This is a genomic window from Flavobacterium sp. TMP13, from assembly GCF_050847115.1.
GTDB lineage: Bacteria > Bacteroidota > Bacteroidia > Flavobacteriales > Flavobacteriaceae > Flavobacterium.
Window position 1 is genome coordinate 57,672 of record NZ_CP193656.1, and the last position, 57,671, is coordinate 115,342.

49 protein-coding genes and 1 pseudogene (2 of these 50 cut by a window edge) are annotated in these 57,671 nt (G+C 34.4%); 25 read left to right on the forward strand and 25 right to left on the reverse strand.

Annotation, left to right across the window (positions count from 1 at the left end; genetic code table 11):
* The 4 genes in view from nagB to ACRASX_RS00280 are tightly spaced (at most 30 nt apart) and all read right to left on the reverse strand, a layout consistent with a single transcriptional unit that may run on beyond the window.
* Window positions 1–1,474, reverse strand: partial view of a glucosamine-6-phosphate deaminase gene (gene nagB, locus ACRASX_RS00265; RefSeq protein ID WP_066307311.1) — the 5' portion only. 455 nt of this gene lie to the left of the window's left edge; 1,474 of the gene's 1,929 nt are visible here — the first part of the coding sequence; the start codon lies at window positions 1,472–1,474; its stop codon lies off the left edge, out of view.
* A 30-nt stretch (window positions 1,475–1,504) separates the two neighbouring features.
* Window positions 1,505–2,887, reverse strand: coding sequence for a glucose/galactose MFS transporter (gluP, locus tag ACRASX_RS00270; RefSeq protein WP_066307312.1), 1,383 nt, complete (start codon window positions 2,885–2,887; stop codon window positions 1,505–1,507).
* A 21-nt stretch (window positions 2,888–2,908) separates the two neighbouring features.
* Entirely contained in the window at window positions 2,909–3,784 is an 876-nt protein-coding gene (locus tag ACRASX_RS00275; RefSeq protein ID WP_432222024.1) for a sugar phosphate nucleotidyltransferase, read from the reverse strand.
* An 18-nt stretch (window positions 3,785–3,802) separates the two neighbouring features.
* The gene (locus ACRASX_RS00280; RefSeq protein WP_066307316.1) at window positions 3,803–4,888 is read right to left on the reverse strand and encodes a galactokinase family protein; all 1,086 of its coding nucleotides are present in this window, start codon (window positions 4,886–4,888) and stop codon (window positions 3,803–3,805) included.
* Window positions 4,889–5,162: 274 nt separating this feature from the next.
* Between ACRASX_RS00280 and ACRASX_RS00285 the strand changes: the two genes are divergently transcribed.
* On the forward strand, window positions 5,163–6,203 hold the full coding sequence (locus ACRASX_RS00285; RefSeq protein ID WP_432222025.1) for a LacI family DNA-binding transcriptional regulator: 1,041 nt from the start codon (window positions 5,163–5,165) through the stop codon (window positions 6,201–6,203).
* A gap of 103 nt (window positions 6,204–6,306) precedes the next feature.
* Here the strand turns inward: ACRASX_RS00285 and ACRASX_RS00290 are convergent, their stop codons facing one another.
* On the reverse strand, window positions 6,307–6,957 hold the full coding sequence (locus ACRASX_RS00290; RefSeq protein WP_432222026.1) for a sugar-binding protein: 651 nt from the start codon (window positions 6,955–6,957) through the stop codon (window positions 6,307–6,309).
* 665 nt (window positions 6,958–7,622) lie between these two features.
* Here ACRASX_RS00290 and ACRASX_RS00295 point away from each other — a divergent pair.
* The 3 genes from ACRASX_RS00295 to ACRASX_RS00305 all read left to right on the forward strand — a co-directional run bounded on the left by ACRASX_RS00295 (window position 7,623) and on the right by ACRASX_RS00305 (window position 10,688).
* Window positions 7,623–7,781 carry a hypothetical protein gene (locus tag ACRASX_RS00295; protein ID WP_432222027.1) on the forward strand — a complete coding sequence of 53 codons (159 nt, stop codon included), beginning with the start codon at window positions 7,623–7,625 and terminating at the stop codon, window positions 7,779–7,781.
* A 106-nt stretch (window positions 7,782–7,887) separates the two neighbouring features.
* A complete protein-coding gene (locus ACRASX_RS00300) occupies window positions 7,888–9,228 on the forward strand; it encodes a DUF3472 domain-containing protein (RefSeq protein ID WP_432222028.1) in 1,341 nt (446 codons plus the stop codon).
* Between the two features lie 83 nt (window positions 9,229–9,311).
* Window positions 9,312–10,688: a Gfo/Idh/MocA family protein gene (locus ACRASX_RS00305; protein ID WP_432222029.1), complete on the forward strand. Its 1,377-nt coding sequence runs from the start codon at window positions 9,312–9,314 to the stop codon at window positions 10,686–10,688.
* A 92-nt stretch (window positions 10,689–10,780) separates the two neighbouring features.
* On the opposite strand, the gene ACRASX_RS00310 is transcribed toward ACRASX_RS00305, so the two are convergent.
* The 5 genes from ACRASX_RS00310 to ACRASX_RS00330 form a co-directional block, all read right to left on the reverse strand.
* Window positions 10,781–11,182, reverse strand: coding sequence for an OsmC family protein (locus tag ACRASX_RS00310; protein WP_432222030.1), 402 nt, complete (start codon window positions 11,180–11,182; stop codon window positions 10,781–10,783).
* The gene (locus tag ACRASX_RS00315; protein WP_432222031.1) at window positions 11,182–13,137 is read right to left on the reverse strand and encodes a LysM peptidoglycan-binding domain-containing protein; all 1,956 of its coding nucleotides are present in this window, start codon (window positions 13,135–13,137) and stop codon (window positions 11,182–11,184) included. Before ACRASX_RS00315 ends, ACRASX_RS00310 begins: the two co-directional genes overlap by 1 nt.
* A 91-nt stretch (window positions 13,138–13,228) precedes the next feature.
* Window positions 13,229–15,139 (reverse strand): LysM peptidoglycan-binding domain-containing protein, encoded by a 1,911-nt coding sequence (locus ACRASX_RS00320; RefSeq protein WP_432222032.1) that lies wholly within the window; start codon window positions 15,137–15,139, stop codon window positions 13,229–13,231.
* Between the two features lie 61 nt (window positions 15,140–15,200).
* A complete protein-coding gene (gene guaA, locus ACRASX_RS00325; RefSeq protein WP_432222033.1) occupies window positions 15,201–16,730 on the reverse strand; it encodes a glutamine-hydrolyzing GMP synthase in 1,530 nt (509 codons plus the stop codon).
* 493 nt (window positions 16,731–17,223) lie between these two features.
* Complete coding sequence (locus ACRASX_RS00330) at window positions 17,224–17,955, reverse strand: hypothetical protein (protein WP_432222034.1); 732 nt, start codon at window positions 17,953–17,955, stop codon at window positions 17,224–17,226.
* Window positions 17,956–18,427: 472 nt separating this feature from the next.
* Between ACRASX_RS00330 and dnaX the strand changes: the two genes are divergently transcribed.
* A complete protein-coding gene (gene dnaX / locus ACRASX_RS00335) occupies window positions 18,428–19,513 on the forward strand; it encodes a DNA polymerase III subunit gamma/tau (protein ID WP_066305495.1) in 1,086 nt (361 codons plus the stop codon).
* A gap of 28 nt (window positions 19,514–19,541) precedes the next feature.
* Here dnaX and ACRASX_RS00340 read toward each other — a convergent pair whose 3' ends face one another.
* A complete protein-coding gene (locus tag ACRASX_RS00340; RefSeq protein ID WP_432222035.1) occupies window positions 19,542–19,763 on the reverse strand; it encodes a hypothetical protein in 222 nt (73 codons plus the stop codon).
* 79 nt (window positions 19,764–19,842) lie between these two features.
* Here ACRASX_RS00340 and ACRASX_RS00345 point away from each other — a divergent pair, with 79 nt between their 5' ends.
* Entirely contained in the window at window positions 19,843–20,190 is a 348-nt protein-coding gene (locus ACRASX_RS00345) for a DNA polymerase III (protein ID WP_082706519.1), read from the forward strand.
* A gap of 93 nt (window positions 20,191–20,283) precedes the next feature.
* Here ACRASX_RS00345 and ACRASX_RS00350 read toward each other — a convergent pair whose 3' ends face one another.
* Genes ACRASX_RS00350 through ACRASX_RS00360 form a run of 3 tightly spaced genes read right to left on the reverse strand, consistent with a single transcriptional unit; the run spans window position 20,284 to window position 23,770 of the window.
* Window positions 20,284–21,174 carry a Ppx/GppA phosphatase family protein gene (locus tag ACRASX_RS00350; protein ID WP_432222036.1) on the reverse strand — a complete coding sequence of 297 codons (891 nt, stop codon included), beginning with the start codon at window positions 21,172–21,174 and terminating at the stop codon, window positions 20,284–20,286.
* 35 nt (window positions 21,175–21,209) lie between these two features.
* A complete protein-coding gene (gene ppk1 / locus ACRASX_RS00355; RefSeq protein WP_066305507.1) occupies window positions 21,210–23,279 on the reverse strand; it encodes a polyphosphate kinase 1 in 2,070 nt (689 codons plus the stop codon).
* On the reverse strand, window positions 23,279–23,770 hold the full coding sequence (locus tag ACRASX_RS00360; protein ID WP_066305508.1) for a SixA phosphatase family protein: 492 nt from the start codon (window positions 23,768–23,770) through the stop codon (window positions 23,279–23,281). The genes ppk1 and ACRASX_RS00360 overlap by 1 nt, the downstream gene beginning before the upstream one ends.
* 690 nt (window positions 23,771–24,460) lie before the next feature.
* Here ACRASX_RS00360 and ACRASX_RS00365 point away from each other — a divergent pair.
* The 3 genes from ACRASX_RS00365 (at window position 24,461) to ACRASX_RS00375 (ending at window position 33,735) form a co-directional block, all read left to right on the forward strand.
* Window positions 24,461–30,730 (forward strand): DUF7507 domain-containing protein, encoded by a 6,270-nt coding sequence (locus ACRASX_RS00365; RefSeq protein ID WP_432222037.1) that lies wholly within the window; start codon window positions 24,461–24,463, stop codon window positions 30,728–30,730.
* Window positions 30,731–30,875: 145 nt separating this feature from the next.
* Complete coding sequence (locus ACRASX_RS00370; RefSeq protein WP_432222038.1) at window positions 30,876–31,787, forward strand: PorP/SprF family type IX secretion system membrane protein; 912 nt, start codon at window positions 30,876–30,878, stop codon at window positions 31,785–31,787.
* A gap of 10 nt (window positions 31,788–31,797) precedes the next feature.
* A complete protein-coding gene (locus tag ACRASX_RS00375; protein WP_432222039.1) occupies window positions 31,798–33,735 on the forward strand; it encodes an OmpA family protein in 1,938 nt (645 codons plus the stop codon).
* A 165-nt stretch (window positions 33,736–33,900) separates the two neighbouring features.
* Here the strand turns inward: ACRASX_RS00375 and ACRASX_RS00380 are convergent, their stop codons facing one another.
* The 6 genes from ACRASX_RS00380 to pyrR all read right to left on the reverse strand — a co-directional run bounded on the left by ACRASX_RS00380 (window position 33,901) and on the right by pyrR (window position 38,176).
* Window positions 33,901–34,422, reverse strand: a complete 522-nt coding sequence (locus tag ACRASX_RS00380) for a CAP domain-containing protein (RefSeq protein ID WP_066309640.1) — start codon at window positions 34,420–34,422, stop codon at window positions 33,901–33,903.
* A gap of 174 nt (window positions 34,423–34,596) precedes the next feature.
* Window positions 34,597–35,244: a pyridoxamine 5'-phosphate oxidase gene (gene pdxH / locus ACRASX_RS00385; RefSeq protein WP_432222040.1), complete on the reverse strand. Its 648-nt coding sequence runs from the start codon at window positions 35,242–35,244 to the stop codon at window positions 34,597–34,599.
* The gene (locus tag ACRASX_RS00390; RefSeq protein WP_432222041.1) at window positions 35,241–36,173 is read right to left on the reverse strand and encodes a ribonuclease Z; all 933 of its coding nucleotides are present in this window, start codon (window positions 36,171–36,173) and stop codon (window positions 35,241–35,243) included. The genes pdxH and ACRASX_RS00390 overlap by 4 nt, the downstream gene beginning before the upstream one ends.
* 82 nt (window positions 36,174–36,255) lie before the next feature.
* Complete coding sequence (locus ACRASX_RS00395) at window positions 36,256–36,588, reverse strand: ribonuclease Z (RefSeq protein WP_432222042.1); 333 nt, start codon at window positions 36,586–36,588, stop codon at window positions 36,256–36,258.
* Window positions 36,589–36,659: 71 nt separating this feature from the next.
* The gene (locus tag ACRASX_RS00400; RefSeq protein ID WP_066309652.1) at window positions 36,660–37,586 is read right to left on the reverse strand and encodes an aspartate carbamoyltransferase catalytic subunit; all 927 of its coding nucleotides are present in this window, start codon (window positions 37,584–37,586) and stop codon (window positions 36,660–36,662) included.
* Window positions 37,587–37,636: 50 nt separating this feature from the next.
* Window positions 37,637–38,176 (reverse strand): bifunctional pyr operon transcriptional regulator/uracil phosphoribosyltransferase PyrR, encoded by a 540-nt coding sequence (pyrR, locus tag ACRASX_RS00405; RefSeq protein WP_432222043.1) that lies wholly within the window; start codon window positions 38,174–38,176, stop codon window positions 37,637–37,639.
* Window positions 38,177–38,500: 324 nt separating this feature from the next.
* Here pyrR and ACRASX_RS00410 point away from each other — a divergent pair, with 324 nt between their 5' ends.
* The 8 genes from ACRASX_RS00410 (at window position 38,501) to ACRASX_RS00445 (ending at window position 45,994) form a co-directional block, all read left to right on the forward strand.
* Window positions 38,501–39,403, forward strand: coding sequence for a DnaJ C-terminal domain-containing protein (locus tag ACRASX_RS00410; protein WP_432222044.1), 903 nt, complete (start codon window positions 38,501–38,503; stop codon window positions 39,401–39,403).
* Window positions 39,396–39,698 (forward strand): chaperone modulator CbpM, encoded by a 303-nt coding sequence (locus tag ACRASX_RS00415; protein WP_066309658.1) that lies wholly within the window; start codon window positions 39,396–39,398, stop codon window positions 39,696–39,698. The genes ACRASX_RS00410 and ACRASX_RS00415 overlap by 8 nt, the downstream gene beginning before the upstream one ends.
* Before the next feature lie 393 nt (window positions 39,699–40,091).
* On the forward strand, window positions 40,092–40,475 hold the full coding sequence (locus tag ACRASX_RS00420; RefSeq protein WP_432222045.1) for a RidA family protein: 384 nt from the start codon (window positions 40,092–40,094) through the stop codon (window positions 40,473–40,475).
* A 198-nt stretch (window positions 40,476–40,673) separates the two neighbouring features.
* Complete coding sequence (locus ACRASX_RS00425) at window positions 40,674–41,930, forward strand: voltage-gated chloride channel family protein (RefSeq protein WP_432223102.1); 1,257 nt, start codon at window positions 40,674–40,676, stop codon at window positions 41,928–41,930.
* A gap of 67 nt (window positions 41,931–41,997) precedes the next feature.
* Window positions 41,998–43,005, forward strand: a complete 1,008-nt coding sequence (locus ACRASX_RS00430) for a DHH family phosphoesterase (protein WP_066309663.1) — start codon at window positions 41,998–42,000, stop codon at window positions 43,003–43,005.
* 3 nt (window positions 43,006–43,008) lie between these two features.
* Window positions 43,009–43,650 (forward strand): gliding motility-associated peptidyl-prolyl isomerase GldI, encoded by a 642-nt coding sequence (gldI, locus tag ACRASX_RS00435; protein WP_066309665.1) that lies wholly within the window; start codon window positions 43,009–43,011, stop codon window positions 43,648–43,650.
* A 17-nt stretch (window positions 43,651–43,667) separates the two neighbouring features.
* Window positions 43,668–44,798, forward strand: a complete 1,131-nt coding sequence (locus ACRASX_RS00440; protein ID WP_432222046.1) for a peptidylprolyl isomerase — start codon at window positions 43,668–43,670, stop codon at window positions 44,796–44,798.
* A gap of 26 nt (window positions 44,799–44,824) precedes the next feature.
* Complete coding sequence (locus ACRASX_RS00445; RefSeq protein WP_432222047.1) at window positions 44,825–45,994, forward strand: peptidylprolyl isomerase; 1,170 nt, start codon at window positions 44,825–44,827, stop codon at window positions 45,992–45,994.
* A 63-nt stretch (window positions 45,995–46,057) separates the two neighbouring features.
* On the opposite strand, the gene ACRASX_RS00450 is transcribed toward ACRASX_RS00445, so the two are convergent.
* Window positions 46,058–46,501, reverse strand: a complete 444-nt coding sequence (locus tag ACRASX_RS00450) for a hypothetical protein (protein ID WP_066309670.1) — start codon at window positions 46,499–46,501, stop codon at window positions 46,058–46,060.
* 306 nt (window positions 46,502–46,807) lie between these two features.
* On the opposite strand from ACRASX_RS00450, the gene ACRASX_RS00455 reads away from it, so the two are divergent.
* The 8 genes from ACRASX_RS00455 to ACRASX_RS00490 all read left to right on the forward strand — a co-directional run bounded on the left by ACRASX_RS00455 (window position 46,808) and on the right by ACRASX_RS00490 (window position 53,989).
* Window positions 46,808–47,362 (forward strand): hypothetical protein, encoded by a 555-nt coding sequence (locus tag ACRASX_RS00455; protein WP_432222048.1) that lies wholly within the window; start codon window positions 46,808–46,810, stop codon window positions 47,360–47,362.
* Window positions 47,363–47,531: 169 nt separating this feature from the next.
* Window positions 47,532–48,611: a YbjQ family protein gene (locus ACRASX_RS00460; RefSeq protein WP_432222049.1), complete on the forward strand. Its 1,080-nt coding sequence runs from the start codon at window positions 47,532–47,534 to the stop codon at window positions 48,609–48,611.
* Between the two features lie 162 nt (window positions 48,612–48,773).
* Entirely contained in the window at window positions 48,774–49,163 is a 390-nt protein-coding gene (locus tag ACRASX_RS00465) for a hypothetical protein (protein ID WP_432222050.1), read from the forward strand.
* A 151-nt stretch (window positions 49,164–49,314) separates the two neighbouring features.
* On the forward strand, window positions 49,315–50,280 hold the full coding sequence (locus ACRASX_RS00470) for a nitrilase family protein (protein ID WP_432222051.1): 966 nt from the start codon (window positions 49,315–49,317) through the stop codon (window positions 50,278–50,280).
* Window positions 50,281–50,558: 278 nt separating this feature from the next.
* Window positions 50,559–51,134 carry a Crp/Fnr family transcriptional regulator gene (locus tag ACRASX_RS00475; protein WP_432222052.1) on the forward strand — a complete coding sequence of 192 codons (576 nt, stop codon included), beginning with the start codon at window positions 50,559–50,561 and terminating at the stop codon, window positions 51,132–51,134.
* 89 nt (window positions 51,135–51,223) lie between these two features.
* Window positions 51,224–52,030: an SDR family oxidoreductase gene (locus ACRASX_RS00480; protein WP_432222053.1), complete on the forward strand. Its 807-nt coding sequence runs from the start codon at window positions 51,224–51,226 to the stop codon at window positions 52,028–52,030.
* 22 nt (window positions 52,031–52,052) lie between these two features.
* Entirely contained in the window at window positions 52,053–53,429 is a 1,377-nt protein-coding gene (locus ACRASX_RS00485; protein ID WP_432222054.1) for an aldehyde dehydrogenase, read from the forward strand.
* Between the two features lie 122 nt (window positions 53,430–53,551).
* The gene (locus ACRASX_RS00490; protein WP_432222055.1) at window positions 53,552–53,989 is read left to right on the forward strand and encodes a PH domain-containing protein; all 438 of its coding nucleotides are present in this window, start codon (window positions 53,552–53,554) and stop codon (window positions 53,987–53,989) included.
* A 59-nt stretch (window positions 53,990–54,048) separates the two neighbouring features.
* On the opposite strand, the pseudogene ACRASX_RS00495 reads toward ACRASX_RS00490, so the two are convergent.
* The 4 genes and pseudogenes from ACRASX_RS00495 to ACRASX_RS00510 all read right to left on the reverse strand — a co-directional run.
* A pseudogene (locus tag ACRASX_RS00495) lies at window positions 54,049–54,645 on the reverse strand (GNAT family N-acetyltransferase).
* 8 nt (window positions 54,646–54,653) lie between these two features.
* Entirely contained in the window at window positions 54,654–55,016 is a 363-nt protein-coding gene (locus ACRASX_RS00500) for a hypothetical protein (RefSeq protein WP_432222056.1), read from the reverse strand.
* A gap of 173 nt (window positions 55,017–55,189) precedes the next feature.
* On the reverse strand, window positions 55,190–56,368 hold the full coding sequence (locus ACRASX_RS00505) for an AIR synthase related protein (RefSeq protein WP_432222057.1): 1,179 nt from the start codon (window positions 56,366–56,368) through the stop codon (window positions 55,190–55,192).
* Window positions 56,369–56,591: 223 nt separating this feature from the next.
* A protein-coding gene (locus ACRASX_RS00510) for a glutamine synthetase III (RefSeq protein WP_066309698.1) crosses the window boundary here: on the reverse strand, window positions 56,592–57,671 show its final stretch. 1,110 nt of this gene lie beyond the right edge of the window; the window shows 1,080 of its 2,190 coding nt (coding positions 1,111–2,190); the start codon falls outside the window, past its right edge; it ends in the stop codon at window positions 56,592–56,594.

Genomic DNA, 57,671 nt, shown 5'->3' on the forward strand with positions numbered 1-57,671 from the left:
TCGTTCCTGTTTCATAAAAAGGCAATTCCATAAAGTGAATTTGATCGTCTGTTAATCCAACAAAATGGCTGGTAGAACGCGCTTCTCCTTTACGAATTAATCCTTTTAAATAACGAACTTCTGGAATGTCAATTTCTGAAGTCTTTTTGTTTTTAAGGAACTCAACAGATTTTTTGAATATATTTTCTGCTTCTTCACTTTTAATTCCAAATTTACTGTTGTAATCAATTACAAAACGTGCAAAACGCAACGCTTCATCATCTGCCACAGCAATATTTCCTGAAGTTTGATACGCTACGTGAACTTCATGACCTTGTTCTTGCAAACGCATAAAAGTTCCTCCCATACTAATGATATCATCATCTGGATGCGGACTAAAAATAAGTACTCTTTTACGAGCTGGCTCTGCTCTTTCAGGACGATGGGTATCGTCTGCGTTTGGTTTTCCACCTGGCCAACCTGTAATTGTATTTTGTAATTTATTGAAAATTTTAATGTTGATGTCGTATGCTGGACCAGAATCTGCCAACAAATCACTCATACCGTTTTCAATATAATCGGCATCAGTTAACATTAAAATTGGTTTGTTAAGATGTAATGCTAAACCTAAAACCGCTTTTCTAATTAAATTGTCAGTCCAAGATACTTGCTCTACTAACCAAGGCGTATTGATACGCGTTAATTTTGAAGAAGCTTCTTTGTCTAAAACAAAAAGAACATTAGCGTGCTCCTGTAAAAATGATGCTGGCAGTTGGTTGGTAACTGGTCCTTCAACTGCAGCTTTTACTACATTTGCTTTTCCTTCTCCCCAAGCCAACAATACCACTTGTTTGGCTTCAATAATTTTTTTAACTCCAATAGTAATCGCAGTACGCGGTGTATTATTTAAACCAGAGAAATCTTTACTAGCTGCCAATCTCGTGATGTGATCTAAAGCTACTAAACGTGTTCTAGAATTTTGAAGAGAACCAGATTCGTTAAAACCAATGTGTCCGTTAGCACCAATTCCTAATACTTGCAAGTCAATTCCGCCTAAAGCGTCAATTTTTGCTTCGTAGTCGTTACAGTAAGCTGCAATTTCTTCTTTGGTTAAAAGTCCATTAGGAACGTGAACGTTTTCTTTTAAAATATCGACATGACCAAACAATTGTTCGTTCATGAAACGCACATAACTGTGAATAGAATCTGGTTCCATCGGGTAATATTCATCTAAATTGAATGATATTACGTTTTTGAAACTCAATCCATCTTCCTTATGCAAGCGTACTAATTCAGCATACAATCCTTTTGGTGAAGAACCCGTTGCTAAACCCAATACACACATTTCATTTTTTTCTTGTTTTGCCTTGATAACATTGGCAATTTCTCGTGCAACTTCTTTTGAAGCCGATGTAGAATTTTCGAAAACTATTGTATCAATATTTTCGAATCTTTTTTCAAAGCCAGTTGCTTTGTCGATACCACTTTTTAACATTTCGCTATTTTTGTTTAGTTTTTAGAGAACTTATTTATTCGTAGACCAACTTCTATACTTGTGGCCTTTGAATGCGAAAAACAATAACATTAAATAGGCTGGAAACAATATTGCGTAGGCAACTTGGTTTCCGCTTTTCGCCGTATCTGCAATGCCTTCTGCGACATTTGCATTGTTAATATTTTCGACTAAAGCACCATATAATAACGGAAAAATGGCTCCTCCAATAATCCCCATAATCAAAATAGCACTTCCTATTTTAGTGTATCCACCTAAATCTTGCAAGGCCAATGGCCAAATTGCAGGCCAACATAATGCGTTTGCTAATCCTAATAAAGCTACTAAAAGCAATACAATTGGCAACTCTGGAATGCCCGGCAATTGAATTTGCAATTCTGGTGAAAGTGAAACAATTAAGGCCACTAAAATTAATCCTAAAATTGCTGAAGCTTTTAACGCGGTAACTTGAGATACGTATTTCGGAATTAAAATTATTCCTATTATATATCCGATAACCATGGCTGTCATCGTAAACGAAGTTAGTTTAAGATAAAAATCTCCGTTCGCTCCATAAACGCCTAATTGTTTGCCGAATCCACCAATGGAATCACCTGCCAAAACTTCGGCTGCAAGATACAACATTAATGTAATAACGCCCAAAACCAACTGTGGATATTTAAAGGCATTTTTAAGCTGTTGTAACATGCTGACATTCATAATTTCATCATCTCCTAAATCGATTTCGGGTAATGGTGCGAGTTTAACTAAAAATGCAAGAAATACTATTATCACTCCCATTAAAAGGTACGGATGTTGCAACTGAAGTGCTAAATCATCTAAAACTTTTGATTTTTGTACACTGTCTAGCAGTGCAATTTTATCGGCAGTGTATTCCTTCATATTCGACAATACTAAAGCAGTCAAAACTAAGGGCGCCAAAAATCCGGCTAACTTATTTGCAATTCCAAGCACACTAATTCGTGCTGCCGCACTTTCTCTAGGTCCGATTACCACAACATACGGATTTGCAGCAGTTTGCAAAATAGCCAAACCAGTTCCCATTACAAATAACGCAAGCAAGAAAAACACAAAAGTTCTGGTAGCTGCTGCAGGATAAAACATAAATGCCCCACAAGCAATAATTAAAAGACCTAACGATATTCCGTTTTTATAGCCTACCTTCTCAATGACCCACGAAGAAGGAATTGCCATTACAAAATACGCGATATAAAATGCAAAAGTTACAAAGTACGCTTGCGATTCGGTTAGTTCACACGCTAGTTCAAAAAACGGAATTAGTGGTCCATTTAGCCAAGTAACAAAACCTAGAATAAAAAATAAAGAAGTTAAAATTAACATCGGAATTAATACTCCGCCTTGGTAAATAGGTGTAGCTGTTTTGGTAGTATTCATTTTATTTATAATTGTGGTTAATTATGAATTCCAATCTAGAACTGGATAGTGTTTTTTAAGATACGCTTTGACATCTGCAATATCTTCTTTGGCAGTTAAGTCTGGTACATGTTCTGAAAACGGAATTCCGAGTGCTGTTTTAGGATGGTCTTTTATTGCATTTAACAAAACGGTTGGCAACTCTTTTTCATCTCGTTCGGGGTGAACTGGACAGTTTTTTAAGTACGGATACAAAACTGGACCGTCAAATTTAAATGCGTTCATGCTTACACGAAGTTTTCCTTGCGCGTCTTTGTACGAATCTAAAATGTCCGCTGTTGGTTTTTCTAAAATGTCTACTAAAAAATTATCATCTGTCAATTTAGCAATAGCAAAACGAGAAATTCTTTCTAAAGAAAAATCCATTGCATCTCTATCATAGCTTATGAAGGCATGCGGATTTTCGTTTTTTCGCAAAGCCAATAACGCGGCTACAGAATATAAATTATCACTGTTACAAACTGTGTATGTTTTATTTTGTAATTCTGGAAATTGCTCTACTGCTTGAAACAGAGCATCGGCAGTTCCAAAAGGTTTTACTCTATTTTCAGGAATGTATTGCGTGGCAAAAGAAATATTTAAGCCGTGAAAATCATTATTGCTATTATGATTGCCATAAAATTCTTTAAACAATCCGCCTTGTTCTCCTATAATTACATAAATAGCATGGTATCCTGCTTTTTTTGCATTTAAAAGGAGGTAATCTAATAAAGGGCGACCATTCGGACCAACACCTATTAATCCTTTGCTGCGTTCGTTTGCTTGTGCAATTTCTTCTGCTGTTAAATTATCTGAAACGGATTCTTTCTTCATTCTAGAAGAAGCACCGCCTGCTAAAATCACTAAACTGTCATGCATAACTTTATTTTTTAATTATTATAATTTCTGAACTATTTGGGCACCAGGATTAACTTTTACAGCGTAAGCATCAACGGCTCCAGCATTTAAAATAGCCTGAACAATTGGCGCTTCTTTTCCGGGTTCTGCCATTACAACTATACTACCACCACCACCAGAGCCAACAATTTTTGCTCCGTATGCTCCCGCATTTAGCGCAGCATTAATCATAGCATCAATTCTAGGTACAGTAATTTTTAATAAATCACGTAAAACGGCATGATGCTCGTTCATCAATTGTCCAATTTTTTTAAGATCTAATACTTCTTTTTGAAACTCAACAATCGCTCTTTGTGTACAATGGTGATTGATAATTGCTGCCTCGAAAAAAGGGATTAAACGATCGGGTAAATAATTGCGGTATTTATCTAAGTCGCTTACCGAAGTTTCGTTTAAATTAAAGTAAGGAAAATGTTCCATTATGGCGCTAATGGCTAATAATGCGTTGGTCTTCAATTCACCAATCAGTCCAATAGTTTGCTTAGGAACGCCCGAAACACCACTAATTAAACCATTCACTTCAGAACCAATTACTTCATAAGAAAACGGGCTACGAGTATCAATTTGAATGACATTACCAATACCAATACTATAATGATCCATCATTCCGCCTGGCTCTCCGTGTTCTACAACTTCAGACAAATAACCAATTCGTGCTATAAACTCGGGTGTAATTTCTTCGTTTACTCCAAAAGCTGTTGCTAAAAAATTAATCCAAGCCAATAACAATGCAGACGAACTAGAAGTTCCTGAATTGATCGGAATGTTTCCCGTAACTGTAATATCATATCCTTTATTGGGCTCGCATCCGTGACGTCTTAACACACGCAACGCCGAAGCAAAATAATCGCGTTGTTCCAAATCTTCAAAGGTGGCACGAATATTTATAGTTCTGCTTTCGTTGATGTCTATCATATGAATGCGAAACTCATCCGAATCGTTTTCAATGGCTTCCAATTGTATTTTTCTGTCAATTGCACAAGCAATAACGGGCAGTCCTAAGTAATCTTGATGGTCTCCAAAAAGACAAATTCTGCCAGGAGCTACTGATATAATTTTCTTCATTTATATCTTATATAAGTTTAATAAAAAGTTTGCCTTATTCTATTATTTTAGCATAAAAAATTACTGATTGTGGCAATAATGAGACGAAACTATATAATTAAAATATATAAACCAAGTAAAATACGATAAAATGTGCTCGAACACATGATATTTGCGTCTTTGTGTTTTTAAATGCTACTAACTGGTATTACAAGTTATCAAATCTTTACAAATAAGCATGCGACAACCATTGGTGTGTATAGTACATTTAATAAATTTTATATATTTGCCTGCTATGGACAAAAAGTACACGATAAAAGATATTGCACTAATGGCGAGAGTTTCAAAAGGAACTGTCGATCGTGTGCTGCATAAACGAGGAAAAGTTTCGCCTGCTGCGTTAGAAAGAGTAACGGCAGTCTTAGCAAAAATAAATTACGAACCCAACGTAATTGCCAGAAATCTTAAAAACAACAAAATATCGCGCATTGCAGTTATTCTTCCAGATCCGAAAATAGATCCCTATTGGGCGCCATGTCTTGATGGAGTTGCCCAAGCTTTAGAAGAATTTAGGGCCTTTAACCTTTCTGTTGAAAGTTACTTTTTTGATCCAGAAAGTACTTCTTCCTTTTTAAAAATTAATAAAAAAGTACTTGAACTTGCGCCTGATGCTGTTTTATTAGCCCCTTTTTTTTATAAAGAAACTATAAAAATAAGCAATAAATATGACGAGTCTGGAATTATAGTTGCCACCTTTAACAACCAAATTGAATCGGAAGCTATTAAAAGTTTTGTGGGACAAGATTTATTTAAAAGTGGCCGCGTGGCCGCCAAATTAATGAACGTATTATCAGCAAATAAAATTGCGATTATCCATATTGATGAATCGGTAAAGAATGCGAGTCACATGCAGGAAAAGGAAAAAGGATTTAAAAGCTACTTTGAAGAAAACGAAAATAAAAATTTTGAGATTACCACTTTAAAATTAAAAAACCCCGATTTTACAATTAACTTCGAGCATTTTTTGAAAGAGAACAGTCAGTTAAATGGTATTTTTGTTACCACATCCAAAGTATATCAGATTGCTAAAATGGTTCAGAAACTAGCTCCTAATAAAATTTCGATTATTGGTTATGATTTAATTGACGATAATATTTCGTTTGTCAAAGAAGGAGTAATTGATTTTTTAATTCACCAAAATCCAAAAAGACAAGCCTATTTAAGCATTACCAATATTGCAGATAATATTGTTTATGGAAAAGACATTCCGACCAATACACTTTTGCCGATTGATATTATTAATTCTGAAAACATTGACACCTATTGTGCTAATTAAAAATTAGCACAATTACGACGGAACAAATTTCTGAAGATAATTTTTTAAATTCTCTTTTTTCGTTTGTATCAGAAACACAGCGTTCAAAAAATCCAATCATTGCCTATTTTAATTGCAATAAGCCAAATGATGAACTAATATGAAAATTTGGTGTTTGTGTTTGCGGATTTACCCAAGAAATCCAAGTTGGTTGATAATTTGAATTTTTATCTGCTTTATATTTTGCTCTGTAAATGCCTGTTTCAATCGTATTATCCGCCTGTAACAACTCTAGCTTTTTGAGAACATCAATGCTAAGTGATCCTTCAACAATAAAATAATCACTATTTTTTGACGAACGCACTTTGATTCCGTCACTCGGCCAATTCCAATCAAAGTCAAATTTCCAATTTGGCATGGCTTTAAAATCCATTACTCTTGGTTTCGTATCCATTTCTAAACAATAGTACGGACTGAGTTCTGCGTTTTTTCTAAAAAATAGCTCTACTCTATCCGAATTTCCAATGCTATCAATTGAATCGTCTTTACTGTCAATGTGAATGGTGCCATCGTATACTTTAAAGCAAAAAAATAAATTTTCGGTATCCCAAAGTGCTCTAAATTCTATTTTATCAAATAGGTCATCGGACCACGGCGAAATAAAATCATTCAACACCATTGCGTTCTTCCACGATTCTTGATTTCCCTGTCCTGTAATCTCTAGAGATCCTAACTCAATTTTATTTACACTGTATTTTTTTGTCTTTGTGCTCATCCTTAATAATTTAATTTATTTCAGAATAATGTTCTCAATAAGAGCATTAATTCATCCTAGTTCTTCTTTTTATCAAAGCAAAATTTGATAATTTATGTAACAATTCGATAGTAAAACCAAAATGGTGATCGCAATTGGCCTTCAAATAAAAAACATTTAGTTCAACTTTTCCAATTTTAAATTACAAAATTACAATTTTAACACTTTAAATGTGCTCGAAAACACAAAATTTATGTGTTCGAACACATTTTAATGCTTTTTATTTGGTTAAATAACTTTTAATATATAGTTTAGTCCTGTTCAAAAGAGTTATTGACCTAAAGAGAACTATTTTAAAGCTTCTGATTTCTAGAAAATTATCATATTTAATGTTATAATTGCAGACGATAATCAAAAAATTAAGTAAAATCTACAAATAATCAATAATTGACTCTATCAAACCTTGGGTATAGTTTTTCTCAAATTGTGCCCAGTTACGAATAAAAATCATATAACTAAAATTAAAATATTTTGAAGCATGAATATATTACACAAAACGAAACTCTTAAATTTTTGGATGGCAGCCCTGTCGCTAAAGACCATGAAAATGACGAGCACTTCATTGCCAATTTCTACAATTAATCGATGAAGAACGTCAATTAGAAAGGGCTTTTCAAGCACAATTAGTGTATGACGTTGATCGAAACGGTCAAACAATGATGCGTTATTATTCTGGTCCGCACATGCCAATGGTCGATATTCCTGCCAATCGCCTAAGAGTGGTTCGTTATATTCGGCAATCAGAAATAAATGCTTATCCAGGTAAATTGACGCAAAACCCATAGCAATACGTTTTATAATTTAGTTCCTTAACCCTTCTGATATTGGGGAATTTAGAAGGGTTATTGTAAATTAAAAAAGGCTACTTTAAAAAACCAAATCAATTGTATAATGAAAAAAATAGTAGTTTTATTTGTAATTTTATTTTCCGTATTATCTTGCGGAAACATTTCGAGTACTTTTAAAAACAAGTTGACTGAGAGCGATTTGACTCCAATAGCAGCACCAACAACAAAAATTTCAGTGCCTTTGGCAGGAAATGCATACAGCTCTAAACATATTGACGGAAACCGAACGATTACAGATAATGGTGTAGAAAACTGGTCGAATCCAGACGAATATTTTACACTGTATTTTAGAGTTTCTAAACCAGGAATATTTCAAATTGCTTTAGAAGATTACACTCTAAATACTGGAACAGCTGAATTAGAATTTACTATAAATAAGAAGTCTAAGCTGCTAAAAATTAACGCTTCTAATACAAATATAATAACCATTGGAAACTGGGCAATAGACAAAGCTGGCTATGTTGCTTTACTTATAAAAGGCATTAGCAAGACAGATGCTACATTTCCAACGATTGCAAAAATAAGTATTGCCAGTTCAGAATTTGACGGAACGATTGCTTACGTCCCTAATAACGAAGGAAACTTTTTTCATTGGGGAAGACGCGGACCATCAGTACATCTAAATTATCCGCTTCCAGAAAACAAAAATGCCGAATGGTTTTACAACGAAATTATAGTACCTGAAGGCGATGATATAATTGGTTCTTATTATATGGCGAATGGTTTTGCAGAAGGTTATTTTGGTATTCAAGTCAATTCGAAAACAGAAAGACGCATTTTGTTCTCTGTTTGGAGCCCGTTTACAACAGATGATCCGAAAAGCATTCCGGAATCACACAAAATTAAATTACTAAAAAAAGGAGATAAAGTAACCACAGGCGAATTTGGAAATGAGGGTTCTGGAGGTCAAAGTTATTTGAAATACAATTGGAAAGCTGGAGCTACCTATAAATTTTTATTAAGAGGCACTCCACAAAGCGATAACTCGACAAACTTCACCGCCTATTTTTATGCTCCCGAATTGGCTAAATGGCAATTAATTGCAAGCTTTAATAGACCACAAACAAAAACCTATTTAAAAAGAGTACATTCTTTCTTAGAAAATTTTATACCAGAACAAGGCGATCTTTCTAGAAAAGCAATGTTTGCCAATCAATGGATCTGTGACGAAAAAGGAAATTGGCAAGAATTAAACACGGCCTCTTTTTCTGTTGACAACACGGCCATACAAGGTTATAGAATGGATTACTCAGGCGGTTTAACCAGCAATGAATTTTATCTAAAAAACGGTGGGTTTTTTACCAATTTTACAGAACCAAAAAGTACATTTAAAAGAGAATTAACAAACAAAAAACCTGAAATTGATTTCAACAAACTTCCATAGACTTATAGTTATTGGATATACAGTTGAATAAAATTACGCTAAGAAACAGCACTAAGTTGAATTTAAAACAAATAAATTAAATTATGAAAACTAAATTTTTGAAATCTCTCGCAATAGCTTGCCTATTGTTTGGATGGTCTGTAGCATCGGCTCAGATGATGAAAACCAAGACTCCTACCCGTTCAAAAGGACAAACAGACGTACTTCAGCTTGCCACCAAACCATTACCAACCGTTCGAATTGCTTTTATAGGTTTAGGAATGAGAGGCCCTGGAGCAGTAGAACGAATGACACACATTCCTGGTGTCGAAATTGTCGCACTTTGTGATATGACTCAAGAAAAGACATCAAAAGCAAACGAAATTTTGACTAAAGCAGGTCTTCCGAAAGCACTAGAATTTTATGGTGAAAACGAATGGAAAAAAGTAACAGCTTTAAAAAATGTAGACTTAATTTACATTGCGACCGATTGGAAAAACCACGCAAAAATGGGAATTCAAGCAATGAAAGATGGTAAACATGTCGCTATTGAAGTTCCTGGTGCCATGACTATGGATGAAATTTGGGGCTTAATCAATACTTCTGAACAAACTCGTATGCACTGTATGATGTTAGAAAACTGCGTATATGACTTTTTTGAATTAACCACATTAAACATGGCACAGCAAGGTTTGTTTGGAGAAATTCTTCATGCTGAAGGAGCTTATATCCATGGTTTACAACCATTTTGGGGAGCTTATTGGGATAATTGGAGAATGGATTATAACAAATCACACAGAGGAGATATCTACCCAACTCACGGTATGGGACCAGCTTGCCAAGCTTTGAACATTCACCGTGGTGACAAAATGAATTACTTAGTTTCTATGGATACTAAAGCCGTTGGAAATCCTGCCTTCATTAAAGAAAAAACAGGAGAAGACGTAAAAGATTTCAAAAACGGAGATCACACAATGACTATGATTCGCACTGAAAAGGGAAAAACAATTCAGATTCAGCACGATGTAACTTCTCCTCGTCCATACAGCCGTATGTACCAAATTAGTGGTACAAAAGGTTTCGCAAACAAATATCCACAAGAAGGTTATGCTTTAGACTCGAAAGCGATTGGCGCTGACATTGCTCCAAATCACGAAAATCTTACGGCACATAGTTTTGTTCCAGAAGAGGTTAAAAAAGCATTAATGGAAAAATACAAACACCCAATTGCTAAGAAATTAGAAGAACAAGCAAAAAAAGTAGGTGGTCACGGCGGAATGGATTTTATCATGGACTACCGTTTAATCTATTGCCTTCAAAATGGACTTCCTTTAGATATGGATGTATACGATTTAGCAGAATGGTCTTGTTTAGCACCATTAACTGCAATTTCACTTGATAATAGTTCTGCTCCAGTTGAAATTCCTGATTTTACTCGTGGTGGCTGGAATAAAATTAAAGGTTTGAAATTTGCCGAATAGGTAACGTAGTGGTTAGGTTATTTATAAATGCGGAAAAGGGTTATGAAAATTTTTCATAACCCTTTTTATTTAAAGAATAATCTCTTCTAAAATTACTTCCAGTTAAACGTAATGCGCTTTTCAATGGCGTCATTCAGACTTAAATAAACCGGACATTTTACCGCGGCTCTTTCTAACATCGTTCTGTTCTTCTGCTCTGCTACTCCAACCATATCAAATACAATCTCGATAGCTCCAATTCTTCTTGGCTCGGCGTTCATAATCTTAGTTACTTCGGCAGTAGTGTTTTTTAAATCTAGATTTAAATCGCGTGCTTTAATTCCCATAATGGTCATCATGCAGCTTGCCAAAGCATTGGCTACCGTATCTGTTGGAGAAAAAGCTTCTCCCTTTCCATTATTATCTATTGGTGCGTCCGAAATAATTTCGTTACCCGATTGCAAATGTATAGATGATGTTCTTAAATCACCTAGGTACGTTACTTTTGATGTCATTAGTTGGCTTCTTTTATGGTTAAATCAGTATCGTAATATAAAATGTAAACTCCTCTATTCGCGTGTCCACCATCTTCTTTATTAAAAAACTGAAATTTATTATCTACTTGTTCTGTTGTCACTGCATTCGCTGTTTGTTGGTAACTTCCGCCTTGTGCTAAACGCATCATGGTATCAAACGTCACATCAAATCCGCGTGTTGCAAAAGTATTCGGACTGATATTATTTTTAACTCTGTACGATTTTCTGAAATTTTTAGCTCCATCCGATTCATTTTTTCGATTTACCGACGGATACATTAGACGTAACTTTGTTAAGTTAGTAAAGTTAATTTCATCGGTTTCTAAAGTTTCATTTGGTTCTAAAATTACCAATTGAACCTGATGCGTTTTCATCGCATCCAATAAAGTTCTGATGGTTGTCTTTATCATCGATGTATTTCCGGTTTCCATTACTACATAATTCATTTTTCCAGGAACTAATAATCGAGTAATACTTGCAGCATCCAAAGAACCTCCGCTAGAAAAACTGGCGAATGGAATACCGCTTTGAAACGTTTTGATGTACTGAATTATAGATTCTTTTTTAGGATCTACCACTGCAAGTATGTTTCCACTTTTACTTCGCATATAATCAAACATTGCATTTTTAACTACATTATTTGTTGGAACGGTTTGATACAAATTATCAATCGGATTGGCTCTGTCTTTCGACAATGGCGAAATCACAGGAACATTGTACAATCTCAAATAATTGGCTGCAGTTTCTGCATTATTTTGATAGAATGGACCAATAATAGCATCTGCTCCTTGCAATTTATTCTGTTGTAAAATTTGAGACACATTCGAACCATTTTTATTTTCTTGCGAATCAAAAATGGAAACATCAATTGGTAATCCTAACACTTTTGCGGAGTCAATAGCCATCAAGGCACCCGAATAAAAATCGAGCGTCATGTTTAAAAACTTATCTCTTTTTAATCGATCTTGTAAGGAATTGTCTTTATCACTTTCTAATGCCGAAATATTAAAAGGCAACAACAAAGCAACTTGCTTTCGATCGTTCATACTGCTTTTTTTAGTCAAAACAGACGTTTCTTTTGCATAATCTTGAGAAACAAAAGCAGTCGCATTTGCGGGAATTTTTAATAACATTCCTTCTTGAACGCCAGTTGATAAAGCAGGATTTAAAGCAATTAATTCATCTTGCGACAATCCAAAACTTTTAGACAAGCTGTATAAAGTCTCTTTTGGCTTAACTTGATAATCAGTTAATTCTGGCTTAGGCGCAGCTGGTTTCGTATGTACCTCTTCCGTTTTCAAAACAGTACTATCGTATTGTTTTGGAGGAGCTCCTTTTATAGTTAATCGAAAACCAATTGGTAAATTCATAATTACCGCTGGATTTCTACTTTCTAAATCTTGTACTGAAGTATTGTACTTTTTTGCAATAGAATATTTCGTTTCTTTTGGCTCGACATCATGATAAACGTACGATTCTTTCTCTTTTTTCTTATCCTTTTTTATTTGTTCGGCAGGCGCACCAACAACAGGAATAACGATCGTTTGTCCTATTTGCAGCCCATCTGTTTCCAAAAAAGGATTTGCTTTTTTCAGCGCTTCGTCGCTAACGCCATATTTTTTCTCAATGCCGTACAACGTCTCTTTTGGCTGTACTTCATGAGTTATAGCTTTCTTTACTTTTTTAGAAGCTTCTTCTTTTGTTGTAGCAATTTTAGAAGGACTTTTTGAAATAAGTAAAACAGTTCCTGGCTTTAAACCATTGCGAACATCTGGATTTAATTGGTAAATATCGTACGGAGTGACCTGATATTTTAATGCAATCTGATTGACTGTTTCCTCTTTGGACACGGTGTGCTTAATAGTCTTGTCTTGCGAAAAAGCAGCACAAGAAACCAGTAAGGCACTGACAATTACTATTGAAAAGTATTTCATAAAAATTTTAAAAATTTTATTTTTTAAAATAGTAAACAAGGTAGTATTTCTAAAGAATTGCTTGTAAAACTATTTTGTTAATTGTTTGTTATTACTTGTAAAGCTGCGAGCTGACCACAAATGCATTTTTATAAAGCGGCTGACTTTCATTCTGTTTCAACTTATACAACGCTTCTTCTATAAAATCGTAATCATCACAATATACATAATAGTTCAAGCTGTTTACATTAAAAAAGAAACTGGTATTAAAATCGCCTGCATCAATCAACTTCATAATAAATTCATCGCGTTCTTTTGCTTCTGTAAAGATACCTAAAACTAAATAGTAGCCGTCGGTAACTTCTTTTAAATTATCCAACGTTTCAACCTTCAAACTGTTTTGGTTTAGTAGCGGATTGGCTTTTAATACTGTTTTTATGGCATTCAAATTTGAAATAGCACTAGAATCTGTCGCAATGTTTTGACTTTCAGCTGCTTTAATTTGGTATTTTTTTAATTTAATTAAAGACAATTTATCATCAAAAGTACGTGCTTCTGCACTGTAAAAAGTCGCTTTACTAATATGACGCTTTACTTCAATTTGTTTTTGCAAATCCAACGAATCTAACTTAGCCAATAAAAGCTGGTTCTTAGCGTCATCTTTTTGTTGCTCGACTTTAAATTGCTTAATTTCTTCAAAAGACAAGCGTTGCATTAGCGTTTCGCCTGTTTTATTTTTTTCGTTGCTTCGCACTTTTTTCTTATACTCCTGATTTTCCTCAACCGCAATTTTTTCAACTTTATTCATCATTTCAGCATACGAATTTCTATTCTCAGCCAACTCTTTTTTCAAGTCATGTGACAGCTCATTGGTTTGTCTAATGCTTTGATACGATTCTTTTTCTAGCCTTTTAGATTCGGCTAAATTTAGAACTGGTAATTTTTTCAATTCTACTAAATCAGCATTCATTGTCTCCACAAGCGAATCTAGCTTTGCCATCAAAATAGTTTGAACATTTTTATTCGCTTCCAATACTAAACGGAGTTTTTCTACAGATCCAGCACCACCAATTTTATTCAAATCAACCTTCAAATCATTTATTTTAATTACTTTTTGATTCATTTCTCTTTGAACAATCAACCGATCCTTCATATCATCGAGTTCCGCAGCTTTAATCTTAGACTTTTCGGCAATTACTTGCTTTTCAGCCAAAACCAACATTAATTCTTCGGTATCATTAGCCGGTTTTATTTCGTCTATATTAATGGCTAACTTATTTCCTTCAATCAAACCATTGATAATTTCTGGATTTTGAGCTTCTAAATGTTCAATAGTAATGCCATACTTTTTAGCAATAGCATATTTTGTCTCTTTTGGAGCGACCACATGAAAAATAGTTTCATGATTAATTACACGCACTCGACCATCTAAGGTTTTCTTTTTATTGGGAATAAAAATAGATTGACCAATTTGCAAGCCTCCAAGTAACACCTCTTTATTCTGATTTTCTAAATCTTGAACCGAAACATTGTACTGACGCGCAATGCTAAATAACGATTCTTTGGCAATCACTTGATGTACCATTCGACTGGAGTTATTTATAGGTGCAGGTGAATTACGCTTCTCTTTTACGCTAAGATTTGAATTAGGAATAACTAAAACTTGGCCGATTTGTAAGCCGCTAGCTAAAATCTCTTGATTAGTTTCTTCGAGTGCATTAACGCTTATTTGATACTGTTTTGCGAGTCCAAAAAGTGTTTCTTTGGGCGCAACAGTATGAGTTTGTTTAGTTAAATTGTTTGGTATCGAATGAACGGGAATTTGTATAATTTGATTGTCTACCAGTCCGTTTTGAGAGTTGGGATTTAACTGGTATAAGTCTTCTAAAGAAACTTTATATTTTTGGGCTATAAAATATGCTGTTTCCCCTTTTTTAATTTTGTGCTCGACAACAGACTCTTGACTGAATAATTTGTTAAAAAGCGATAAAAAAACAAATAAAATTGTTAATTTTTGTCTCATGTGTGGTAGGTTTAAACAATTAAGGCGCTACAAATGTAACGCCTTAATTTTAAAAATATTATTATTCCCACTCTATTGTTGCGGGCGGTTTAGAACTTATATCGTAAACTACGCGGTTCACACCTTTTACTTTATTAATAATATCGTTTGAAACTTTCATTAAGAATTCGTACGGTAAATGTACCCAGTCAGCAGTCATTCCGTCGGTAGATTCTACAGCTCTAAGCGCTACTACTTTTTCGTAAGTACGCTCATCACCCATAACTCCTACACTATTTACAGGCAACAGAATTGCTCCCGCTTGCCAAACTTTATCGTACAATCCCCACGATTTTAAGCCATCAATAAAAACAGCATCAACATCTTGTAAAATTTGAACTTTCTCTGGCGTAATATCTCCTAAAATTCTAATTGATAATCCAGGTCCAGGAAAAGGATGTCTACCTAATAATTCTGGATCAATTCCTAAAGACGCTCCTACTCTACGAACTTCGTCTTTAAACAACATTCGAAGCGGTTCTACAATTTTCAATTTCATATAATCTGGCAATCCACCAACATTATGATGTGATTTAATAGTTGCAGACGGTCCTTTTACCGAAACCGATTCAATAACGTCTGGGTAAATAGTTCCTTGCGCCAACCATTTTACACCTTCTAATAAATGTGATTCATCATCGAAAACTTCAATAAAAACGCGTCCGATAATTTTACGTTTGGTTTCTGGATCACTAACTCCTGCCAATTGTGACAAAAAGCGGTCTCCAGCATCTACACCTTTTACGTTCAATCCCATGTCTTTGTATTGATCTAATACACTTTGAAATTCATTTTTACGTAATAATCCGTTATTTACAAAAATACAATACAAATTTTTTCCGATCGCTTGATGTAATAAAACAGCTGCTACAGTTGAATCTACTCCACCAGAAAGTCCTAACACAACTTTGTCGTCGCCTAGTTTTTCTTTTAATTCGCCCACCATTTCTTCAACAAATGCATTAGGAGTAAAGTTTTGAGGAACTTCGGCAATTTTCACCAAAAAGTTCTCTAACATTTTGCTTCCTTCAGTTGAATGAAAAACTTCGGGGTGGTATTGAATTGCATATGTGGTTTCACCTTCAATTTTGTAAGCAGCAAATTCTACATCATGCGTGCTTGCTAACTTTACACCATTGGTTGGTAACGTTTTGACACTATCACTGTGACTCATCCAAACTTGACTGTTTGGAGAAATTCCTTCAAAAAAAGTTTCATCCTCCTTAATGTATGACAAGTTTGCTCTACCGTATTCACGAGTGTTCGAAGCTGCTACTTCACCACCACTAAAGTGCGCTAAGTATTGTGCTCCGTAACAAACTGCCAACAAAGGCAATCTACCTCTAATTTGAGATAAATCTGGATGTGGCGCATCTTCTCCTCTTACAGAAAAAGGGCTTCCTCCTAGAATTACAGCTTTATAACTTGATAAATCATCTGGAAAATGATTATAAGGAAAAATCTCGCAGAATATATTTAATTCGCGAACTCTACGCGCAATAAGCTGAGTATATTGCGATCCGAAATCTAAAATAAGTACGTTGTGTTGCATGCGCGCAAAATTACTTTTTATATTCGAATTTGAAAAATCCGAACTATGAAAAAACAATATTTTTTTTTACCGTATGTATTTGCGGTCGTAAGAGGTTAAAATACAATACCATTCCTCTATTATAAAATCAAATTCTTTAACAAAATTCCTGTACTTTTAAACAAGTCAAATTTTTAAAAAAAGATTGAAAAAAAAAAAACAAACTCCTTATTATTATTTAGTCGTCACGACTGTAGCAGCAATGATCCCGTAGTATTCTACAATAAAAGAATGACCTCCTGATCATGTAAAAGATACTATTACAGCATAACAAACCGCAAATGTAAATTTGCACGTAATTATAAAAATCAAGTATTAAATTGATATTGAAGCATGCAACCTTTACTTTTTTGGGATCCTACATCAACTGAATAAGACTCCGTTGCAAAAAGCAAAGTGGAAATCGATTGTGTGGCATATTTTATAATAAGCTAAAGCCGCTAAATGTAAAAGTTTACTCTTCCTTAATGACTAAAATAGACGCTTTAAAACCAGTCGCTAAATTGTCCCAGTAATCATTAGCCATTAATATATTTTGATCGTCGTAGATTTTTATTTCCGCAGTATTCCCTCCCAAAGTTCCGATGTTTAATGCTTCAAAATCCATCTTATTAAAGCCAGGATCGAGCATTATTTTTACTTCTCTAAAAGCACTTTCTAAAAATAACTGCGCAACAATTACCTTAGAATTCGAAGATACTTTGACTAAATCACCATCGATCGCTCCAAAATCTCTGAGCTTGATAATAAAATATTTTGATTTTGTTTTAATCTGCCCAAAATCGATGTTGCGCTTTACTAATTCGCCACGACCTTCCTTTAATCCTTCTGCTCGCAAACTCTTATTTAAATCTTTTTCCATCCCGGCTACATAACGGTCGCCAGGATTTGCAAAACCATTTTCGGTTGACATACTAAAATTGCTTTTTTCTTTGCCAATTTGATAGGTCGATGTTTGTGGTTGTTTCGGAATTATACTTGTACTATTAAAAACATTTGGCGCTTTAATGCTCGGCATTTCGGGAGCAAAACTTGGTTCTGGCTCTGGTTCCTTCGGTTTTGTTTTGTTAATAGGCACGCCCATATTTGCAGGTGGAATAGGTTTGAATTTTGAATTTGACTCAAACTGAGCATTGCTTTGAATACCAATAAAAAGAAAAAATATAAATAGTGCGATGTGCTTCATTTTGAGTCGATTTTTAACAAGCGATTGTAAAACTTTAGATCTAAAAAAGTCTAAAAAAAAAATATTTGTTTTTAGAATTCTGAGTTTCACTGATAACAAAAGGTAAATCAACAAAAAACATTCCAAAAGTTTCCTTAAAACAAAATTAAATATTTACCAAAATTAAACCTCCCACATTCTACGTGAGCAATAGCTGCTAAAATGTCATAATGCCACAAACTAGTAATTACATATCGTAACGACTAGCATGCCTATTTACTTTTGAATGCAAATGCTTAAAATACAGTTAAAAGGTAATTTAATTGTTTACTTGTCTACAACAATATAAAGTCATTTTTTGCTAAAATTGCAATTGAAATAAGCAATTACAGATGCAACTGAAATGAAGTGTAAAAGACTTCAAATGTTTCAATCGTCACATTTTTTTTTCTTTAAATTAAAATCTATATTTGCTACTCAATTAAAGGATTTTATGGAACAATTTGTAGTGTCGGCTCGTAAATATCGTCCACAAACATTTAAGGATGTTGTAGGACAAAAAGCCATTACAAACACTTTGTTGAATGCTATAGAAAGCAACCATTTAGCGTCGGCGCTTTTATTTACAGGTCCGCGTGGCGTTGGTAAAACAACTTGCGCACGTATTTTGGCTCGTAAAATTAACCAACCTGGTTACGACGATCCAACCGAAGATTTTGCCTTTAATGTTTTTGAACTAGATGCAGCTTCGAATAACTCGGTTGATGACATTAGAAACTTAATTGATCAAGTCAGAATTCCACCACAAACTGGTCAATATAAAGTATATATTATCGACGAGGTACATATGTTGTCTTCAGCAGCTTTTAATGCTTTTTTGAAAACATTGGAAGAACCACCTAAGCACGCCATTTTTATTTTGGCTACTACCGAAAAACACAAAATTATTCCGACGATTCTATCACGTTGTCAAATATTCGATTTTAAAAGAATAACCGTAAAAGACGCCAAAGAACATTTGGCTGAAGTTGCAAAAAGTCAAGGTGTAGAATTTGAAGATGATGCGTTGCATATTATCGCGCAAAAAGCAGACGGCGCCATGCGCGATGCTTTGTCGATTTTTGACCGTGTAGTTTCGTACTGCGGAACTAACTTAACACGTCAGGCCGTAACCGAAAACTTAAATGTCTTAGATTACGAAACATATGTCAACGTAACGGATTTAATCTTAGAAAATAAAATTCCTGATTTATTAATGGCTTACAATGAAATTTTAGCCAAAGGTTTTGACGGTCATCATTTTATTGCAGGATTGGCTTCACACTTTAGAGATTTATTAGTGTGCCAAAATCCAATTACGCTAGAGCTTTTAGAAGTAGGAGAACAAGCGCAAAAATTATACGGAATTCAGGCACAAAAATGCAGCTCTAGTTTTCTTTTGAAGGGAATTGAAATGGCCAACGATTGTGATTTAAAATACAAACTCAGTCAAAATCAGCGACTTTTAGTTGAACTTACTTTAATGCAATTAGCCTCTATCACCTTTGATGGAGAAAAAAAAAAGCTGAACAATTTATAATTCCTCCAACCTATTTTAGAAATAATAGTTATTCTATCGTTGAAAGTCCAAAACAAGATGAAAGTCCTGTTACTGTTAAAGAGATAAATTCTGGTGATTCACATAAACAATTAACTACAGAAGAAAATTTAGCAGCCAAAGCAACCGAAAATAAAACTGTTCCTGAGCCAGTAAAAATAGTAACTCCTCCAGCCCCCATTGATAGTAAACCTAAAGTCTCTGCACTTTCTTTATCCAGTATTCGCGCCAAAAGAGCGCTAGAAGAAAGTTCTAGAAATTATGTAAAACCTACGACAACTTTACCGACAGAATCGTTCACTGAAACTGAAATGTTATTGCACTGGAACAAATATGCGCAGCGTTTGGGAGAAAAAGGATTTCGAATTATGGAGTCTTTATTACTGATCAATGATCCTAAATTAGAAGGTGAAAGTAGAATTACTCTAGAATTACCCAATGAAGGTTCTAAACTGGATTTTGAAGGTCAAATCCATGGTTTATTAGGGCATTTAAAAGGACATTTACACAACCACGACATTACGATTGATGTTATTGTGAATGAAAGTTTTGAGAGTAAACGTAGCTTTAACGATCAAGATCGATACAATCGTTTGATGGAAATTAACCCCAATATTGAATTATTGCGAACTACTTTTGGTTTGGATTTGCAGTCGTAATTTTATATGTCTTTCTTTTACTACTTACGTCTTTATAAGATACGAAGCCACGAGTTTAAATAAAAAAAACGTGGTTTCGCAGTTAACCGTACTTTAAATCTTTTCGTAGTACATTGCTTTTACTATACCGTCTGAAAGTCCAATTTTTGGTACGTAAATTTGCCGGGCTCCACTCCATTTCATCGCATTCAAATAAATTCTGGTTGCAGGAATAATAACATCGGCACGATCTGGATTTAATCCTAATTCAGAAATACGCTGCTCGTAACTTAACGTATTTAAAAAAGCATACTGTGAATTAACATAGATGTAAGAAAGCGGCTTTTCTTGCGGCTTACCAGACATTTTAAACAATTTATTAATGTTTCCGCCCGAACCAATTAATGTTACCTCTTCATAATCTTCCGTGTTCTTTTTGATCCATTTTTCAATTTCATCCCAAACGAAATCACAAACCATATTATTTAACAAACGTACAGTTCCGGCTTTAAACGATCTGGAGTTGACCATTTTTCCGTTAGAAAAAAGGGTGAACTCGGTACTTCCACCACCGACATCTACAAAAAGATAGGTTTGATCAGTTTTTAATAAATGGTGTAAATCAGTAGAAGCTATAATTGTGGCTTCTTTTTTACCATCTATAATTTCGATTTTTATATCCGCTTTTTTCTTAATGTGCGCCACAACTTCTTTACCGTTATAGGCTTCACGCATTGCCGAGGTCGCAAACGCCATATATTTTTCGACTTTGTGCACTTTCATTAATAAATAAAAAGCGCGCATCGCATCGGTCATTCTTTCAATGTTTTCAGGAGAAATTTCACCTACTGTAAAAGCGTCTTGCCCCAATCGAATCGGCACACGAACCAACGAACTTTTATTAAATTGAGGTTCTTTACCTTCCTGTTCTACTATATTGGTAATCAACAATCTCATGGCATTAGAACCAATATCGATCGCTGCATATCTTTTAATTTTAATCATGTCTATGATTTAAAAAGTTTTAATGAACTATTTTTTTAAAGAATTTCTTCGATAACATCAACCTTATCCCGGTAATATTTGTAGGTTTCGAATTGTGCTCTAAAAATTGGATGGTGGTTTCTAACTTTATACTTATTATCCAATTTATATGAATGGTAGCGTACTTTTACATTTCCTTTCCACGCCAAATCAAAATTATCAATTAGTTCATTTTTAATGGACTGATCGTAGATCGGGCAAGTTACTTCTACCCGACCATCTAAATTTCTAGTCATAAAATCGGCTGAAGAAATATAAACTTCACTCAAACCGGCATTACCAAAAATATAAACTCGTGTATGCTCTAAATAATGATCTACTATACTAATAGCTTCAATATTTTCGCTCATTCCAGGTATTCCAGGAATTAAGGAACAAATACCACGGACTTGCAACTGAATTTTGACCCCTGCATTACTGGCTTCATACAATTTATCTATCATTTTAAAATCAGATAAACTGTTCATTTTTAACTTAATGAAGGTTTTACGACCTGCTAAGGCGTGTAAAATTTCGCGATCAATTAGTTTTACAAATTTGGAGCGTGTATAATGTGGAGAAACAATTAAATGCTTGTATCGGTGCACCCTATAATTGATATCAAAAAATTCGAAAATTTTCGCAATATCTTTTAAGATCTGTTGGTGACTCGTAAATAAAGTAACATCAGTATAAATTTTTGCGGTGGCTTCGTTAAAATTTCCTGTAGAAATAAAACCATATCTCATGATTTTTTCATCTTCTAATCGTTCGATGACACAAATTTTGCTGTGTACTTTCAAGCCTTTTATTCCAAAAATTAAATCGATTCCTTCTAATTGCATTTGCTCTGCATATGAAATATTAGAAGCTTCATCGAAACGCGCTTGCAACTCAATTTGAACGGTTACTTTTTTACCATTTTTGGCTGCATTTATTAACGAAGACACAATTTGCGAATTCTTTGCCAATCTATACAACGTAATTTTTATCGATACCACTTTTGGATCAAGAGCTGCTTCTCTCAAAAATTTAGTCACGTAAGAATACGATTGATAAGGAGCATTTAACAAATAATCTTTTTTACCAATGCTTTCTAAAATACTTCCTTCTAAGCTTAATCCTGGAATGGGCAAAGGAACATTTGTGGAGTACAATAAATCAAATCTCCCTAAATTAGGGAAATTCATATAATCTCTTCTGTTGTGATACCTTCCGCCTGGAATAATACTATCTGAAGATACAATTTTCATCTTTTCTAAGAAAAATTGTAGCGTGTCTTCTTCTATTAATTGGTCATAAATAAAGCGAACAGGCTCGCCAATTCGTCTGTCTTTTACGCTAGTAGATATTTTTTCGAGCATACTTTTACTCAAATCACTATCTATTTCTAACTGGGCATCACGAGTAATTTTGATCATGTGCGCCGATACACTTTTATAATCGAAAATATTAAAAATACTTTTGAGGTTGTGTCGAATTACATCATCAATTAAAATTAAATACTGCTTTTCATTATCTGATGGCAATACGACAAATCGATTGATCGTCATCGGAATTTCAATTACTGCATAACGAATTTCATCGTTCTTATTCATCTCTAAACGAACAGCAAGATAGCCTACAGTATCTTTTAATACTGGAAATTCGGCTAAATCATTTAAAATAATCGTAACTAATTCTGGACTTAATTTTTGGTTGAAATAGTCTTTTAAATATTCTTCTTGATCGTAGTTTATTTCATTTTCATTGATTATAAAAATGTTTTGTTTTTCGAGTTCCGTTTCAATAATACTCAAAATGCGCAAACTCTCCGACTGTTGCTGAATTACGATTTCGGTTATGTCTTTAATTAAATCTTGAGCTGAGATTCCTCCCAAATATTTCTCACCCGAAATACCTGACAAACTCAACCTTCGTATCGCAGCATAACGTACTCTAAAAAACTCGTCAAGGTTGTTCGAAAAAATTCCTAAAAAGCGTAATCTTTCGAGTAAAGGAACGGTTTCATCAGCAGCTTCTTGGAGTACTCTAGCATTAAATGACAACCAACTTTTTTCTCTATCTATATATTTTTGTTCGTGCACTATACTTTTTTTAAATCCTTTGGGAAAATAATTTTTTTGGTTTTACCTTTCTCTATTTCATTCCAACTTGATGCTTCAAATTGTAAAAATACAACACCCGAAGTCGGAACATTTTCGATAAAAACATCCCCAAATTTATTAACAAATTTCGTAATAGCCTCGTTATGCCCGAAAAGAATAACGCTCTCAAAACTATTATCACACGATTTGATCACATTTTCTAATTGTTTTCGATCGAATGTATATAAATCTTCTTTAAACTGAATACTTTCGATAGGATATGAAAGGTTTTGTGCAAATATAAGTGCCGTCTCTTTGGCTCTCGATGCGGGACTACTCCATATAATATAAGTTTTAGGCAAAAATTCTGCTATACCACTCGAAACTATATGTGCGTTTGAAATTCCTTTTATTGATAATGACCGATCAAAATCTTGCAACGGTGCTTCCCAACTTGATTTTGCATGACGAATTAGAATTAAGTTTTTCATAGAAAACAACATTTAATTAATAATTATTTAAAAAAAGAAGGTAAAGTCTAATTTACAAAAGAATAGGTTAGTCTGATATACTTTTACTGAAAATTTAAGATTAATTCCTTTTAGTAATTTTATTTATAAGTCTAAAAAGATACGGTTTATATTTGTTCGTGCCAACTTAGATTATTGTTAAATAAACTTTTAACGTAAAAAAACGTTCAGAAGCTTAGATGCCGTTTATCGAGCAATTTTGCTTTTAATCTATACTATTTAAAAGCGCTAAATAAACTAATAAACACTTAAAAATCAATTGATTATCTGTACTATTTTAAATCTAGTAAAGAATAACATTTCACATATTTTTAAGAGAAAATAGTAGTATTGTAGTAAAATGGGCTTGAATCTTAGAAATATTTAACAAAAAAAGAGTCTTTAATCGAGTTTTCAGGTTAGTTGTAGAGAATAATCAGCATATTAAATGAGTCTATATACATTTGATTCTGAAAAATAACAAGCTAGTATCAGCGATAAAATTTAAACTTCTCCAAAGTGCAAATTGCTGAATTTACACCTACTTAAAGTAGTTTGTTAAACGAAATGTTTTTGATATGTGGTTTAATTTTTCAGGCGCATGCTATGAAAAAACATAACAGAAAATTTTTATTAGTACCAAACCTTGGTAATAAATTTTAAAGCAATTGTATGAAAACGAAAACTACTCTACTATTATTATTATTTCTTTTTACCAGTACGATTTACTCGCAATCTGATACCGATCCTGATAATCTTGGCGGACCTGTTTATGTTGGAACAATTCCTGCTTTAACGGTTCCCAGTAACGATGCAAAATTAATGCGATCTAGCACTTCAAGGTTTAAAAGGGAAGCTGTAAATACTACAAACTTAGAATGGCCGAATGCTGGCGCAGTTCATATCGAAAAAACAGCACACGCAACAACCTTTCCTGATAAATGGAAAATTAATGTTATGGTAGAAGGAAAAAACATTCCTAAGACTACTGATGTTGTTCTTGTAATTGATGATTCTGGCAGTATGGAATCCAACTCAAAAATAACAACTGCCAAAGAAGCCGCGAAGAAATTTGTAAATGAACTTTTAACCAACTCAACCGGAATTCGTGTAGCCATTGTTACCATTAATAGTGAAAAATCAAGTGGAGTTCCACAAATAGATCATTCCTTTACTGACGATAGGTCACAATTACTCAATTCGATAAATAGTATTAGTGCCGCAGGAGGAACTAATTTACAAGGAGGTTTTTACGCTGCCAGAAGTTTAATGGATATAAGTGTTGCAAGTAAAAAGGTAGTGATATTGTTATCAGATGGAGAACCTACGTACAGTTATAAATCTACTCCATCAATAAATATCGACATGAATTGTGAGAATAAAAGTAATTTTAGTATCGTTAGAGAGTCGTTTGAAAGAGATCATTTAACAGTGTCAGCTAGCAATTATCTTAATGTTACAGGAAATGGTTCTAATTTTAAGTTTGCTTTATACTCTAAAAACATAAGCTGTGGCGCTGAAAAATACGATATAATTGCCGGTAATCATGGAATACCAACCGCTTACGAAGCAGCTCTACTTATAAATTCTGGTGTAGACGTTTATACAATAGGTTTTGGAGTAAGTGCGGGAGGAGAGGCAGAAAAAACGTTGCAAAAATCTCAAAGTAAAGGTTATTACCCTGCAAATACGAGCAACATTCAAAATATTTATTCGGCCATACGCTCGAACATCTCTTATGCTGCAACAAATGCAATATTAACAGATCCAATGAGTGGTTATATTGTTTTAGATGCTAATGTTGTTCCCTCTTTTTCAGTTTTACCAGTTGATACTGGTGATGTTGTTATTTCAAAAGGAACTATCAATTTTACGCAAAATGGTTCTGTGTTAAATGATCCCAATGTTCCTTCAAGCGGAAATAGTAATTTGATAAAATGGAAAATTACATGGAATATTGGAACTGTTTCAGAACTGGGAGAGAATATGAACTATTTTGTAACACTGGCTCCAAATACCAATCCGACTCTTTTATACGATGCCAATGAGCAAACCTATATGGATTATACCGATGTTAATGGCAATACTACTGCTAATCAAAAAACTCCAAATAATTTTACTATCCCTAAAGTAAGTGGCGGAAAAGGATCTATCGAAATCATTTACTACGCCGTAAATAGCGCTGGTGAACCGATAAATAGTTCGGGAACAGTTGTAAACAAAGAAAATGCGTTAAAGTTAATTCCTGGAAACAGCACCTATTTTAAATTTAATAATGAAACAGCTCTAACATTAAATCAATCGTACAGCGTTAACCCAGACGCTATTTACCAGTCGAATAACAACTCCTATCAACTGTTTTGTAGTTTTAGTGATACTGATAGTACACCGACAGCTACCGATCCAAATAAAAAAGTATGGTTTGGTTATTTTATCGACACACCTCCAATCGCAAGTGATCAGACCGAATGTAGCGACGGTACAGCAACACAAAAATTAACCGCTACTGCTACGACAACAAGTGGAACAATTAAATGGTATTTACTTGAAACGGGTGGAGCAGTTATAAATGATCCAGTTCAAATTGGTGTTGGAACCACAACATATTATGCAGAAGTATCCGACGGAAGTTGTACTACAGTAAAAAGAACTCCTGTAAAGTTGACTATTAAACTTTCTCCTGTAGCTGTAATAACTAGTAGCAAAGGACTAGAATTGAATTGTACTATTACAAGCACGACCTTAACTGCAAGCGGCGCAACCAGCTATTTATGGTCAAATGGAGAAACAACTCCAAGTATAACTGTGACTACTGCTGATAAATTTTCTGTAATTGTAACAAATGATAACGGTTGTACAGCCACTACTTGTGCAACTACCACTCTTGATACTACAGTTCCTGTAGCTGTAATAACTAATAGCAACGGACTGGAATTAAATTGTACTATTCCAAGCACGACCTTAACAGCAAGCGGAGGAACCAGCTATTTATGGTCAAATGGAGAAACAACTCCAAGTATAACTGTGACAACTGCTGATAAATTTTCTGTAATTGTAACAAATGAGAATGGTTGTACAGCCACAACTTGTGCAACTACCACTCTTGATACTACGGTTCCTGTAGCTGTAATAACTAGTAGCAACGGATTGGAATTGAATTGTACTATTACAAGCACGACCTTAACTGCAAGCGGCGGAACCAGCTATTTATGGTCAAATGGAGAAACAACTCCAAGTATAACTGTCACAACTGCTGAAAAATTTGCTGTAATTGTAACAAATGATAACGGTTGTACAGCCACTACTTGTGCAACTACCACTCTTGATACTACAGTTCCTATAGCTGTAATAACTAATAGCAACGGACTGGAATTAAATTGTACTATTACAAGCACGACCTTAACTGCAAGCGGCGGAGCCAGCTATTTATGGTCGAATGGAGAAACAACTCCAAGTATAACTGTCACAACTGCTGAAAAATTTGCTGTAATTGTAAGAAATGATAACGGTTGTACAGCCACTACTTGTGCAACTACCACTCTTGATACTACAGTTCCTGTAGCTGTAATAACTAATAGCAACGGACTGGAATTAAATTGTACTATTCCAAGCACGACCTTAACAGCAAGCGGAGGAACCAGCTATTTATGGTCAAATGGAGAAACAACTCCAAGTATAACTGTCACAACTGCTGAAAAATTTTCTGTAATTGTAACAAATGAGAATGGATGTACAGCAACTACTTGTGCAACTACCACTCTTGATACTGCAGTTCCTGTAGCCGTAATAACTAGTAGCAACGGATTGGAATTAAATTGTATTATTACAAGCACGACCTTAACTGCAAGCGGAGGAACCAGCTATTTATGGTCAAATGGAGAATCAACTCCAAGTATAACTGTGACAACTGCTGATAAATTTTCTGTAATTGTAACAAATGAGAATGGTTGTACAGCCACTACTTGTGCAACTACCACTCTTGATACTACGGTTCCTGTAGCTGTAATAACTAGTAGCAACGGATTGGAATTGAATTGTACTATTCCAAGCACAATTTTAACGGCAAGCGGCGGAACCAGCTATTTATGGTCTAATGGGGAAACAACTCCAAGTATAACTGTCACAACTGCTGATAAATTTTCTGTAATTGTAACAAATGAGAATGGATGTACAGCCACTACTTGTGCAACTACCACTCTTGATACTACAGTTCCTGTAGCTGTAATAACTAGTAGCAACGGAATGGAATTGAATTGTACTATTACAAGCACGACCTTAACTGCAAGCGGGGGAACCAGCTATTTATGGTCAAATGGAGAAACAACTTCAAGTATAACTGTGACAACTGCTGATAAATTTTCTGTAATTATAACAAATGAGAATGGCTGTACAGCAACTACTTGTGCAACTACCACTCTTGATACTACGGTTCCTGTAGCTGTAATAACTAGTAGCGATGGATTGGAATTAAATTGTACTATTCCAAGCACAATTTTAACGGCAAGCGGCGGAACCAGCTATTTATGGTCGAATGGAGAAACAACTCCAAGTATAACTGTGACAACTGCTGATAAATTTTCTGTAATTGTAACAAATGATAACGGTTGTACAGCCACTACTTGTGCAACTACCACTCTTGATACTACAGTTCCTCCAGCTGTAATAACTAGTAGCGATGGATTGGAATTGAATTGTACTATTCCAAGCACAATTTTAACGGCAAGCGGCGGAACCAGCTATTTATGGTCTAATGGAGAAACAACTCCAAGTATAACTGTGACAACTGCTGATAAATTTGCTGTAATTGTAACAAATGAGAATGGATGTACAGCCACTACTTGTGCAACTACCACTCTTGATACTACAGTTCCTATCATCTCTCTCTCATCTAAAGTGGACATTTATTGTTTAGATGGAAACAATGGTTCAATAACTATTACATCTTCAGAAAACTCAGGCGCTAATTTTTACGCATGGACAAAAAATAATATTGCCTATTCCACTTCTAAAGACTTAACAGAATTATCAGCAGGGATCTACACCGTTACTGCCACTAGTGCTAATGGCTGCTCATCCGAGCCATTCATCGTTACTATTAGTCAACCAACTACTTCATTAAGTGCCACTGCTGTCATCACCAACAATATCAATTGTATGGGATGTTCGAAAGGAGCTATAAATTTAACTGTATCTGGCGGAAATGACGGTATATACACGTATTTATGGTCCAATAATGAGACTACTAAAGATATTTCGAACTTATATAAAGGAGATTACAGTGTAGCAATAAAAGACTCGAAAGGTTGTACTGTAAATTACAATTATACTATTACTGAATCTGGAATTAGCATTACTAAAGAAGGTACTTATATTGATTCAAACAATGACGGAATCACAAATATTGGTGATGTAGTGGCCTATACTTTCGTAGTAAAAAACACAGGAAATGTAACTCTTATAAACCTTACAATTATTGATGACAATGCTATTGTTTCTAATAAAGCGATTGATACGCTTGCTGCTGGCGAAACAAACAGCACAACATTCACTGCTTCGCACATCATTACACAAAAAGACATTGATGCCGGAATTGTTTACAACCTTGCAACGGTAAAGAGCTACGATCCGAAAGGAAATTTAATTACGGCTACTTCTACAGATCCGACCCCTTGTACAAATTGTCCTCTTACTAATGAATGTGCTGATTGTACGACTACTGACTTAAACCAAAATCCGAGTTTAAAAGTTATAAAAAATACTTTGACTAGTAGCTTCAGTAAAATTGGTGATATACTTCTTTACACGATTGTTGTCGAAAATACTGGAAATGTAACTCTTCATCAAATACGTGTTCAAGATCCACTAACAGGTCTTGATGTGACTATCGAAGAATTACAACCAGGTCAAAAATCTAAAGAATACAGTCAAAGTTATACTGTCACACAACAAGACTTAATTAATAAGTCGGTGACAAATATCGCTACTGCTGAAGGTCTTAGTCCAAGTAATACCCTAATAAATGGAAGTGATACCGTTACGGCCAACCAAAGTAAAATGATTATTGACGCTGTTGATGATTCAAAAGATTCAGTTGATGCAACTAGTGGAATTAAAAATGTCTTGAATGTTTTGACAAATGATCGTTTAAACCAAATTCCAGTTATCCAACAAAATGTGACTTTAAATTTAGTTACTGCTGATGCGACTGGAATGTTATCCTTGAATCCGGATGGTTCTGTTGATGTAAAACAAGGAACTCCTGCAGGAACTTACACTTTAACGTACCAAATCTGTGAAATTCTAAATTCTGCCAATTGCGACACGGCAACTGTCACTATAAAAGTGATACAAAATGAGGTGCTAAAAATCACAGGCGACGCTTGTAATGCAGACACTTCAGTTACAGATTTGTCAAATTTATTGCCGTCAGGAACTTCTACTAATGGAACGTGGACTGATACAGAGCAATCAAATGCATTAAATGGCTCTCTATTATCCGCATTTGAATTAGAAATTCGTACGTACGTTTTTGAATATAAAATTATTGAAGAAACAGGAATTAAAATCTTTTTAATAAGCGTACAGATTAATGATGATTGCAAAGTTTTGCCTTGCGGAACTGTATTGGTGCACAATGCATTTTCTCCTAACGGCGATGGTACAAACGACTATTTTGCAATCGACAATATCGACGAAACAAATTGTTATGCAGAAAATAATGTTGAGATCTACAATCGTTGGGGAGTATTAGTTTTCGAAACTAAAAATTACAGCAATAGTAGCAATTACTTTGATGGAACATCTAGAGGCAGAACTACTATTAAAAAGGGTGATGGGTTACCAACCGGAACTTATTTCTACATTTTAAACTTCACCTCTGTTGATGGAAGTGGTACGACAATAAGCAATAAAAAAGACGGCTATCTATATCTCTCTAAATAAGAAAAACAGGGAGTTCCTGAACTCCCTTTCTTGCTTTTACAACTAATGCAATACCATTAAAAATAAGAATTCAAATTTAATTGTAATTCAATATCAAATGTTTGGCTATTCAACTCATATAATCACCTCACCATAAATATCTGCTATGAAAACAAAATTATTTACTTTCGTTTTGATGTGTACAGCTATTGTCAGTTTTGCTCAGCAAGATGCTCAATTCACCCAATATATGTACAACACAATTACTATAAATCCTGCTTATGCTGGCTCACGCGGCGCTTTAAGTATTTTTGGTTTGTACCGTGCGCAATGGGTAGGGTTAGACGGTGCTCCAAAAACAAGCGCATTCTCTGTGCATACACCCATAAATGGTAGTCGAGTAGGTTTAGGAGTTTCAGTTATAAATGACAAAATTGGACCCACCAATAACAACGACATTTCTGCCGATTTATCGTATACAATAAATACTTCTGAAACATTTAAATTATCATTTGGTATTAAGGCTACCGCAACTATTTTTAATTTAGATGTCAACAAGTTAAATCCTACGGACGCGAATGATCCGCAATTTCAAAACTTTGATACTGATTTTACACCCAATATTGGAGCGGGTATTTACTGGCATTCTGATAAGTTTTACTTAGGATTATCTGTTCCGAAATTTATAGAAACCAATCAGTATAGTGATAATGAAATCGCAATTTATAAAGAAAAAATAAATTACTACATGATCGCTGGTTACGTTTTTGACTTAAGCAGAGACATCAAATTTAAGCCAGCTGTTTTAACTAAACTAGTCGAAGGCGCTCCTTTGCAAGCGGACATTTCAGGAAATTTTATGTTTAATGAAAAGTTTGTGGTTGGAGTAGCCTACCGATGGAGTGCAGCTGTAAGTGCGATGGTAGGTTTTCAAGTGAGTAAAGGTTTTTATTTAGGCTACGGTTATGATCAGGAAACAACTAACTTAGACCGCTATAATTCGGGCTCTCACGAAATATTTTTGCGTTTTGAACTCTTCAAAAACAATAATAAAATGACTACTCCACGTTTCTTCTAAAAAAAATCCTATGAAAAATTATATACTCCTTTGCCTAATAATAATACCTGTTTTTTCATTTAACTGTTATTCGCAACAAAATAAAATTGCAGCTGCAGATAAGCAATACGACAATTATGCCTACGTAGATGCAATAAAAACGTATGAACGTGTTGCAAATAAAGGCTACAAATCGGAAGAAATGTTTAAGAAATTAGGTAATGCCTATTATTTCAATTCCGATTTAGAGCAATCTGCCAAGTGGTACGGTGAATTATTTGCAATGACAAAAGAGGTAGAAGCTGAATATTATTACCGTTATGCGCAATCTTTAAAATCAATTGGAGAAATAGAAAAAGCCAACCAAATTCTAGAAAGCTTTAGTAAAAGATCCAATAATGATTCTCGAGCCAAACTTTTTACTGAAGATCGTGATTACTTAAGTGAAATTAAGGCCAACTCTGGTCGCTATACGATTGCTAACAGCGATATTAATAGTTCGTACTCTGATTATGGTACTGCATTTTATTTAGATAAAATTGTGTTTGCGTCTGCTAGAGATACGGGTAGTTTTATGCAACGTAAACACAAATGGACAGGCGAATATTTTACAAATTTGTATGTTGCCGATCTAGATCAAGATTTCAATCCATCCAATGTTAGAAAATTTGACAAAACAGTCAATAGCAAATTTCACGAAGCGAGTCCAACCTATACTAAAGATGGATCAACGGTTTATTTTACTAGAAATAATTATATAAATGGGAAAAAAGGAAAAGATGCCAATAAGACTACGCTAGTGAAAATTTACAAAGCAACCATGAAAGATGGGAAATGGACTGATGTTGCAGAATTACCCTTCAACAGTGATAATTACAGCACCGCTCATCCCACCTTAAGTGTAGACGAGCAAATATTATACTTTGCTTCTGATATGCCTGGCGGTATGGGGCAATCAGATTTATATAAAGTAAAAGTTAATTATAACGGATCTTTTGGCCAACCTGAAAACTTAGGAAAAGAAATAAATACCGAAGGAAAAGAAACGTTTCCGTTCATAAGCAGCGAAAACGAGCTCTACTTTGCCTCTGACGGACATCCCGGTTTAGGTGGTTTGGATGTATTTGTTGCAGCAATTGATAAAGAAGGAAACGCTAAAAATGTTCAAAATATTGGTGCTGACATTAATTCGCCTAACGATGACTTTGCATACATTATTGATACCAAATCAAGGAAAGGTTTTTACAGTTCCAATAAAAAAGGTGGAGAAGGAAATGACGATATTTATCAATTTCTTGAAAATAAAAAACTATCCTGCACTCAAGAATTATTTGGTTTAGTAACCGATATAATAACTGAAGAAATTTTACCAAATACTAAAGTTTCTCTTTATGATAATCAAGCACAATTAATACATTCTACATTTTCAGATCCGACGGGAAATTACACCCTCACCGTAGACTGCGGAAAAGAGTATCTTGTTAGAGCCGAAAAAGAGAACTACAGCACTAAGGAAGTGATGATTAGCATTGGCTCATTAAGCGGAAAAACAAATTTACCAATCGCTTTGGAATCAGCAAAATGCAAAGTAGCCGTAGGAGATGATTTAGGAAAATGTTTCGGAATTAAAATGATATACTTTGACTTAGACCAATCGAATATTCGACCAGAAGCAGCGTTAGATTTAGAAAAAATAGTAGACGTATTGAGAGAGAATCCCAATATGAAATTAGACATTCGCTCGCATACTGACAGTCGCGCAACCGCAGCATACAACATGAAACTTTCTGACAAAAGAGCTAAATCGACCATTCAGTGGTTGATAAAAAATGGCATTGATCAAGCCCGTTTAACCGGAAAAGGGTACGGCGAAAGCGAGTTAGTAAATCACTGCGCTGATGAGGTAAAATGTTCAGAAGAAGAACATCAGATGAACAGACGAAGTGAATTTATAATAACCACTCTTTAACCAAACCATATTTCCTTAAAAAAGTCTTTTCTTCCCGAAAAGGCTTTTTTTTAACCAAAAAAAGCCGCTAATAAATTAGCGGCTAAAAGACAATGTGTCTTAAATAAATAAAACGAAAATAATTAAAAAGGGCTCTTTTTCTTTGTAGTCAATACTCGAAAGAAATTATATTTTTGCAAAAATGTTTGTATAGTAGGTTTTACCGGTTTCACTATCCACGGTAATTGAAATTCCGAAATGAGTGTAATCTCCTTCAACGTTTATTTTATGATCGGGACTATTTAACCATGCTTTTAAAGCTGCTTCGGGAGTCTTATAATTGTAAGCTAAATTCTCTCCTACTTTTATCGCTCCCAATTTTTTTATTATATCATTTGATCTTGACACAAAATCATCGTGACTAATATGTTGCTGAATAATCATATACGCATTGTGCTTTTGAGAAACTGTAGAAATATAATTCGCTTTTTGCAATTCCGATAGCCCAACGCTCACTCGATAGTCGTTCACTAATTGAAGTGTTGCTGATTCAGCACTACTGTAGTCATAAGCAGTATCGGTCCAGTTACTATTTTTAGCTGTAGAAGATTTACCGTCTAACAAATCTGATTCGAAAGATTCGCCAGAACAAGAAACGAACGTGCATGCTAAGAAAAAAACCGCTAGTAATTTTGATGTAGGTTTCATAATCTTGTAGTTTAAATTAAAGTAGATTGTGGGGCAAACTCTTTTTATTATTTAATATTACATTTTTTCGTTGTGATAAACTTAACACAGTTATCGTTTAAACACCAAAAAAAACCGATGAACTACATCGATTTCGTAATTAAATAAAATTTAACTTACAAAACTAGACAAGAGCTATGGAGCTAACCTATCAATTTTCCATAAATAGTTGTCTTGCAACTGATATCTAATGCGATCGTGAAGACGATTTGCTCTTCCTTGCCAAAATTCAACAGAAACAGGAACTACTAGAAAGCCTCCCCAATGTTCAGGGCGATTAATTTCTTTGCCTTTATATTGTGTTTCTAATTGCTTTAAATTTTGCTCTAAAAAGACACGAGACGGAATAACGTGACTTTGATCAGACACTATTGCGCCAAGCTTACTGCCTTCTGGTCTACTGTCAAAATAGTTGTCAGAGATGTTGCTGGCTACTTTTTGTGCTTTACCTTTTATAATTACTTGTCGCTCCATTCCTTGCCAAAAAAAAGACAAGCAAACATTTGGATTGTTTAAAATTGCTTTTCCTTTTTCGGAATCGTAATTAGTATAAAAAATAAAGCCTTCTTCATTAAATTTTTTGAGCAGAACTACTCTCGTTTTCGGAAAACCATCTAAACCAATAGTCGCAACCGACATTGCATTTACCTCATCACGGCCGTCACCCAATTCTTCTACCTCGTGAAACCATTTGTTAAAAAGATTAATTGGATCTTCTGGAATTGTCGTTTCTAATAATTCACTTTTCTCGTATGATTTTCTATAATTGCTTAAATCGCTCATTGGTTGTTTTTTAAAATTAAAGAATCAAATTCAAAAGAAGCGCCGTCATCTCCTAATTTTACATTTTCAAAAATAGTTTGCGCTTCTTCTTTAAATAAGGAAATCCGCTCATAGCGAGTGGAATAATGTCCTAAAATTAATTGTTTTACATTTGCTTTTAAGGCTATTGTTGCCGCTTCTTTTGCAGTAGAATGCAGTGTTTTTTTGGCTAATTCTGCTTCACTTTGTAAAAATGTTGTTTCGTGATATAGCACAGTAGCGTTTGCAATAATCGGAATAATAGCTTCAAAATAAGCGGTGTCGGAGCAAAAAGCATAGCTCTGAGGAGCTGGTCCGTCAAAAGACAATTCTTCATTTGCGATTACTGTTCCGTTTTCTAAGGTCACGCTTCCTCCCTTTTTTATTTTAAGAAAATAACAGGTATCAATTTTATAATTTTCAACTGCAGCAACATTCAATTTCCTATCGTTTTCTTTTTCCTGAAATAAAAATCCGTTGGTGTAGACCCTATGCTTAAGCGGAATAGTGCGCACAATTACTTTGTCATCTTCAAAAATAATTTCACTTTCTTTACTTGCTAATTCCGTAAAAGACAACTCGTAGTTTGGCCAAGAATTAGAAAGCTTTAATTGCAATAATATAATTTCTTTGATTCCTTTTGGACCGTAAATATGCAAATTGGTTGTTCTACCTAGCAAAGAAAAAGTAGAAATTAAACCAATTAGCCCAAAAAAATGATCGCCATGCAAATGCGAAATGAAAATGCGATTGATTTTAGAAAACTTAATTTTATTTTTGCGCAATTGTACCTGAGTTCCTTCGCCACAATCAATTAAAAAGAGTTTGTTTTTAATCTCTAAAACTTGTGCGGTAGGATTGGTAAATGTACGAGGAGTTGCGGCGTAACAGCCTAATATAGTAAGTTTCACTTTTCGTTTATTTTATCGTTACGGGGTTATGTTATCCGAGAATAACAAGTAAACGATTCCACGAATAAACAGTTAATCCAATTTAAAAACCTAAATCACGCTCAATTTCTTCCATTTCAATTATATCGTGCGCTTCTAATAAAGAAGGAACGACGGTTAATTTACTTGGAACTTCATTAAAATCAATATCATCAACTGCAATAACAAATGATTTTTTTGATTTTTTATGTATCTTAGAAAGAGGCTTGAATTGAGTGATATCTTTGATAGTAATGTCTGAACAACGCAGTAAATCAATAATAATATTGCTGTTCTCAAAAGTTTTATACTGGTGGGTAATTTTCATTACAAATGCTGTAAAGTCCCCTTCAGTATTTTTAATCGAAACGGTATGTCCTTTTTGATCAACTTTCATTTTTGTGCTTATTTTACAGATTATACAAACAAATTAGATTCAATAAGCTAAGGTAGTTGATATTTTTAAAACTATTGAATTTTTGAAGCCAAAAGATAGATAACCGCCATACGGATAGCCACTCCATTTTCGACTTGGTTTAAAATTACTGAGTGACTCGAATCGGCCACTTCTGAAGTAATTTCTACCCCACGATTAATTGGTCCAGGGTGCATAATTACAATTTCTTTATTTAAAGAATTCAGCAATTGCAAATCAACACCATATTGTTGTGAGTATTCGCGAGTTGATGGAAAAAAGTTTACGTCCATGCGCTCGTTTTGTACGCGAAGCATATTGGCAACATCACACCATTCTAAAGCTTTTCTTAAATTGGATTCAACAGTAACTCCCAAAGATTCAATGTATTTAGGGATCAAAGTTTTGGGTCCGCAAACTTTTACCTCGGCTCCTTGCATTTGCAAGGCATAAATATTAGATAAAGCTACTCGCGAGTGCAAAACATCGCCCACGATTACTACTTTCTTACCCGCTACATCGCCTAGTTTTTCTCTAATAGAGTAACTGTCCAATAACGCCTGTGTGGGATGTTCGTGTGCACCATCGCCTGCATTTACTATACTTGCTTTTACGTTTTTGGATAAAAAATAAGCGGCACCAGGATTAGAATGTCGCATGACAACCATATCTACTTTCATAGACAATATGTTGTTTACCGTGTCAATAAGTGTTTCTCCTTTTTTTACCGAAGATTGTGCGGCAGAAAAACTAATTACATCGGCAGAAAGTCTTTTTTGAGCCAGCTCAAAAGAAAGTTTGGTTCTGGTACTGTTTTCAAAGAAAATATTGGCAATGGTAATATCTCGTAATGAAGGAACTTTTTTAATTGGCCTATTAATGACTTCTTTAAAATGATCGGCAGTTTCAAAAATTAGGTTAATATCATTCTCATTGATGTACTTAATTCCTAACAAATGATTTACGCTTAATTCTTTCATTTTTATACGGTTATTATTTTTTAAAGTTTAAATGTAAAATGGTTTCCGAATTAATTCGTTACTAAATAAACAGCATCTTCACCCTCATTTTCTTTCCAACTCACTTTAACTTTTTCATCATTAATAGCATCTACTTGCCTGCCTCGATAATCGGGCTGAATGGGTAAATTTCGACTAAAACGACGGTCAATTAACACTAATAATTCTATTTCTGCAGGTCGTCCAAACGATTGAATAGCCGTTAATGCCGAACGAATACTTCGACCCGTGTACAAGACGTCATCAATAAAAATAACTTTCTTGTTTTCGACTATAAAATTAAGCTTGGTTTTATTGGCTTCAAGAGGTTTTTCGGTTCTCCTGAAATCATCTCTAAAGAAAGTAATGTCTAAATATCCTAAAGTAATTTCGGGTGTTCTATATTCTCCTTCTAAAATTTGTTTCAAACGTTCTGCTAAAAAAACGCCTCTGGGCTGAATACCTACTAAAACAGTATCAGAGAAATCAAGGTGTTTTTCTATCAACTGACAAGCCAAACGATGCAGTATGATAGTAACTTCTTTAGCATTAAGTAATACTTTTTGACTCATAGTTAAGTGAAATGTTTGGACGGACAAATATACAAAATCAGAAGCACAACGGTATTAAATTTATTTCAATAAAATAAATATTGTTTTAGTGCTGGACAGATCAGCCAGAAATAGAATTAAATTCTGATCCAGTTGATTACTTTAATTCATAAGTAACGAGATAAAAACACAAACAAATAGATGTCAAAAACTACTTATTAGTCAATGCAATCGATAAATTAAATGCGACAAACACCTGTTTTAAATCATTCAAAACAAAACCATTACTAAACTTTTATCACTAACTTTGAGAATAGCAGATCTAAAAAAATTAAATAAAAACATATGGCAGTTATAGATTATTATGCCACTTTAGGCATTACCAAATCGGCAACAGAAGCCGAAATTAAAAAAGCATACCGCAAATTGGCGCGAAAATTTCACCCCGATGTAAATCCGAACGACAAAGAAGCACAACATAAATTTCAGGAAATAAACGAGGCAAATGAAGTACTTAGCCATGTCGAGAACAGAAAAAAATACGATAAATACGGAAAAGATTGGCAGCATGCAGATGAATATGAAAAGGCAGGTTATAACCCGAATCAGCAAAGTTCGCGCAGACCACAAGGTTCGCAATCACAGGCCTATTCGGATTTTTCTGAAGGAGATTTTTCAGATTTCTTTAGTTCGATGTACGGCGGAACGGGAGGCGGAAGACAATCTAAATACAGAGGACAAGATTTTAATGCCGAATTAAATTTAGATTTAAAATCAGCTTACAACACCCATAAGCAAAGTTTGACCGTAAACGGTAAAAATATTCGCATTACTATTCCGGCTGGTGTAGAAAACGGCCAAGTAATCAAGATTCCAAATCACGGTGGCACTGGAGCAAATGGAGGTCCTAATGGCGATTTGTTTATTACTTTTATTATTCCAAATGAAGGTGATTTTCAACGAGAAGGTTCCAATTTGTATGCTACTGTAGACCTAGATTTATATACCGCTTTATTAGGTGGTGATTTTTTTGTGCCCACATTTGATGGGAAAGTAAAAGTGAAAGTGGCCGAAAGCACTCAAAATGGAACGAAAGTAAAACTAAAAGGCAAAGGCTTCCCGATTTATAAAAAAGAAAATCATTTTGGCGATTTATACATCACTTATAATGTAAAATTGCCAACAAACTTAAGCGAACAAGAGAAAAAATTAGTTGAAGAACTATCTAAATTAAGAAACAATGAGTAATGCTAACTTAATACTAATTAGACAATTTTGTGTTGTACATGAAATAGAATATACCTTTATTACTGACCTTAAAAATTATGGATTAATTGACGTTGTGATAGAAGAAAATGAGGAGTTTCTGCACCACGAGCAACTTCCTACCGTAGAAAAAATGATCCGTTTGCATTATGATTTAAAAGTAAACCTAGAAGGAATTGATGTAATTACCAATTTGCTAGAAAAAATTGAAAACTTGCAGCAAAATTTAACTTCGAGCCAAAATAAATTAAGATTGTACGAAAGGGAAAAATTTTAATTTATATTTCTTTACAAATTTCATGAAGAAAAAGTAAACAGATATTATACTGACTTGCGCACATAAAAAATGACCCTGATGCCACTAATCTGTGACAAAAAATTTCAAATAATGTCTAATTAAATTTTTAAATCATACCCTGAAAATTTTACAGCCATCTCATGCAAATTATACACATTAAAAAGAAAAAAGATAATCCCGATTTGATAAATCAAAGTGACAAAAAAAGATTTTATTTTAGCTATAGTATTGAAAAATAATAACAAAATTTCCGATTTTTAGCAATTTTAAACCTAATCTTCTTTCTTGCTTTTTCTTAAATTGCAATCTATTAAATGACATTAGTATAAAACAATTTCTGTTCAAAAGACATTCAAAATTTAACCACAAAAAATGAAAAGAGAAAACATCTTAACAGGTTCTCCTTGGGAAGACAAAATGGGATATTGTCGTGCCGTGCGCATTGGTAATATTATCGAAGTTTCTGGAACTGTTGCTATCGTTGATGGCGACAAAGTAAAAGCCGACGACGCTTTTGCTCAAACCATGAACATACTAGAACGAGTTGAAAAAGTACTTGAAGATTTAAACGTAGGAATGAAAGATGTCATTCGCACCCGAATTTTCACCACCAATGTCGATACTTTTGAAGACGTAGCCAGAGCGCACGCTTCTTTTTTTAAAGACATCAAACCCACAACAGGTTTTTACGGAATTAACCAATTGGTCTCACCTGACTATTTGGTAGAAATCGAATTTACTGCTGTAATGCAATAGAAAAACTGTGCAATTAAAATCGAAAAAAGTTCGTTACAACAAATCAATTACCATTCGGTTAAATCTGATCTTACATTATAAAGGGTTGACTTTTTAAGTTTTCAATTCCTGAAGATTTGTGGTAAAAAAACAGAAATAGCAAGTTTAAACGGTTTGATTTAATTATTTTTGCGATCTATAAAACATCGACTAATTTTGATCCACACTAAAAAACTCAATACTCTTATTTCGTTAGCTTTAAAATGGCTCTTAATCTGCCTCTTAATCGGGTTTTTATCAGGAACAGCCTCAGCATTTTTTCTCGTTGCTTTGCAATGGGCAACCGATTTACGCTTAGATAATCATTGGCTTATTTGGCTGTTGCCAATTGGCGGTTTCTTAGTAGGTTTAAGCTATTATTATTGGGGAAATGATGTCGTAAAAGGCAATAATTTATTATTAGAAGAATACCACGAACCCAAAAAAGTCATTCCGTTTAAAATGGCGCCCCTCGTACTTTTTGGCACAATAATTACCCATTTATTTGGAGGTTCTGCTGGACGAGAAGGTACCGCAGTGCAAATGGGTGGAGCGATAGCAGACCAATTTAAATCGATTTTTAAACTCACCGATAACGATCGAAAAACATTATTGATATTAGGAATTAGCTCCGGTTTTGCTTCGGTTTTTGGCACTCCACTTACGGGCGCTATTTTTGCGATCGAAGTCGTTTTTTTTAGTAGAATTAACTACAAAGCCATTCCGCTTTCATTTATTGTGGCTTATGTTTCTTATTTTACGGTCGAAATTTGGCAAGTTGCACATACACATTATAGCATTCCGTTTGTGCCGGCGATGACGATAACCAACTTAGGTTACACCGTTGGAGTCAGTATTTTATTTGGAATAGCAGCCTTACTATTTTCGAGAGGAACGCACTTTTGGAGCGGACTTTTTGGCAAATTAATTCCGTATCCCCCGCTACGTCCTTTTGTTGGCGGCGCTATTTTAGCAGTTGTATTTTTAAATTTCAACTTTTTAAAGTTCGAAGGTTTAGGTGTTCCTGCCATTGTAGATTCCTTTTCAATTACAAGCGAATGGTCTGATTTTTTACTTAAAATTTTGTTTACCAGTTTCACTTTAGGTGCTGGTTTTAAAGGAGGCGAAGTAACCCCACTGTTTTTTGTAGGTGCAACTTTGGGTAGTGCCTTATCGTTGGTAGTACCATTGCCCATGGCACTTTTGGCCGGAATGGGATTTGTCGCAGTATTTTCTGGAGCGACTCACACCCCAATTGCTTGCACCGTTATGGGAATGGAATTATTTGGTTTAGAATGCGGACTTTTTGTCGCCGTAGCCTGTGTAATTGCGTACTTTGCTTCGGGTTCTGTCGGAATTTATAAATCGCAAATCGTTAAAGGACCAAAATACAATTTCTACCAAAAATTGCGCAGACGCGACCTTAAAAACCTGTGATACTTAAAAGGATGTTAATCTGGTAAATGTTTTCAAGTTTACATTAAAAAAATGTAAATTCGCACACATGAAAACAGAAGATATCCAAGCCATACAAGAGTTGTTAGCTACACCCAAAAAAATTGCCATTATTCCCCATCGCGGGCCTGATGGAGACGCTATGGGCTCTACGCTAGCGTTATATCATTTTTTACTAAAATACGATCATCAACCAACGGTGATTGCTCCCAATGAATTTCCTGATTTTTTAGCTTGGTTACCTGGTTCAGAAACAGTTAAAGTTTTTGAAAAAGACAAATTAAACTGCGCTAAAATCCTAGAAGAGGCCGAGGTAATTTTTACTTTAGATTTTAATGCATTACATCGCACAGGGGAAATGGAACATACTTTGGCGAAATTAAAAGCGCCATTTATCATGATCGATCACCATCAAAAACCGGACGATTATGCTGCTTTTACCTATTCTGACACTTCGTTTGGCTCTACTTGCGAAATGATTTATAATTTCATTTCCTTCTTAGATAGAAAACACGCTATTGATAAAACCATAGCTACTTGTATTTATACGGGAATTTTAACTGATTCGGGTTCGTTCCGTTTTCCTGGAACAACGGGGAATACGCACAGAATTATTGCAGAATTAATTGATTTAGGAGTTGAAAATACGCAAATCCCAGTTTTACTTTTTGAGAATAGTTCATTCAGTCGTTTGCAATTGTTAGGAAGAGCGCTGCAGAACATGAAAGTTTTTCAAGAATACAAAGCGTCTTTCACTACTTTAACACAAGAAGAATTAGATGCTTTTGATTATATCAAAGGGGATACGGAAGGGATTGTTAATTACGGATTGAGTATGAAAGGGATTGTTTTTACAGCGATTTTCATCGAAAATAAAGAAGAAAAAATAATCAAAATTTCATTTAGATCTCAAGGTGGCTTTGACGTGAATGAATTTTCTAGAACTCATTTTGGCGGCGGAGGCCACAGCAATGCGGCTGGTGGAAAATCAGATTTAAGCATGAGTGAGACAATAACAAAATTTGAAGGTTTACTTACAAATCTTAACATCCAATAACGAATGAACTATTTAAAAATCAGTTTAATGCTCTTTGCTGTCGCGCTTTTGTTAGCGAGTTGCAAACAACATGAGTCAGCCAGAAAGCCAATTTCTCGAAGCTCAGGCAGTTTCATGAAACAATCTGCAGAGCGAAACAAAAAGCTAGTCGCGAGCGAAGAAGATCAAATTAAAGCGATTATCAAAAAAAATCCTAAAATCGAATATATTGCTTCTACAAAGGGATATTGGTACTATTACGATGTTAAAAATGCGACCGACACCTTAACTCCAAAAAGAGGAGATGTTGCTTTTTTTACTTACGAAATCAAAAATTTAAAAGGAGACATCATTTATTCTGAATTGGAACTGCGTCCGCAAACTTATTTTGTAGACAAACAAGAAATTATGATGGGATTGCGTGATGCCATCAAGTTAATGCATAAAAAAGAAACAGTTAATTTTCTTTTTCCTTCACACATCGCTTACGGATATCATGGAGACAATAAAAAAATAGGAATAAACCAACCTATAATGTGCACAGTAACTTTAACCAATTTTGTTTCTGAAGCTACTTACAAAAAATATACTGGCGTTAAAAAAGAAACGACAGAACCAGCAATTACACCTGCACCAAGTGCTACCATTAATGACACATTAAATTAACAATCAATACTTTTAAAATGAAAAAAACAGTATTCGCTCTACTATTGCTAGTTACCGCGTTTTATTCTTGCAAAGACAAGCACAGTGATTTACCCGACGGATTATATGCTGATATTGAAACCAATAAAGGCCACATTATAGTTGAATTAGATTGTAAAAAAGCACCAATTACAGTAGCTAACTTTGTTACTTTAGCCGAAGGCAAAAACGAATTTGTTACGCATCCACAATTAAAAGAGAAGCCTTTTTTTAATGGTTTAAAATTTCACAGAGTTATTGAAAACTTTATGATTCAGACTGGAGATCCGTTAGGAACTGGTTCGGGAGATGCAGGTTACAAATTTAAAGATGAAATAACCGACTTAAACTTTGAAAACGGTGGCGTTCTAGCCATGGCCAATAATGGACCAGCAACAAACAGCTCACAATTTTTTATAACGCACGTAGCAACGCCTTGGCTTGAAGGAAAACATACTGTTTTTGGACATGTGGTTGCAAACGGTATGGAAGTTGTTAATTTAGTAAAACAAGAAGATCATATTGTTTCGGTTACTATTATTAGAAACGGAGAAGCAGCTAAGAAATTTGATGCCGAAAAAACGTTTGGAGATTACTTTAAAGACGAGTCAAAAGCGTTAAAAGTTCAGCAAGAATTAGAAGCTAAAAATAAAGAAGAATACAGCGCAAAATACAAGGCAGTTATCGAACAAAAATTAGGTGCACTAGCAGAACTAAAAACAAAAGCAATCAAAACTCGTTCGGGTTTAGAATATGTAATTACCAAAAAGGGAAGTGGAAAAAAACCGAGTACTGGTCAAGAAATTTATATTGATTACACTGGTTTTTTAGAAGATGGAACTCTATTTGATACTAGCATGGCAAGCGCAGCCGAATCCTTTGGAAAATTAGATCCAGCGAGAGCACAAGCAGGACAATACAATGCGATTCCGTTTGAAGCAGGTCGTAAAGACGGAATGATTCCTGGTTTTATTGAAGGAATTGAGCAATTGTCTTTTGGAGACAAAGCCACTTTATTTATTCCTTCGCATTTGGCGTACGGTGTAACTGGAGCAGGAAATGGAGTAATTCCACCCAATGCTAATATTATTTTTGAGATTGAGTTGCTAGAGAAAATGCCGCAACAATAATTGTTTAAACTATAAAATGCAAAAGCATGAAATTTAAAATTTTACTTTTAAGCTTAATCGGACTACTAAACCTTCAAGCTCAAACTGCCAAAAAAGCTGTAGATACAGACGGTATATTTGCTACAATTGCGACTAATAAAGGTGATATTGTATTGCAATTAGACTATCAAAAAGCACCGGTAACGGTTGCCAATTTTGTCTCGCTTGCAGAAGGAAAAAATCCTTATGTATCAAAAGGAAATTTAAAAGGAACTCCATTTTTTGATGGTTTAAAATTTCACCGTGTTATTAGTGATTTTATGATTCAAGGTGGTGATCCGTTAGGAAATGGTTCAGGAGATCCAGGATATTCGTTTAAAGATGAATTTAACGACGACTTAAAGTTTGATGCAGGCGGAGTTTTAGCAATGGCGAACTCCGGTCCAAAAACCAACGGAAGTCAATTTTTTATTACGCACAAAGAAACGCCTTGGCTTAACAATAAGCATACGATTTTTGGTCATGTAATTCAAGGTATGGATGTAGTAAATAAAATTTTAATGGATGATGTCATTACTAAAGTTACCATCGTAAAAAAAGGTGCTACTGCCAAAAAGTTTGATGCTGCCAAAGTATTTGTCGCCTACTACGAAAATAAAGCAGAAGACGAGAAAAAAGAAGCGTTACTAGCAGAAGAAAAGAAAAAGCAAGTAGCAGCTTTAGCACTTGAAAAAGAGAAAGAGCATCAAATTAAATACGCTCCGGTAAGCGCTGCGAAAAAAGCTTATTTTGACGAAAATAAAAAATCTGCAACAACCACAGCAACTGGCTTAACTTATAAAATAGTTACTAAAGGAACTGCTGGAAAACCTGTAGCTGGAGAAACATTATACTTTCATTACGCCGGTTATTTTGAAGATGGGACTTTGTTTGACAGTAGTATGGAAAATGTTGCTACTGCAAATGGAAAGCATGATGTGAATCGTGCAGCTCAAGGTGGTTATAATGCATTTCCTTTTCCTGTTGGTAAAAAAGACGGAATGATTCCTGGTTTTACCGAAGGACTTGCACTAATGAATTATGGAGACAAAGGCATTTTTTATATTCCTGCTCCTTTAGGCTATGGTGAGCGTGGCGCAGGAGATGTAATTCCGCCCAATGCCACTTTAATATTTGAAATTGAAATTACAAAAGAGCAACCAGGCTCAAAAAAATAATTATTCTGGAAACAGACTAAACGTAAAAAAAACCCGATAATATTAATTATCGGGTTTTTATTTTTATTTTTTTGAAGTAAACTTCCAGTCAAATTCGTCTTTACCGTTGATGATCGCACCAATTTCAAATTTTACAATTTCATTGAATTCTGTTTGCAAAATAAACCAGTTTTCATCGTTAAAGTAATTCTCGAAGGTGTCAAACTCTTCTTGAGTGAATTTGGTGATCTGTTTCGTTTCTAAATCTTTTTTGACATCTTTAATGTTTCTGCCTAATAATTTAAAGCCAAATAAGTCAAGATCAGCTCCAGAAGCTACAATATATCCTAATTTCAACTCTTCTTCTTCGTAAAAAGTCAAACGCATTTTGTGTTTGTTATAAACAAAAATCACATTGTCATCTTCGTCTTTATAATTTTTATCTGGTTTGCCAAAAACAGCAGTGACGTCATTTTGTTTCATTCCAAAAACCAATTGATCAATACCTGATTTTAAATTTATTTTCATAATCTCCATTTATTTAGATTGCAAATTTCGGAAAGTTTTTTAGCAATTCCATATTACTATGCAACATTTGTTTACTGTTGTTGCAAATGATACTATACTTCATTCATTTACTTACAATCAAGGTCACAATTTAAGTGCGATAAAGAGCGTTAATTTTAAAATAAATGAATTACATTCGTAAGCATAAAAGCACGTTTAGTAGTGTGATATAATTTTAAATCACTACTAAAATGTTGAAGTAGTGATTATTTATAAGTTAAAATTAATGCCTAAAAACCAAACCTTTAACAATCAAATCTTTCTGAAATGAAAAAAATACTATTTATTATATTTTTAATTTGTTCAAATTTTACATCCGCACAAATAGAAAATTTTACATTTGATAAGCAACAAGTAACTTGGAGTAAAGTTTTTGAAAGTACTAAAACTAAAGAGAAAATTAAAAATGAAATAGAAAACAGAAACAATTTAAAAATAATCAGTGTTACTGATAGCTTGATTGTTGGAGAGTTTTCAAATCTAGTCATGAATTATAAAAAAGCTGGATTCTCATACATGGGATCTCCAATTATTTTAAATGAAACAAATAAGTTCAACGGCTCATTTAAAATTGAATTTAGAGAAAATCGTTACCGAGCTACAATTTGGAATTTAAGTTCAAAAGGAATGAATACTACTTTATACAGCGGAGGAATAGGTTTTGGTTCAGAAATGTCAACTTCATTAGAAATACTGCTTTTAAAAAATAACAGAGAAGAATTTCGTAAAAATTTCTACAAGGTCAATGGTGTAATTCTTGACACAACCTTCATTGATTTAATGGATTTTACAGTTGAAACTACTAAAAACGACAAATGGTAAGAATGGCACTACTACTAACACACGTCTCGCGCAATTTGCGAATTTAGTGGAATTACCGTTTTTTACAGATCCCATTTTTTTATAAAAATATTCAACTCTTACGTTTCTAAAATTACCAATAGACAATTCCTTACGCATCACTCATTCAAACTGCATAAAAATATAAAATATGGCAAGTCCCAAAGACATTTTAGTCGTGACAACTTCATCTATCGCCGGAATAAAAATTAAAAAATATTTAAAACCAGTATCCGCGCATATTGTTGCTGGAACAAACTTGTTTAATGATTTTTTTGGAGGTTTAACAGACGTTTTTGGAGGTCGCTCTAGCTCATATCAAAATCAACTTTCCTCTCTCTACAATGAAGCGATTGAAAGAGTTAAGGCCAATGCACACGAAATTGGAGGCAACTGCATCATTGGACTAAGTATTGATATGGATGAAATCTCAGGAAAAGGAAAATCAATGTTTATGTTAACAGCAGTTGGAACTGCAGTAATAATTGAAAAAGAAGAAAAAACAAACTCATTAAACACTAGCAAACTTCAAAATGTTAGTTTCGAAAAAATAAATAGTTTAAGAGAAAGAAAAAATATAATCTTTAATGCTGACAACAATACATTGACGTACGATGATGAAACATGGAGCATACTAATTGCAAATCAAATTAGTGAAATATTTTGTTCTGTATTAAGACATCACGCAAATGTTATTTTAAATTTTCAAGAAATAGAGTATCAAAAATTTCACAGTGCTTTTATCTCCTACGTCGACAATTTTGATCACGATGTAAAAATGAAAATCTTGTATGAGAAAATTGAAAGTGAGAAAAACGAGCAAATCGCTCTTTATTTAACCAAAGTCATAAGAGAATTAAATCTTTATGATTACGAATACTGCAATCATTTATTAAAGAGTAGCGACTTTACAAAACAAAAAGTTGGGCTTAGAATAGTGACATGCGACAAGTCTTATTATTCTGATAGTGATATTGCAGAATTTGAAATCTTAAAATCATACATCAGTTTAAATTTTAACCTAAGAGGAGAACGTTCAATCAAAAAGCAACTTCTTTCTTCAAAGGAAAAAGAAGTATGGATTTGTGAGTGCAGTAAAACAAATGAAACAGAATATTGCGGAAGCTGTTTAAAAGACATTTACGGTTTTTCTAAAAATGAATTAAATCCAAATCAAATTATTTCGTATATCAATGAGAAAATAGAGTTGATAAATGAATACGTAAACTAACGGGCGACAACAGCTCTTTTGCTTGATTGGGGTTTTAGTGGGATTAACATTTCTTATTGTTTCAATTGTTTAGAAAATAATTTGCTTGAAAATCCTCAAACTCATAGATTGATGAAATGTTGTGGATTATTAAAGTAGAATGTAAAAATCATAAAATTGGATATGGAAAAAAAGAAGATCTTAAACTTTTTAGCAAAATACAATTATAACTACTGCGAAAAAAACAATTTAATAATTGTAAAATTAGAGCTTTCTCAACAAGTAACAATTCAATTTGACGAGTCGAATAAAATAATACTAAAGGATAAACTTGTGGGATGGAATTTTCTAACCGGCATGATTGAAATGACTTTAAAAAATGCTTTTATCTATAATCTTACAGGAACAATTCTGTTTGGTAGTATAATTACGTATTTTGAAAATAAAGAAAATGGTCTGAACTTAAACTCCTTGTTTTTGGTTTTTATCACTTGGATTATTTTATTTTCAACTTTTTACATTGTAAAGCTTGAAAATTTTAAAAATAGAATAATAAATTGCACGAGAGAATAGTAAAAAAAACACATCGGACGATATTTATTTTATGCGTTTAACTTTTCAGAAAATAATACACTAAAAAAATCAGATACTTTCTAAACAACAAGACATTCGATAAAATCTCAAAAAAAAAAAGAAGAATTCAATACTCAAAAGCAAAAAACAAATGAACATTGCAGTAGCTCAATTTGAACCTAAAGATGGAGATAAAACCTATAACTTATCTGTAATAAGAAACCTTGCGGAACAAGCCAAATCCAAAGGAGCTGACGTAATTAGCTTTCATGAAATGTCTATTACAGCTTATACTTTTACAAAGGATTTAAGCGTAGAGCAATTGACAGATCTAGCAGAAGAAGTCCCTAACGGAAAAAGTACGCAGGAACTGATTGCGATTTCTAAAGAATTGAATATTCCGATTTTGGCAGGTTTGGTCGAAAAATCAGACGGCAAATTATACAATACTTACATCTGCGTAACGGGCAATGGATTGGTTGCAAAATATCGAAAACTACATCCTTTTATCAGCAAATATCTATCTGCTGGAGACGATTATTGCGTATTTGACCTACTAGGCTGGAAATGCGGAATTTTAATTTGCTATGACAATAATGTAATTGAGAATGTTAGAGCAACAACGTTATTGGGAGCAGAATTAATTTTCGCACCTCACGTTACAGGATGTACGCCTTCGGCAATGCCACATCGGGATTATGTAGCAGATAAATATTGGCAGAATCGAGAAAGTGATCCTGTTTCGTTACGAATGGAATTTGATGGTCCAAAAGGCAGACGTTGGTTAATGCGTTGGTTACCAGCAAGAGCCTATGATAACGGTGTTTACTATGCATTTACAAATCCGATTGGTTATGATGGTGAACACCTGAAAAATGGTAATTCTATGATAATTGATCCGTATGGAGAAGTTCTATCAGAAATAAAATCCTTTGATAACGACATTACAATTTCAAAAATTACAAAAGAGAAAATTCAACTCTCCGGCGGTTGGAGGTATAAAAATGCCCGAAGACCAGAACTGTACAGAGACATAATTGGAGGAGATCATAAATCGGACACAACCCCAGTTTGGATGCAAGAGAACATAGCTGAACAGCAAGAGAAGTCAATCTAGAAAAGTAGTTTAGAGCGATTTAGGTTTAGCGGCAGTACCGCTTTTTATTATATTTTGTTTGTTAAAATACAATCTGCGTTAAAATCTTGAAAACACTAAAGTAGTAAGACGTCATGCCGCACTTTACCAAAGCGTCAAAAATCTAACGCAATTTTATAAACGAATTTTCAGCGTTTATAATTAGCGAAGTAATGGACTGAGTCGAAAGTGCTTTTTTAGTATCTTACGTTTCTTTTAACAAACATTGTGTCCATAAAAAAGCATCGAATCAATTAAAAATGGAGAATAAGCTGGAGAGTATAAAGAACTTAATTTCAAATTATATCGAAATTAGCGAGGAAGAATGGATTTCTTATTCTTCTAATTTTTACGTAAAAGAAATCGAGAAAAAGGAAATAGTCCTGCGCCAAGGTCATATTTGTCAAGAGGTTATTTTTGTGGTGAACGGACTGCTAAGAGTTTTTTTTGTAGATAACGATGGAGAAGAAAAGACGTTTCACTTCTCCTTTGAGAATACTTTTTCGGCCGATTATCAAAGCTTTTTAAAGAAAATACCTTCCAACTATTCCATTCAAGCAATGGAAGACACAACCATTGTTTTAATGTCACATAAAATGTTGCACGATGGGTATAAGAGTCTGAGAAACGGAGAAAGATTGGGCAGATTACTTGCAGAAGAATACTTCTTTATCTTTAATGATAAAATTCAAGCGATGTACACACAAAGTCCAATTGAAAGATATAATACTCTAATTGCACAATTCCCAGACATTCTCCAACGCATACCTCAGCATTACATTGCCTCTTATCTTAATATCAGCTCCGTGCATCTCAGCCGATTAAAAAATGCTTAACAATACGCTCAACTGATAACATATGTTATCGTCGGTGGACAGTTAGTCTTTTAACTTTGTAATTGTAGCAACAATCAAAGTATAAAAAGATGAAAAAATTAGAAAATAAAACAGTTTTAATTACGGGAGGAGCATCGGGTATTGGTAAAATAATGGTTCGTCTACTGTTAGAACGAAAAGCAAAAGTTATAATTTGGGATATCAATCAAGAAAGCATTAATCAAACCATATCCGAATTTTCGACCAAAGGAAGTGTTTTTGGCTATAAGGTAGATGTTTCTAGCGTGGACCAAATACAAGAAACCGCCCTGAAAGTGAAGCGAGAACTTGGGATCGTTGATGTCGTGATAAATAACGCAGGAATAATTGTAGGTAAATTTTTTAGCGAACATTCCTTGTCAGAAATTGCAAAAACAATGGAAATAAATGCAAATGCACCCATGTTTATCACCAAGGCCTTTCTTGATGATATGTTGAATCAAAATTCTGGACATATCTGTAATATTGCTTCCTCTGGCGGACTCGTTTCAAATCCTAAAATGTCTGTTTACGCTGCAAGCAAATGGTCGCTCATTGGCTGGTCGGATAGCTTGCGTTTGGAGATGAAACAGCTGAATAAAAAAGTACATGTTACCACGATTATGCCGTACTATATCAATACCGGAATGTTTGATGGTGTACAATCTAAGATTGCTATTCTTGAGCCTGAAGCAGCAGCACTAACAATTGTAAGAGCCATTGAGAAAAACAAAAAAATGTTGAGTATGCCTGGATATATTTACAGATTTACACGTTTAGGTCAAGCAATAATGTCTATAAATGTATTTGATTGGTTCGCAGGAGATGTTCTTGGCATTTACAAAACAATGGAGCATTTTACAGGTCGCACAAAGTAGTAACACTAAAAAAGTCAAATTAATGCAAGATACATCAAGAGATCAAATTATTCAGCACATTGAAAATCAAAGGGCATTTTTCGCATCAAACAAAACAAAAGACACTGAATATAGGTTAGCGCAGCTTCACAAACTCAAAAATGCTATTCATAAAAATCAGAAGAAAATTGAAGATGCCTTATGGGAGGATTTGCATAAATCACCAGAAGAATCCTATTTAACTGAGATTAGTATTGTAACAGGAGAAATTGACAATCACATTAAAAATTTGAAAAAGTGGGCAAAACCTAAAAGAGTTGCAACGCCCATTCACTTGTGGCCTTCTTCGAGTAAAGTAATGTTTGAACCACTTGGGTTATCACTTATTGTAGCCCCTTGGAATTATCCTTTTCAGTTGTTAATTAATTCGTTGGTGGGTTCAATCTCGGCTGGTGGTTGCAGTATTTTAAAACCATCTCCAGATGCACCAACAATTGCAAGAGTAATGCAGGAAATGATTGAGGAAACTTTTGACTCAAAGTATATTGCCGTTGTTCAAGGCGGAAGAGAGACAAATACAATTCTGTTTAACGAACGTTTTGATATCATTTTCTTTACGGGAAGTACAAATGTTGGAAAAGTAGTGATGAAAGCAGCAGCAGCTCACTTAACTCCTGTTGTATTGGAATTAGGTGGCAAAAGTCCTTGTATTGTTGATGCTGATGCAAACATTGATGTTGCGGCAAAGCGCATTGCTTGGGGAAAATTGATTAACGCAGGTCAAACGTGTATTGCACCAGATTATCTTTTTGCACATCACTCTATTAAGGATGAGTTACTGGATAAAATTGCCAAGAATATAAAAGAAATGTATGGTAATACTATTAAAGAAAGTCGTTTTTATCCGCGAATTGTAAATCAACGTGCTATGGAGCGACTGAAGAACTTGCTGAACGAAGGGGAAATTCATACTGGCGGCGAGATTGACGAAGAAGAAAAATTTATTGCTCCTACAATTATTGATCAGGTAAAGCCTGATTTTCTGATTATGAAAGAAGAAATATTTGGACCAATATTACCCGTGCTGACTTTCGAACATATTGATGAACCAATTGCCTACATTAATAAAAATCAAAAGCCATTGGCTTTTTACTATTTTGGTACAAACAGAAATGCGAAGGAAGTATTGGCAAAAACAACTTCAGGCGGCGCTTGTCTTAATGATACACTAATGCATATTAGCAATCACAATTTGCCTTTTGGTGGCGTAGGTCCTAGCGGATTAGGAAAATACCACGGGCAGGAAAGCTTCTTGGCTTTCAGTAATAAAAGAGCAGTTGTAACTACACCTACTTGGATTGATTTACCTTTTAAATACGTACCTTTTAAATATTTTAAATTAATTAAGAAAATGATTTAACGAGATTATAGTTTTCAGCAGTTAACCTTTTTTAGTATATTTTTACTGCAGAAACTATTCTACTTAAAATTCCGTAACCGCTTAATATGCTGAGACATGAAGAGTGTTAAAAATATAAAAAGATGAAATTTAGAAGTAAAAGTGATATACAAACACGCTTTTTTATTTTGGGCATAAGTTCATTGCTTTTAGCACTTTTACTATACAAAGTATTCTTTGAAAAATATACAAATGACGTCATTGTATTTAACATTATTATGTTGTTCGTTATTGGAGTATTACTTTGGATGCATTACGGAACGCACTATGAACTGACTGAAAGCGAACTACATTATAAAAGTGGTCCGATACGAGGAAAAATAAAGATTGCAGAAATTACTGAAATAATAGAAGGTAAAACGTTGTGGTCCGGCCTAAAACCAGCTACAGCAAGAAAGGGATTACTTATAAAATTGGGGAAATTTGATGAAATTTACATTAGTCCTGAAAGCAATGAACTGTTTGTCGACAAAATATTAGAAATTAATACAAACATAAAAATCACTACAACTAAAGATTAGAAAGCCAGCTCCCTATAATTACAGTCCATTTTTTTTTGACTATGAACTACTTTAAAACTTCAAAGCTTTTTCATTAAATTTTCCTTAACCGAGTCGAACCACTCTTTTTTTAGAATGCTTAAGATTATTGAATCCCTTCGCGACTCTCCTTCCCCTGTATACATAGTGCTTCGCAAGATACCTTCGACAGTGCAACCAATGCTTTTCATGGCGGCAATACTTCGTTCATTGTTAGCATCAGCACGAAACTCGACGCGTTCCATCTGCAAGGTTTCAAAAGCAAATTGAAGTAGCAAAAATTAACAATGTTTGTTTAGGCCGGTTCCGCGAAATGCGCTTCCGTACCAAGTAAAACCCAACTGTAGTGTTTTTTGCGGAAAATTAATATCGTAAAAGCGAGTGCTTCCGGCGTATTGTCCTGATTTCTTATCCAATACTATAAAAGGAAATTGCTCTTTTCTTTTACGAGCTTCAACGGCAATTTTAATGTAGTTGCTTAAATTTTCCTTTCCGTTGGCTTTAACTTGAGAATACGTCCAAGTTTCGGGTTCGTTCTCTGAAATTTCGAGTAAGTGCTCCGCATCGGATTCCTGAAGCGGTCGCAGTAGAACAACGGCATCTTCAAGAATATGGCTTTGATTGAAATTAAACACCATTTTATACACTATTCTACTTCGTACATCTCGTCGTAGCGTTGGGGAACTTGCGGATCGTACAATGGACATTTGAATTCTTCGAGCGTATCTACTAATAAATCCATTGTTTTGCCTTCGGTTCCGTAGCAATCTATTTTGATGCTTGTTGGTGTGGCAAGTACTTGAAAAGCACCTTTACCGTTTGGATTTTCCCAACTGTTTTCGTCGACTTTATCCCATTTTGAAAAAACGGATGCCAACCGATTAAGGATTACTTGTGTTGGCAATTCTTCTAATCCTTGCACTTCTTCGTCTTCAAGAATTGCTTCGTATACTTCTTGATGGTTTAAATAAACTTCATCTAAATACTTCCAAAAAACTAATTCGTACATATATTTTAAATTAAAAGATTTAAGATTGAAAACAGAAATGTGAAATATAAAAACTAAATATGCTATGAAATTACACTTTTTAGCCCCGATAGCAGCGGCATCCTTTTTCTGGCTTCTTTAGCCAGAAAAAGATACAGCGAATAGCGGGATTAGCTCCAAATATTTGCTATGAATTAATACTCAAAAGTACCGTATTCACTTGTAATCGTTAACTTTTTAGAATCTGCCGCCTCTACTCTACCAACAATTTGAGCATCCACATTGAATGATTTTGAAATGGCAATAATATCTTGTGCAACCGTTTCTGGAACATAAATTTCCATACGATGTCCGCAGTTAAATACCTGATACATCTCTTTCCAGTCTGTTTTTGATTGCTCCTGGATCAGTTTAAATAAAGGTGGAACTGGAAATAAATTGTCTTTGATAATGTGCAAATTATTTACAAAATGCAAAATTTTTGTTTGCGCACCGCCACTGCAATGCACCATTCCGTGAATGTCAGCGGAAGTATATTGGTCTAAAATTTTCTTGATAATTGGCGCATAGGTTCTCGTTGGAGAAAGCACTAATTGTCCCGCATCAATCGGGCTATTTTCTACTGAATCGGTCAATTTTACTTGGCCTGAATAAATTAATTCTTCAGGAACAGCAGCATCAAAACTTTCTGGATATTTAGTGGCTAAATATTTGCCAAAAACGTCGTGACGCGCAGAGGTTAAGCCATTGCTCCCCATTCCGCCGTTGTAGCTTTTCTCGTAAGTTGCCTGGCCAAAAGAAGCCAAACCAACAATTACATCGCCTGCTTTTATGTTGGCATTATCGATAACTTTAGAACGTTTCATACGAGCCGTTACAGTCGAATCGACAATAATAGTACGCACAACATCACCCACATCGGCAGTTTCTCCGCCTGTAGAATGAATGGTCACGCCAAAAGATTCTAGTTCTTTTATAAGTTCTTCAGTACCATTTATAATTGCAGAAAGTACTTCGCCAGAAATTAAATTTTTGTTTCTACCAATAGTTGAGGAAAGCAAAATATTGTCTGTTGCTCCTACACACAATAAGTCATCAATATTCATAATTAATGCGTCTTGCGCTATACCTTTCCAAACTGAAATATCTCCAGTTTCTTTCCAATACATGTACGCTAAAGACGATTTTGTACCAGCACCGTCGGCATGCATAATCAAGCAATAGTCTTGATCTTGCGTTAAATAATCGGGAACAATTTTGCAAAATGCTTGTGGAAATAAACCTTTGTCAATATTTTTTATGGCGTTGTGTACGTCTTCTTTGGATGCCGAAACGCCTCTTTGCGCGTACCTTTTGCTTGTATCTGAACTCATAAAATTAGTGTATGTTGCTTTCGTGCAAAGATAACCAGATTTTTTAAATGTGGCTTTAATAAGAGATTGGAATCCTAAAAAAATGAAATAAGTACTGGAATTTTGATATTCTTTCTACGTTTTTGATTGACAAGATAAATATTTGAGCAGAAATGGGGAAATTAGCTAAAAAAAAAGCCTACTCAATTAAGAATAGGCTTTGATTGTAAGTAACAAATATTTATTATTTGGTAAACAACAACTCTCTGTATTTGGTCAATGTCCAAATTTCGTTGTCCACAATGAGTTCTAGTTTGTCACAATGATTTCTAATTTCGTCAAAGTACGGTTTTACTTTGTTGCAATAGGCTTCTGCCATTTCTTGCGCATTAGTCAAGTGATTGGCGGTTCTGCGCTCATCGGTCATGGCATTTACTTTAGAATTTATAGCAGCAATATGTCCTGATATTTCTTTGATAATTTCAATTTGCTCCTTAGCATACTTTTCAAAATCCTGACCAAAAATCTCTTTTAAGCCGCGTACATTTTCGATGATTGTATTTTGGTAGCGAATCGCAGTTGGTATTACATGATTTCTTGACATGTCACCCAAAACGCGGCCTTCGATCTGAATTTTCTTGGTATATTCTTCCAATTCAATTTCGTAACGCGCTTCAACCTCAACTTGGTTCATAATCTTAAGATCACCAAACAAGTCAATTGCCTGCTGTGATGCTCTTGCTTTTAGTGCCTCTGGCGTCGTTTTGTGATTGCTCAATCCTCTTTTTTCTGCTTCAATTTCCCAAGCTTCACTGTAACCATCTCCTTCAAAAAGGATTTTTTTAGACTTTTTAATGTATTCTCGCAACACATTAAAAATAGCATCGTCTTTTTTCATTGACTTCGAATCAATCAAAGCATCGACAGCAATTTTAAATTCTTTTAATTGTTTGGCAACAATCGCATTTAGCGTAGTCATTGACGTAGCGCAGTTTGCAGTAGAACCAACAGCTCTGAACTCAAACTTATTGCCTGTAAATGCAAAAGATGATGTTCTATTTCTATCCGTATTATCTAGTAATACATCTGGAATTTTGCCAACTACATTCAGTTTTAAGTCGGTTTTTTCTTCTGGCGATAATTTACCGTCTGTTACGCCTTCTAACTCGGCCAATACTTTCGTCAGTTGTTCTCCAATAAATATTGATATAATAGCTGGTGGCGCTTCATTAGCGCCCAAACGGTGGTCGTTACTTGCCGTTGCAATTGCTGCTCTTAGTAAGGCTTCGTGATCGTTTACCGCTTTAATAGTATTGATAAAGAA

What these genes read in the sequence shown, in the direction of transcription:
- gluP (WP_066307312.1), bottom strand. Translation starts at nt 2,887, where the DNA reads ATGAATACTACCAAAACAGCTACACCTATTTACCAAGGCGGAGTATTA.
- ACRASX_RS00275 (WP_432222024.1), bottom strand. Translation starts at nt 3,784, where the DNA reads ATGCATGACAGTTTAGTGATTTTAGCAGGCGGTGCTTCTTCTAGAATG.
- ACRASX_RS00280 (WP_066307316.1), bottom strand. Translation starts at nt 4,888, where the DNA reads ATGAAGAAAATTATATCAGTAGCTCCTGGCAGAATTTGTCTTTTTGGA.
- ACRASX_RS00285 (WP_432222025.1), top strand. Translation starts at nt 5,163, where the DNA reads ATGGACAAAAAGTACACGATAAAAGATATTGCACTAATGGCGAGAGTT.
- ACRASX_RS00290 (WP_432222026.1), bottom strand. Translation starts at nt 6,957, where the DNA reads ATGAGCACAAAGACAAAAAAATACAGTGTAAATAAAATTGAGTTAGGA.
- ACRASX_RS00300 (WP_432222028.1), top strand. Translation starts at nt 7,888, where the DNA reads ATGAAAAAAATAGTAGTTTTATTTGTAATTTTATTTTCCGTATTATCT.
- ACRASX_RS00305 (WP_432222029.1), top strand. Translation starts at nt 9,312, where the DNA reads ATGAAAACTAAATTTTTGAAATCTCTCGCAATAGCTTGCCTATTGTTT.
- ACRASX_RS00310 (WP_432222030.1), bottom strand. Translation starts at nt 11,182, where the DNA reads ATGACATCAAAAGTAACGTACCTAGGTGATTTAAGAACATCATCTATA.
- ACRASX_RS00315 (WP_432222031.1), bottom strand. Translation starts at nt 13,137, where the DNA reads ATGAAATACTTTTCAATAGTAATTGTCAGTGCCTTACTGGTTTCTTGT.
- ACRASX_RS00320 (WP_432222032.1), bottom strand. Translation starts at nt 15,139, where the DNA reads ATGAGACAAAAATTAACAATTTTATTTGTTTTTTTATCGCTTTTTAAC.
- guaA (WP_432222033.1), bottom strand. Translation starts at nt 16,730, where the DNA reads ATGCAACACAACGTACTTATTTTAGATTTCGGATCGCAATATACTCAG.
- ACRASX_RS00330 (WP_432222034.1), bottom strand. Translation starts at nt 17,955, where the DNA reads ATGAAGCACATCGCACTATTTATATTTTTTCTTTTTATTGGTATTCAA.
- dnaX (WP_066305495.1), top strand. Translation starts at nt 18,428, where the DNA reads ATGGAACAATTTGTAGTGTCGGCTCGTAAATATCGTCCACAAACATTT.
- ACRASX_RS00345 (WP_082706519.1), top strand. Translation starts at nt 19,843, where the DNA reads ATGTTATTGCACTGGAACAAATATGCGCAGCGTTTGGGAGAAAAAGGA.
- ACRASX_RS00350 (WP_432222036.1), bottom strand. Translation starts at nt 21,174, where the DNA reads ATGATTAAAATTAAAAGATATGCAGCGATCGATATTGGTTCTAATGCC.
- ACRASX_RS00360 (WP_066305508.1), bottom strand. Translation starts at nt 23,770, where the DNA reads ATGAAAAACTTAATTCTAATTCGTCATGCAAAATCAAGTTGGGAAGCA.
- ACRASX_RS00365 (WP_432222037.1), top strand. Translation starts at nt 24,461, where the DNA reads ATGAAAACGAAAACTACTCTACTATTATTATTATTTCTTTTTACCAGT.
- ACRASX_RS00370 (WP_432222038.1), top strand. Translation starts at nt 30,876, where the DNA reads ATGAAAACAAAATTATTTACTTTCGTTTTGATGTGTACAGCTATTGTC.
- ACRASX_RS00375 (WP_432222039.1), top strand. Translation starts at nt 31,798, where the DNA reads ATGAAAAATTATATACTCCTTTGCCTAATAATAATACCTGTTTTTTCA.
- ACRASX_RS00380 (WP_066309640.1), bottom strand. Translation starts at nt 34,422, where the DNA reads ATGAAACCTACATCAAAATTACTAGCGGTTTTTTTCTTAGCATGCACG.
- pdxH (WP_432222040.1), bottom strand. Translation starts at nt 35,244, where the DNA reads ATGAGCGATTTAAGCAATTATAGAAAATCATACGAGAAAAGTGAATTA.
- ACRASX_RS00395 (WP_432222042.1), bottom strand. Translation starts at nt 36,588, where the DNA reads ATGAAAGTTGATCAAAAAGGACATACCGTTTCGATTAAAAATACTGAA.
- ACRASX_RS00400 (WP_066309652.1), bottom strand. Translation starts at nt 37,586, where the DNA reads ATGAAAGAATTAAGCGTAAATCATTTGTTAGGAATTAAGTACATCAAT.
- pyrR (WP_432222043.1), bottom strand. Translation starts at nt 38,176, where the DNA reads ATGAGTCAAAAAGTATTACTTAATGCTAAAGAAGTTACTATCATACTG.
- ACRASX_RS00410 (WP_432222044.1), top strand. Translation starts at nt 38,501, where the DNA reads ATGGCAGTTATAGATTATTATGCCACTTTAGGCATTACCAAATCGGCA.
- ACRASX_RS00415 (WP_066309658.1), top strand. Translation starts at nt 39,396, where the DNA reads ATGAGTAATGCTAACTTAATACTAATTAGACAATTTTGTGTTGTACAT.
- ACRASX_RS00420 (WP_432222045.1), top strand. Translation starts at nt 40,092, where the DNA reads ATGAAAAGAGAAAACATCTTAACAGGTTCTCCTTGGGAAGACAAAATG.
- ACRASX_RS00430 (WP_066309663.1), top strand. Translation starts at nt 41,998, where the DNA reads ATGAAAACAGAAGATATCCAAGCCATACAAGAGTTGTTAGCTACACCC.
- gldI (WP_066309665.1), top strand. Translation starts at nt 43,009, where the DNA reads ATGAACTATTTAAAAATCAGTTTAATGCTCTTTGCTGTCGCGCTTTTG.
- ACRASX_RS00440 (WP_432222046.1), top strand. Translation starts at nt 43,668, where the DNA reads ATGAAAAAAACAGTATTCGCTCTACTATTGCTAGTTACCGCGTTTTAT.
- ACRASX_RS00445 (WP_432222047.1), top strand. Translation starts at nt 44,825, where the DNA reads ATGAAATTTAAAATTTTACTTTTAAGCTTAATCGGACTACTAAACCTT.
- ACRASX_RS00450 (WP_066309670.1), bottom strand. Translation starts at nt 46,501, where the DNA reads ATGAAAATAAATTTAAAATCAGGTATTGATCAATTGGTTTTTGGAATG.
- ACRASX_RS00455 (WP_432222048.1), top strand. Translation starts at nt 46,808, where the DNA reads ATGAAAAAAATACTATTTATTATATTTTTAATTTGTTCAAATTTTACA.
- ACRASX_RS00460 (WP_432222049.1), top strand. Translation starts at nt 47,532, where the DNA reads ATGGCAAGTCCCAAAGACATTTTAGTCGTGACAACTTCATCTATCGCC.
- ACRASX_RS00465 (WP_432222050.1), top strand. Translation starts at nt 48,774, where the DNA reads ATGGAAAAAAAGAAGATCTTAAACTTTTTAGCAAAATACAATTATAAC.
- ACRASX_RS00470 (WP_432222051.1), top strand. Translation starts at nt 49,315, where the DNA reads ATGAACATTGCAGTAGCTCAATTTGAACCTAAAGATGGAGATAAAACC.
- ACRASX_RS00475 (WP_432222052.1), top strand. Translation starts at nt 50,559, where the DNA reads ATGGAGAATAAGCTGGAGAGTATAAAGAACTTAATTTCAAATTATATC.
- ACRASX_RS00480 (WP_432222053.1), top strand. Translation starts at nt 51,224, where the DNA reads ATGAAAAAATTAGAAAATAAAACAGTTTTAATTACGGGAGGAGCATCG.
- ACRASX_RS00485 (WP_432222054.1), top strand. Translation starts at nt 52,053, where the DNA reads ATGCAAGATACATCAAGAGATCAAATTATTCAGCACATTGAAAATCAA.
- ACRASX_RS00490 (WP_432222055.1), top strand. Translation starts at nt 53,552, where the DNA reads ATGAAATTTAGAAGTAAAAGTGATATACAAACACGCTTTTTTATTTTG.
- ACRASX_RS00500 (WP_432222056.1), bottom strand. Translation starts at nt 55,016, where the DNA reads ATGTACGAATTAGTTTTTTGGAAGTATTTAGATGAAGTTTATTTAAAC.
- ACRASX_RS00505 (WP_432222057.1), bottom strand. Translation starts at nt 56,368, where the DNA reads ATGAGTTCAGATACAAGCAAAAGGTACGCGCAAAGAGGCGTTTCGGCA.